Raw genomic sequence first — 57,671 nt, 5'->3', positions numbered from 1 at the left:
GTTCTGCCGTTTGCCTGCAAATTTTCCATTCCTTTTATAAAACTTACTCGGCAATCCTGAATATTGAAATTTTTAATTTTTTGCCAGAGTTTAGAAAAAAATCCTTTAAAATTGATTTTCATAAAATTTTCCTAATTTTTTTTATTTTCCTAGAGATTGATTTTATCATCAAGAACGCAGCCTATAAAGTCCCGCGCTCCGTTCATAAAACTTTTGTAATCCATAGCTTTTTTGCCCTGCCATTGCAGTTCTTTAACAGCAAGCACAGTTCCGCCACCGCAGGCAACTTCGATTCCGGCATTTTTCCGGTAAGGCAGGACAGTTCCCGGAACATTTTGAATTTTTTCGCTATTTTCCAAAGAATTTCCGTCCAATTTTCCAGGTTCCGCCTTCAAAATCGAAAGTTTTATGCCATGGCAGGCAGTAAAACACAACGGCCAGGGAGTAAATGCGCGGATCTGACGGTCAATTTCCACAGCCGTTTTATTCCAGTCAATAAGTCCGTCTTCTTTTTTTATAAACGGAGTATAGTCGCTTTCGCCCTGCTGAACTTTTCCGTCAAACCTTCCGTTTGCGTAATTTTTTAAAACCTGAATAAAAAGCTGAGTTCCGGCTTCTGAAACCGGGCTGTTTTTTCCATCTCCGTCCATCAAGCTCAAAGTTGTTTCTGTTCCGTCCAAATCTACAAAACTTTGAGCAAGAATGTCGCCTTCGTCAGTTTTTAACGCGATTTTCTGCACAGTAACGCCGAGCTGATTTTCTCCGGCAAGAATCGCAGCAGGAACAGGAGTGCAGCCTCTGTGTTTTGGCAGTGCTGACGGATGCAGGTTTATTCCACCAAGAGCAAAAATTTCAAGAAATTTCGGTCCAAAAATCCGGCCATAATCAAAAGTTACCAGAAGTTCAGGTTTTAAAGCGCAAACCGCTTCCCGAGCCTCTGCAAAAAGATGTTCAAATTCCAGAACAGGAATATCGTTTTCTCTTGCGCAAACAGCAACTTCCGTAGGAATCAAATCTTTTTTGCGCCCGCGGGCCGACGGAACATTTGTCAAAACACCGGCAATTTCGACGCCAAGACTTTTGCCTTCGTCAGAACGAGAAAACTCAATTAAATTCCTTAAAACCATGGCCGACGCCAATGGGGAGCCTGCATATAAAATCTTCACTATTTTTTACTTTCCTTTGCAGCCTGTTTAGCGGCAATTTTTGCAGCAATCGAAGCCGCTTTTCTTGCTTTTTCCGCTTCTTTTTTCTGAGCACGTTCAAGCCGCTTTTTCATCTGAGCTGTAACTTTTGCAGCAAACTCAGGATCGCCACGGTCAATATAAACAATTCCGTCCAAATGGTCATTTTCGTGCTGAATACAACGGGCCAAAAGACCGTCCGCCTCAAGAGTAAAAGGCTTGCCAAATTCATTTAAGGCCGAAACCGTAACTTTTGAAGGTCTTCTAATTTTTTCTTCAAAACCCGGAAGCGAAAGACAGCCTTCATCATAATCGCACAACTCGCTGCTAGTATGAACAATCTGCGGATTTACAAAAACCCGGCGCACACCATCGTCAACAGTGATTACAAAAAATCTTTTAGAAACGCCAACCTGCGGACCTGCCAACCCAACGCCCTGAGCCTCGTCCATCGTATCAAACATTTCGTTAAAAAAATTGCGCATTTCGTCGTTAATTTCAGCCGGCTCAACCGGAACACATTTTTGACGGAGAACGTCTTCGCCTAGTTTGTAAATTTTCATAAAAACCTTCAAAAAAAACAGAATTTTCGGATTCAGCCTACCACAAAAACCGTTTTTTTTCTATAAGATAAAAATTTGAAGCGCAAAACACCTGCCGCGACCCGTCTTGCATGGTTTTATCCGGCAAAAGCCGGACGCTGCGCGCCATTCCAGCCGGGGCTAAGATTTTTTGTTAATAAAAGTCGTTTCCCGCGCCCTGCGTATTTTCCCAAAAACTCTTTCTCTAGCAACAAAGCACAAAATTCAATAAACTGTTCTAAAATTGCAAATGTTTCTGGAGCATACAGATGATTAAAATCATAAACTATAAAGATTTAAAAGACGATTTTTTTAACGGACGCGACTTTGGTTCTTCAATCGACATTGTAAAAGACATTCTTCTTAACGTAAAAACAAACGGCGACAAAGCGCTTTTAGAATACGGCACAAAATTTGACGTAAGCTCGCCTTCTTCGCTCGAAATTCCGCAGTCAGAATTAAAAGCCGCCGCACAAAAAATGCAAAAAGAAAATCCAGAACTTTATAAATCGCTCTGCTACAGCCACGACCTTGCGCTTCGCTTTGCAAAAAAACAGCGCGAGTCTTTTGACAATTTTGAAGTTGAACTTGAACCCGGGCTTTTTACCGGCCAGAAAAATATTCCTGTAGAAAAAGCAGGTGTTTACGTTCCGGCAGGACGATTTCCGCTCGTAAGCACAGTTGTAATGACAGTTACTCCGGCAGTTGCAGCAGGCGTTAAAGATATTGTTCTGTGCACACCGCCAAGAGTTCATCCTGAAGACAGAGCAGCCGCACAAAAAGCAGGAACTGGAATTCCAGGTTCTCCTTTTGTCGGCGGAAAACCTTATGCTGACGAAAATATTATGGCGGCGGCATATATTTGCGGAGTTACAAAGGCTTACGCCTGCGGCGGAGCACAGGCAATCGGAGCGCTTGCTTTTGGCACGCAGTCAATTCCACGCACAGACGTAATCGTAGGTCCAGGAAATAAATTTGTTGCAGAAGCAAAAAAACTGGTTTACGGAACAGTCGGAATCGACATGGTTGCAGGTCCGACAGAAGTTTTTATAATTGCAGACAAATCGGCAAATCCAGAATGGGTTGCGGCCGACCTTCTTGCGCAGGCAGAACACGATATTGTTGCACAGCCAATTCTGGCAACAGACTCAAAAGAACTTGCACAGGCAGTTCAAACCGAAATCGAAAAACAGCTTAAAGTCCTCGAAACAAGAGAAACAGCGGAAAAATCAATCGAAAACTGCGGCGCAATCATTCTCTGCGACAATATTGAACAGGCAGCAGAAGCCGCGAACCGCAAAGCCCCGGAACACCTCGAACTTGCAATGGACGAAGGAACAGCACGCGACAAAATCGCAGAACTTTGCCACAACTACGGTTCGCTCTTTTTGGGACACGGAAGCGCAGAAGTTTTTGGCGACTACTCAGCAGGACTAAACCATACTCTTCCTACTTCTGGAAGCGCCCGTTTTACAGGCGGCTTGAGCGTACGCGTTTTCTTAAAAACAGTCACAACCTTACGCACAATTCCAGGCTCAGAAGGCGCAGTTTCCTCTGCAAAAGCCGCAGGACACCTTGGAGATGCCGAAGGACTGGCAGGACACGCACATGCGGCCCGCTTAAGACTTGAATAAAAAAATATCCATAAACCGGAAAACTTAGCCCGGATCGAAATGGCTTTAGTTGTCTGGTCAGGTTTAGAAAAACTAAACCTGACCAGACAATGGAGCGGACAGCGCAACCATGCAGAGCCGGTTTGACCGCAAATTGCGCTCCAGAATAATTTCGAACTTATGCGCCTTGAGATTCGCCAGTTATTGTCAAAACAACATCTGTAAATTCTACACAAGTTCCACGAGTTCCAAACATGCCTGCATAAAAATAATTAGAATCTTTTGCTACAAAATCAAAATCCGTGTAAGTAGTTTCGTAAACATTGCCTTTATAAACAGTCTTAACTTTTACAACCTGACCAACTCTTTCAATTGTAAATTCTGCGGTTTCGTCGTTATTATAAAAAGCCGAAATTTTGTTTTCAGAAACTTTTAAAGAACCAGATTCTCTCTTCCAGTTTGCAATACAAGTACTTACAGAATCTGCATAAAGTCCTGCAGATACATAGTTTGAACTTACCGCAATTTTGTTTGGAGCATAGCAGTCGTCACGAAGCATTAAACCAAAACCTGCCTGATTTTTACCAGCAACCGATACTAAAACTTTTGCTTTTGCAGTAAGCGTAAAGTTTTTGCTTACAGGAATCTGTTGAAAAGCAAAAGCAAAACCGTCTGCCAAAGAAGTTATTTTTCCTTTTGGCGAGGCCGTACCTGTCTGACCAACCTTAAAAATTCCTGCTGAAGTTTCCTGTGCAAAAAATCCATTTGAAGCAGCCGAAGGATCTCCTCCGCAATCGCCAAAAGCAGTTCCATACCAGCCTTCAGACGTACACTTTAAGTTTTCTACAGAATTTAATTTTGATAAATCCGGAGCAGTATAATCAACAAATACATAGTCTGGATTTTTTACAAGATCTTTATCCTTTGAAGGTAGATAAGTTGATTTTACATACGGTTTTAATGCACATGAACTTTGAGAAATTGTCTTGGCAAAAAAATACGAAACCATCTTTGCGCCATAAATATTGATATGTGTTCCATCAACTGATTTTAAGTTTGGCAAATCGGAAGAACTTCCTTGAGCCATTGCATGAAAATAAATCGCTTCATCATAGCCAAGTTCTGTGTATTTTTCTTTTGTCATTGTCGTCAAATCTACAAACTGAACAGATTTTTCGTTTGCAAGTTCTTCCGCGGCTTTCCTGTAATCCCCAGAAGCAGTTATATGGGCATAAGAACCAGAATAATCATTTGAAGAACTCAGACGAACAATTGGAGAACAAATAATCGGTGTTGCGTTTTTTTCCTGTGCAACCTTTACATATTTATTAAAAAGAATATTTTTAAAAGAGCCATCTGTATCTGTCGATTCAGCAGCGCTTGCAAAACGGTCGCTATCGTCAAATTTTTGATCGTTGTGTCCAAAACCAATTACAAGAAAATCGCCTTCCTTAATTTCAGCAATCAAAGTCTGGTAATTTTCTTCCGTAAGAAAACTTTTTGCAGAACGGCCAGAAAGAGCCAGATTTCTTACTGTAATCTTAGAAGACAAGTTGTTTGCCAACTGAGTTCCATAACCATAACGCGGATAAAAATAAGTTGCGTCAGTATGTTTTCCATCTTTTACATAATCACAAACAGTCGAGTCACCAACAACCCATAAAGTCGCCGCAGAAAGTGCCGAATCATCGTACTCAGATGGCGTCGAATCGCCTGGTTTTTCGGGAGTTGCCGGATTCTGGCTTCCGCTGTTGTCAGAAGAAGAATCGTCTCCGTCGGAACAAGAAATAAAACCTGTTCCCAGCAAAGCTAAAGCCGTAAAAACTACCGCTGCTCTTAAAATTTTTTTCATTTGATTTGCCTCCTATATTTTTTCATCTATTGAATTAAACCTTTTACTGCTACATTAGAGATTATAAATGTACGTCCAGCATTTTCCTTTGTATCCTTGTATGCTGGATAAACTCTTATATAAAGCGATTTGCCATTTTCTACAGGAAGTCCAAGCGCGTCTGAACTATTCTTTGAACCGCCGACAGAATTTGAACATAGAACTTCTTTTTGAGCAGTTTTCATTTCGCAAATTGGTTCTGGATTAGAAAAATCTTCATTTGTAGAATAATAAGCGCTCCAAGCCATATATGAACCACCAGAAGAACAGCAGTCAAAACTGATTTCGTTTACTGTAAGGTCAATTCCACTGGCTGGAATTTTATATTCAATATAAACATCGTTCATTTTTGCACCAGTGTCGTTTACAGGCCAGACATTGCCGGGATTGTCGATTGTTACGCGGGCATAAGTTTCTGTGCCGATTGGTTTATTCGAAGATTTTATAAGACCGTTGAGTTTAGTTTCTGCAGGAACAATATCCTCAGAAGTTGAAGTTGCTGCAACCGAAAATTGGTTTCCCGAAATCATAGGCCAATTTACAACAAAATCCGTACCTGACACCGACAACTCTTTTCCTGCACCTGAGAGAGCAATTTTTAAAGTAGAACCGTCAACTGTTCCAGCCGGAGTATTTCCAAAATCAGGAGTTACCGATGAATGAGTAACTGTCATATCGCCATTATACGAAATCACTTCTGTTGGGCTAAATTTTACAAATATTTCAGTTCCTATAAAATTTTCATCTGTTTCAATCGTTAAAACTGAATCAAAAGTTCCGCTGTCAGAAAGACTAAGACCAAAACCTGAAGGAGCAGAAACCGTAATTGTTCCGCTTTTGTTTTGAAAATTAGAAATTCTAAAAGAGGTTGTTTTTGTTGCATTTGCAAGAATACGTTCAAAAGCAAGATTTGACTTATCAACCATAATTCTTGGCGAACAATCTTTTATATAAGAAGTCAAATATCCGTTTTTCTTTAATTCATCTGTAACAATTTTTCCAAGCTCAAGACCGCCCAGTGTTCTTTCGTGAGTGTTATCACTATCTACATAAAAATATTTTTCCTTGCCTGCATTATTGTATTCTGCAACACGGACAGCGCTAAGTTCTGTCATATCAACAAGAATTGCGCCCTGTTTTTTGGCAGCAGCTTTCATTGCGGCAGGATAATTTCCACGAGGAGTAGAATCTCCCGTCATAGTTTTGTTTGACCAGTCGTGTTTTCCATAAGCACTTACTTCTGAACCAGAATAATTGGCACGAACAAACGGCGTTACACAGATTGGAACCGCTCCAAGTTCACGTGTTTCAACAATATATTTTTCCATAAAGTCGTAGTGAGTTCCTGCAACTGTACCATTTGCATTTTCAGAAGCAAAAGTAAACTGTGCTCCATAAGTTTTATCGCAGTCAGTCAATGCTCTTTGGTCATTATGTCCAAAAGAAAGGATTACAACTGATTTTTTTCCAGCCTTATTATTAGCCTCAATACGGCGCTTTACTTCTGGCCAACGAGAATCTTCATTATAAAAAAGTCTTGAAGAACGGCCGCCGTTTGCAATATCAGTTACGACATTAGCCTTTGTTTCATCAAAAAACTCCTTGAGAGCCTGTCCAAGACCATACTGATCAGAATCGCTGGCAGAATAATCTCTCATAATTGAATCACCACAGCAGAAAATATCTATATTTTCAGAAATTGTTCTAAGGTCAAACGGATCTGACGAAACTTCCCTGTTCGGCTCTGCAATTTTTACTTTTAACACTGCTTTTTTCGTTGAATCCGAAGATAAAGTTCCTGTTACAACAGTTTCGCCACCAGAAAGCGGAGTTAATTTTCCAGAAGAACTTATCGAGCATATATACGGATTTTCTACAGTCCAGGTTGCTCCTCCGTCCATTTTTAACGTTTTTGAAGCCGCAAGAGAAATATCTGTAAGAGTTAATTCTTTAGAATCTCCAGCTTTTAACAAATATTCAGTTGCTTCGGCATTTAAAACCTTTCCGTCGTCTGATTCATCTTTTTTCTGCTCACCATTTTGACTGCCAGAGTCAATTTCCGTCTCTCCATTAGATTCATCTGAATCGGAACAGCCGCTTAGACAAAAAATTGCTGCAAAAAAAAGAACTGCAAGCATATTTCTTATAAATTTTTTCATACAAAACCTCCTTAGAAATAAATACAAACTTCCTTAGGCTAAATATACTTTTTATCTTTTGGTCAAAACCTATATTTTTTAGAACCATTCAGTCGTTTATGGACTATTTCGTATAAAAGTATTCATTTTCGTATAAAATAAAAACAACCTGCTTCTTCATAAAAAAAAACATACTCAATTACGCAAAATCAAAGTATAATTATGTATATAAAAAAACGGAAAAACATATGAATTTTAAAATTTCCCAAAGAAAAGCATTTTTAACTGAACAAAAAAACAAAGGCCAAAGAATTACAATAGGATTTACAGGAATTGCCGACCTTCGTTCTTTTATTGCACTAGAATACATCGAAGGCATGATGAAAGCCGCCGCCGACTACGATATAAACTTTATAAACATGGGAGCGGCAATAAAATATTCTCTTTTTGAAGACATAAATTTCGTAAATCACTATATGAAGAATTTCTGGTTTATGAAAAAACCCTTTCTTGACGGACTTATAACCTGGGCATCTTCATTAAGAGAATTTGTTGACAGCGAAAAAATTTTGAAAACTTTTAACAGTTTAAAACCGCTTCCAATGATAGACATAGGACATCTTGATATTCCTGGAGTTACAGCGCTCAGAATAGACAGCGATTCCTCAGTTCAGATGATTATGGAACATCTTGTAAAAGTTCACGGTTATTCAAAATTTGCATTTATAGGAGCAGACGTTTCTGAACCACACAGAAAACGACTTTCAGCTTATAAAAATGAATTAAAAAAATATGGATTAAAAGAAATTGAAAATTCCGTTTATATGGCAAATTCCATGAGCGTGATTTCTCTTTCAAACACTGTCACCCGATTTTTGCAAGACCATGACATTCGAAAAAAAGAAATTGAAGCAATTGTAACGACAACCGACATTATTGCAGCAGAAGTTATAAATCAACTGGAAAAAAACGGTTTTAATGTTCCAAAAGACATTGCTGTTACAGGTTTTAACAATTGGTACGACGGAATAACCGCAAAAACTCCAGTTACGACAGTCAATCTTGAATATTTTAAGCGCGGTTATATGGCGGTTGAACTTTTAATCGACAAGATAATGAATCCAAACTCTCCATGCAAAATTGTAAGAGTAAAAACTTCACTTGTCATAAGACAATCTTGCGGATGTTTTGAAAAAAGCGTACAAAATGCAGGAAAAAAAATTGATTTAACCGAAGATGAAACAGAAATTTCAGAACAACAGTTAAGGCAAAAACTAATTTTTAAACTTTTGGAAATTTTCAAAACCGAAAAGGAAGTTGATGTAGAAAATCTGGTGAATTCTTTTTTTAACGATGTCTATTTAAATCCCGAAAAAAGCTGCATGCTGGAATGGTTTCAAAATCATTTACAAAAATATTCTCATATTGCTTCGTCAAATGCAGCTTACCTTCAAAATCTAGTTACAGGTTTTAGAAATATTTTTATTCCTGTCTTAAAAAATGAAAATCTTGAAACAATTTTAAGAATTGAAGGCATTTTTCATCAAATGAGAACTCTTATTACAATTTTTACAAAATACGAAACTTTGGCGGAAAGAGAAAATCCATACAGATTGAATAATATTTCGAAAAATGCCGTAGATTTAAGCGATGCAATGAATCTCGATGAAATAATTGAACTTCTAAAAATGCAGTTAAACGAAATGAACATATCTAAAGCATTTCTTGCCCTTAACGAGTCAAATTCTTCAAATATCAACGACACAAAAATAAGACTTATCTATCCAGAACCAAAAGAAGAATTAAAACAGAAATTGCAGTTTAAAATTCACGAGCCATATCAATTTCCTAAAAGCCTTTTTATGGATACAAGATATTCATTAATGCTGGAAGTGCTGCATCATTCTGATAAATATTTTGGTTACATTTTTTTGGAAATGAAGTTTTTAAATATTGCTTATTATGATGTTATAAGATTGCTTTTAAGCAACGCTTTGTATTCTGTAAGGATAAAAAAAGCTGATAAAAAAAATGATTTTTTACTGGAAACTTCAGAAATCAACAGACTGTTAAAAAAACAAAATCCAACTGAATCAAAAAGAAACCGAATAACCATAAAAAATTTAACCGACTATTTACAAAAAAATATTTCTGAAAAAACAAATCTCGACAAAATCGCAGAACATTTTATGGTTAGCCGAAGCTACCTTTCCAAAAAAACAAAAGAACTTACAGGCTGCTCTGTTCAGGAATTGCATGAAAAGATGAAAATTGAACAGGCAAAAAAAATGCTTCTTTCTGATAATTTTTCGATTTTTGATGTTACTGTCGCTCTAGGATTTGCAAATCAAAATTACTTTTCAAATGTATTTAAGAAAAATACTGGTTTAAGTCCAGGCAACTGGCTAAAAAGAAAATAATTTTTTGTCAAAAAAATATCCATAAACCGGAAAACTTAGCCCGGATCGGAATGGCTTTAGTTGTCTGGTCAGGTTTAGAAAAACTAAACCTGACCAGACAATGGAGCGGACAGCGCAACCATGCAGAGCCGGTTTGACCGCAAATTGCGCTCCATTTTTTTTATTTTGTTAAATCTGCGCCAAAGTATTTTTGGGAAATTTGGGCAAGTTCGCCACTTTGTTTTAATTCTTCGATTGCTTTATTTACAGCTTCGAGCAATGTTTTTGTTTCTTCGCCTTTGCGCATTGGAATTGCAACGTGGCTTGCGTTTTCTGTCAATGCTGCAAGTTTGAACGGATTTTCTGGCTTTATTTTTTGGTAATAAAAAAATGTTGCGTTGTCGTTTAAGGTCGCGTCGGCCCGTCCGTGTTCAACAAGCTGCAATGTTTCTTCAAACGAGTCAATTGTAACGACTTTTGCGCCAAGACTTTCGGCATATTCTGCATAAGTGCTGCCGAGCGAGTTTGTCGTTGTCCGGCCTTTTAAGTCCTCAAATTTTTTTATTGAATCGTTGTCTTTTTTTACAATTAAAGCAGTATGTGTATATGCGTACGGTTCTGAAAAATCGTATTTAAAGGCGCGTTCCTGTGTTACTTCTACGCCGTTCAAGCTCAAATCGTAGCGTTTTGAATCAATTCCTGCAAAAATTCCGTCCCAGTCAACTTCGACAAATTCTGCCTTTACACCCAATTTTTCGGCAATTTTTTTGCCGACTTCGACATCGTAACCGACAAGTTCATTTTTTTCGTCATGGTAGGTCCATGGCGCCCAGGTTCCTTCCATTGCGATTGTAATCTTGCCTTTTTTTTGAATCTGGCTCAAAAGGTCGGCAGTTTCGCTTTTTTTGCAAGATATAATTCCTGCCGAAAAAACTGCCGCCGCAAAAATAAATAAATTTTTTTTCATAAAATTCTCCCATAAAAAGTCAATTTTCGTTTTGGCTCTCCAACGTATTTGCTTTTTATTCAAACTTTCCAATAAACTCTCTTGTACGCTGATTTTTTGGTGATTCAAAGAATTCTTTTGCTCCTGCTTCTTCAAGAATTTTGCCTTTTTCCATAAAAACAACACGGGTGCTCACGTTTTTTGCAAAATTCATTTCGTGCGTTACAACAATCATCGTCATTCCTTCTTCTGCAAGATTTTTCATTACCTGCAAAACTTCGCCGGTCAATTCCGGGTCAAGGGCGCTCGTTGGCTCATCAAAATAAATAATCTTTGGACTGGTTGCCAAAGCCCTGGCAATTGCTACACGCTGCTGCTGTCCGCCAGAAAGCTGGTGCGGAAAATATTCTGCCCTGTCCTCCATTCCGACTTTTTTGAGCATTTGAACTGCGCTTTTTTCCGCCTGTTCTTTTTTTATTTTTCGGGCAACAATCAGTCCTTCCGTCACATTTTGAAGGACATTTTTATTTCTGAACAAATTGTAATTTTGAAAGACAAATCCTGTTTTTTTGCGGATTTCGTTTATCTGCTTTTTGTGCATTTTTTTTAAGTCGTAAGTCTGGCCGTCAAAAATCAATTCGCCTTCATCGGCTTTTTCGAGAAAATTAAGGCAACGGAGCAAAGTTGTCTTTCCAGAACCAGAAGAGCCGATTATAGAAATTACATCTCCTTTGTTTACGCTCAGGTCAATTCCCTTCAAAACTTCTAAATTTCCGAACGACTTATGAAGATTTTTTAATTCAAGAATTTTTTCCATCATATTTTTACCGCGTTTCTCCGTCAAAAGTTTTTTCTGACAAAAAATTGATTTTTTTCTCAGCCTTCCGCTGAACCCAGGTCAAAACAGTCGAAAAAATCAAGTAGATGAGAGCAACCTCAATGTAAAGGGCAAGCGGCTCGTAAGTTCGGGCAACAATTCTCTGAGTTGCCATAAACATTTCTGTAACCGTAATGTTTGCTGCAAGAGAAGTTTCTTTGACCATTGCAATCAAAGAATTTGAAAGCGGCGGAAAAGCAGTTTTAAAAGCCTGAGGAAGCAAAATCCGCCAGAATGTCTGAAAATAGCTCATTCCAACGCAATAACCGGCTTCAAGTTGTCCAGCCGGCACCGACTCAAAAGCGGAACGCATCGTTTCCGCCGTGTAAGCGCCTTCATTTACCGCAAAAACCGCAACTGCCGCCGGAAAAGGCTCAATCATAATTCCAAGGTTTGGCAATCCGTAAAAAACAACATAAAGCTGAACCAAAATCGGAGTTCCACGAACCACCCAAATATAAAAACGGGCAATATGTTTTAAAACTTTTACATTTGCAAATTGAACTAAGGCCGTAAGAATTCCAATTACAAGCGCCAGAAAAAACGAAATTGCAGTAAGCGGAATTGTCGTAACAAGACCAGGAATTAAAATCTTAAAAAAAGAATCAGTTAAAATGTGCCAGAGATGTTCGCTCACAATCACTCCAACCAATTAAAAAATGGCAATTAAGGCAAAAAATAAAAAATTACAGCCAAAAGGTCATTTCGCAAGTCGAAACGACCTTTTTATGGCTTAATTTTCGCCGGATTTTTATTTTTCCTTATGGCGTCTGTCGAGTTCGTCATAAACATCCTGCCAGGTAACGCCCTCTTTGTACATCAAAACGCTCACAAAATAAATAAGGTCGGCTGCTTCCCAAATAACGTCCTCACGAGATTCCGCTTCGTCAGTCAGCTCTTCGGCTTCTTCCATTACTTTTTCGCGCACACGCTTAGCGTCGAGAGTTGCAGTGTAACTTCCTGGACGAGGATTTGCAAAACGTTCTGCAATTGTCGCATAAAGACGTTCAAGGTTTGACTTTGCGCCAGGTTCGGCGTTAAAGCAAGTGTAAGAACCAGTGTGGCAAACTCCACCGTTTGGAAAAACCGTTGCAAGAACAGTATCACGGTCGCAATCGGCACGCATTTTTATCAAATCAAGGTAATGATGACTTTCTTCGCCTTTAGTCCAAAGCCTGTTTTTTGTACGGCTAAAGAAAGTAAGTCTTCCAGTATCAAAAGATTTTTCAAACGCTTCTTTATTTGCATAACCGAGCATCAAAACTTCGCCAGCAGGACTCTGGGCAATCACCGGAATAAGCCCGTCAGTTTTTTCATAATTCAGACAGTTTACAAAAGCATCTTTTAGATTTACAGCTCCTGTGTACAGAGCCATTCCGAGCTGAACATCGCAACCGATTTTTTCAAGCTCAACAATCTGTTCAAGATTATTAACTCCGCCGGCAACAACAAGACGGCAGTTTACGGCATTTCTCAGGGCACGGCAAGCTTCCATGTCAGTTCCCTGCATGCAGCCTTCTTTTTCAACACAGGTAAATAAAAGCTCAGAGCAAAATTTTTCGGCCTGTTTTGCGCCTTCCACCAGCGGAATATCAACCGTTTCAGTCCAGCCTTTTACGGCAATTTTTCCGTGAATCGCATCAACCGAAATAATCACGCGCTGTTTTCCAATCGCGTCGCAAAGCTCCTGCAAAAATTCTTCATTCAAAAAAGATTCGCCGTCTTTAGCATCAGCATTCCAGGCAGCCGAACCAACAATAACTTTTTCCGCACCAAGGCTAATCAATTCGCGGGCTTTTTTAACAGAACGAATTCCACCGCCAACGCGAACATTTCCCTTTCTTAAAATCTGCTTTAAAAGTTCAGTATTTTTGGTGTTGCCTTTTTCGTCGGTATTACGCAAAGCCTGATCAAGGTCAATTACAGCAACCTCACCATATTTATTGAAATCAGAAATCAAAGCCTCAGCATCATCACGCTGAAGAACCAAATCTTTGCCGTTTTTTAACTGGACAACGTGTCCGTCTTTCATGTCGATAGAAGCAATTACCATAATGCCTTATTCTAGCGAAAATAAAACAGTTTTACAATTGAGAAAGATTTTCAGTATTTTTAACTTCGGAGCACAATTTCCGCACAAACCGGCTTTCCGCCCTTCCGCTAACCGCTCCATTACAGCCCGAAAATTAAAAATTTCCGTGCTGCAACTTCGGGGCTCCAATCCGGGCTATAAGCCCGGTCGTGCGCTTTAGCGCACATGTAAAAAAAACGGGTTTTGCGCAAGCAAAAGCCGCAGCATGCAAGCATCCGGGCTATAAGTCCATTGCAAACTGAGTCAAAAGCTGGTCGATTACAGCAGGATACATTTCAACAAGAGCGTCAGCATCATATTTTCTGCCGGCAACTTTTAAAGTTTCAGCACCCTGAACTGTATAAGTTTTATATTTTATTTCTTTTCCAGTCTGGTCAAAAATCTTAGTCTTCATCTTAACAAAAGGACAAACAGTTCCGTTCACCGTCGTTCCCGAGGCAGTTTTTTTAAAGAATTCAAATTCAATAACGACTCCGCCTTTTGCACCGACAGATTCACATAGTTTTTTTAGGTCATATTTTCCAGGATTGCGCAAATCTTTGTAATCAGTTGCAGTAATTGTCGTATTCATTATGGACAAAAGTCCTTCCGACATTGATTTGTATTTTTTTGAAGAAACAACTTCTTCTTTTCCAACAAAATCAATTTCGCAAATTTCTCCGAAAATTCTGCGCAGAGCATCTTCTGCATAATCAAGGCGGTTAAAACTTGAGGCAACTTCCGGATCATCATCATAAAATTTGGAATTTATCGCATTTTGCAAAAGTCCTTTCGTTGCCTTCGGCTCTTCCCCTTCTTTTACAACATACCACGGCAAAGAACTGTTTCCAGCCACAGTGATTATCGCAAGCGGAGAAATGCTTTGTTTTTCAATTTTAGCAGAAGCACAACCCGAAAATGCAACTGCAAAAACCAAAGTTCCCATCAAAAAAACAAATCTTTTTAAACCTAATTTTCTTTTCATTTTATTCTCTCTTAGTTTTTATTTTTTACAGATATTTTACTATAAATTTATTTATAAGCTGGTCAATTACAGAAGGAAACAGTTCAACCATTTCATCTTTGTCATATTTTGTCATCCGCATTTCAACAGATTCTGGCGAAATTACAGTAAATTCATCTTCAAGCACTTTTTTTCCATGCTCATTGTACATAAGAACATTCATAATTCCCATTGCGCCAAGATTTGCGTTAAGATTATCTCCATCATCTTTTATATATTTTTTAAACGTAAAAGACAGAAAAACAAGGCTTTTTGCGCCAGTTTCCCTCGAAATCAACCGCGCTTTTTTTGAACCAATATCGTCCATAAACTTGTAGCCTTCACCACGAATTTTTACATCGATATACGAAAGCAAGCTGTTTTTTCCAATATTAGCATAAGTCGGAGAATTCATTACAGCTTCTTTTGGAACAACTTCAATACCTGCAACCTCTGGCAAAATCCGTCTGAAAGCATCTTCGGCATAATCAACACGGTCAGCGGCAGTCTGAATTTCAGGATTATTTTTTCCAAAAAAACTATTTATTGCATTCGATAAAAGTCCATCTTCTTCTCCGTATTCGTCATCACGAACTTCAGAAGAATAATAAGGAACGTGAGTATTTCCGCAAACTCCAAGAATCGCAACCGGAGAAGCACTTTCCGTCAAAGAATATTTCGTAGAAGCGCAACCAACTAACAACAACGGCAAAGCCGTAAAAAGAGCCACTTTTTCAGTTATTTTTTTTAAGCAAGACATAATTTTCCTTTTTAGACGCAACTTTTTACAAAAAAACAAATTTTTTAATGCAAAGTTACTTTTTATCTCCAGCAAGTCTACCACAAACACAAAAAAAATGGACTGCCTAAAAAGTGTTTTTTAGACAGTCCGTTCAAAAATCAGAAATAATTTTTTTGACTTTTATTATGCCTGCAAAGCAGTTACTGCAACGGTGTCAACAATTTCGTCAACATTGCAACCACGGCTCAAGTCGTTGAGAGGTTTTGCAAATCCCTGGCATACAGGTCCAATTGCTTTCCAGCCACCCATGCGGGCAGCGATTTTGTAGCCAATGTTTCCTGCGTTGATGTTTGGGAAGATAAATGTGTTTGCGTGTCCTGCAACTGCACTTCCTGGAGCCTTAAGTTCGCCAACTTCCGGAGCAATTGCAGCGTCAAACTGGAATTCACCGTCGAGAGCAAGCTCTGGAGCTTTTGCTTTTGCAAGATTTGTAGCTTCTACAACTTTTCCAACTGTGTTCAAGCCCTTTGCATCGTTTCCTGAACCTTTTGTAGAGAACGAAAGCATTGCAACTTTTGGTTCGATTCCTGCGATTTTTTTAGCAGTTTCTGCTGTTGCAACGGCAATGTCAGCCAATTCTTCAGCAGATGGTTCGATATTGATAGCACAGTCGCCAAATACAGAAATTCCGTTTGGAAGATATTTATTTGAACCTTCTGGAGCAACCATGATAAAGCAAGAAGAAACTGTTTTAATTCCAGGTGCTGTTTTGATAACCTGAAGTCCTGGGCGCAAAGTATTTGCTGTTGAATGGCAAGCACCAGAAACAAAGCCGTCAGCATCGCCTGCTTTTAAAATCAAAGCACCGTACATTGTATAATCTTTAAGAGCAGCAGCTTTTGCAGCAGCAACATCTGCATATTCAGGAAGACCAGTCTTTTTATTGATTTTTCCTTCGCGTGCCTTGTAAAGAACTTCTGCATATTTATCAGCATTTGAATCAGTTTTTGGGTCTACGATTTTTACACCAGACATATCAAAACCAAATTTTGCAATTTCGTCTGCATTTCCGAGAAGAATAATTTTTGCGATTCCTTCTTTTACAATTACTGAAGCAGCTTCAACAACGCGTTTGTCTTCACCTTCGCAAAGAACGATTGTTTTTCCAGCAGCTTTTGCCTTTGCACGTAAATCTTTTACAAAGTCCATGATTTTTCCTCGTATAAAAAATTAATTTCGGTTCAATAAAATGAATCAATTCACTTTATCACTTTGCAAAAAATTACACAAACACATTTGCTGGCAAAACAGGCATTGACAAAACCAGAAAACATTATTTTACAGAAGTTTTACAAATTCCTTTTCCGGCATTGGCGGACTGTAGAAAAATCCCTGAATATTATCGCATTTTAAATCCATAAGAGAATTCTTTTGCGACTCATGTTCAACCCCTTCGGCAGTAATCGTCATTCCCAAATCTTTCGACAGCGCGATTATATGCTTTATCGATTTTAAGCCTTTTTCATCGCCAATTGTGTCAATCAAACTTTTATCAAGTTTAATGTTTGCAAAAGGCAGGGAATTTAAAAGCGAAATTGAAGAATATCCGGTTCCAAAATCATCCATGCACAAAACAAAACCGCGCCGGCAAAATTCATTTGAAATTTCTTTTATGTCCGAATTGCTAACCGCGGCACTTTCCGTAATTTCAATCGGCACATATTTTGGATCTATTCCCGCATCCTGAACAATTTTTTCGTACTGCTCGACAATTCCCTCATAACAAATACTTGCCCGCGAAAGATTTACAGAAATCGGCAAAACAGGCAGTTTTTCATCAGTTCTTGCCCTTATAAAACGGCAAACCTTGTCAAAAATATATTCATCCAGAATACGGATAAGCCCGTCCCTTTCAAAAACAGGAATAAACATTCCCGGCGGAACCAGTATTCCATCTTCTCGTCGCCAACGGACAAGGGCTTCAGCACCAACAATTCGTCCGCAAACTGGACTTACCTTCGGCTGATACCATATTTCAAAACAATTTCCGAGAATCGCGTCAAAAAAATTATCTTCCATCTTTTTCTGTTCAATAACTTTATCGCTCTCTTCAACCGAATAAAACTGAAAATTTAGATTTTTTTCGTCTTTTACGCTGTGCTTTGCAAAAGTCGTGCAACTGTAAACTTCTTCAATATTCTGTCCAGGAACCCACCTTGCAATTCCAAAATACGGATGCAGCCGTGGCCATCGCATTTTTTTTGAAAGTTCAGAAAGATCGTCCGTAAGTTTTCCAATCTTTGCTTCAATTTCCTCCCGAGGCGAAGTCGGAGCAAAAACAATAAAATGGTCGGCATTTACGCGGGCTGCAAAATCCTGCTCTTTTAAATTTTTTTCAACTGTATTCCAAATTTCCTTCAAAACCTGGTCGCCAACTTTTATTCCGCAAATTTGGTTTACAATCTTGAATTGATGAATATCCATCGAAACAAAATATCCGGGTTTGTTAATTTCGCCCAACTGCTTTTTAAAATAATTATAATTATTGCCTTCGGTAATCGGATCAACATACGCAAGACGTTCAACTTCAAAAGTTTTTGCCTTCGTCATGTCAGAAAAAGCAATCATAAAATCCGAAAGTTTTTCCGAATTTCCCAATTTTGCAATTTTTAACCGGCAATAAATCGTCTTTCCATCGCGAACCCCGCGATAATCATGAAGAATTACGTCCTTTTCCTTAAAACACTCTTCAATGAATTTATACGAACAGATTCTCCGCATTTCGTCTTTTTCAACATCAACAACGGTTTTATCGATGTAATAATTTATCAAATGCACATAATCTGAATTTTTGCGGATTGATTCTCCATATTCGCGCTGAATATCATCGCTGATTCTATAAGGAATCAAAGTTCCTTTTTCAACATCAACGTAATAAATGCTGCCGTAATCTTTTGCAAGCGCCCTAAAAAGCCTTTCGGAACGGTTTTGTTTTTCAATATTTTCTGCAAATCCCAGCGCAACAATCGCTTTTCCGTCACTGTTCCATTCGCACGGAACAATCGTAATTCTAAAACAACCGCCGAAAACAGACTCAAAAGTGTCAGAAACTTTTTTCTCGCCATTTTCAAGTTTTTCTATAAGTTTATAAAAATTTTGACGGTCTTCCTCAGCAATAACAGTGTCCGCAAAACTGTACGGCATATTTGAATAAACTTTAGACGCGTGGCAAGTTTCAACAAACCTGTCAGAAACAATCATTATTTTTTCTTCAGGATAATATCTGAACGTCAAAAGTCCGAGCGAAAAAAACGCATCCTGAAAAGTCCGGGAAAGCAGGCTGTAATTTTTCCCGTTAAAAACAAAAGTTTCTAAATCCCTTGTCTTCATAAAACTCCCATAAAAGTTGCAACTCGCCCAAATTTTTATATGGGCGGTCCGGCAACAAGTTGCCGTCGGGTCTTGCGTGGCTACGGCGTCTAACGCGCCTCCGGTACTACGCACACGCTATGCGTCCACTCCAGCCCCTACCGCATTCCACAAATCAATAACCATCGCTCATGCTGCGGTTAATATCCCTCTGGTAAAGTTCCTGATATACAACCGACCGTTTTTTCAGTTCATCTTTTTTCTGCTGGTTAAACGGCACAAAACGCCAGAAAATCGCACGCAGTTCTTTGTCCATTCTCTGCACGCCATTTACTTCTTTTGTAAGCCAAAGCACATAATCCGAAATAAAATATGATTTTAGATCACCTTTTAATTTCTGATTTTCAATATACTGATAATACTGTCCGGTAAGTCCTTCTTCCATCCAGTAATACGATGCCTTTTCCTTTGCAACCTGCCAGCGCAAATCGGCAACTGCCATCAAAACGCTGATTTTTAAATCTCTCGGATACATTGGAATTACAATTCGTCCACGGCTCGTAATTCTGTTGTAACGGTCAAAAGGTTCCCAGCAAAATCCAAAATCACCATAAGTCGGAACAAGCAAAACGTATGGAACAATTCTATGCGCAGTATTTTTATGAATTCGGCAAAATGCGCCCGGATCCATTTCTTCAACCCAGGACATTACGCTTAAAACGTTTTCTCTAAAACCTGTTCCCTGTGGCGTACTGTGATAAAATTCCCTCGTAAAAACCGGAAATTGATTTCCCTGACGGCCAACTGTCATTTTTGCCATCTGACGGACAGTATTAAATTCTGTATCAATATCGCCTTTGTTTACTTCAACACTCACAGGACCGTTCGCAATTTTTGCCTCAAGAGAGCCGCTTACAGCCTTTGCCTCTTCAAGTTCTTTTAAATAACCTGCAAGCTCCTTGTCGTTTTTCTGCAAAGCACGGAGCCTCTCTTGAATTTCTGCAAAAAGTTTTTTTTGCATGTCGGTGTACGGCATACGGTGCGGTTCAAGTCCAATCATAGTAGAATGTTCACAGAGAGCGTGAATACGATTTAAAAGCTCATTTTCCATCATCTGACGTTCGCTTTCTTTTGCATTCACAAAACTTTCAGAACTCTGCAATTTTCCGTCGTTCTTGCTTTTTAACTGCATAAGATGCTGCTGTTCTGCAGAACCGCCATCATTTGCCGATTTTTTTACGCGAACTTCATCGGTTGCAGAAAGCGTAAGCCGGCCGCTTGCAATTTCCTTAAACCATTCATCCATGTAGTAAACAGGTTCGCCAGTCGTATTGTCCAAAATTACTTTAGAAAAGAATTCTTTTTGTTCCGGAGTAAAAAGCGACGGCAAAACAACGCCAAACCGCATCATCATTCTTTTTACTTTTGGCAGGTTTAAATCCGCCATTTTTGGCGCCATATTATGAACAAGTTCCCAATAAGCCATTACCATTTGCTGTCGGTAAACTGTCCTGTCTTTTGGATCTGTACATGTTAAGTATTTTGAAAGCACTTGATGAACTCTCTGAGCCGGCAGACCTTCGCCTGTAAGACAAATCTTATAATATGCCGGATCGTCAAAATACGGCATTGGCTTATCTTCAAAGAATTTTTCAATCGGATTGAATTTTGTAACGCTTAAATCAACTTTACTAGCTTGTTTTTGCTTTTCGGCGGATTCTTCCCTATTTGCATTAAAACTTGCCGCACTAAAAGGCCCTGTTTCTGTCAGTTTGTTCGAAACATTGCTCAAAGTCGGGCCGGAGGATTCCTGGGTTTCTGCAAGGAAAGCTGCAAGCGTCGGGTCAAGTTCTTGGTCACTCATTCTAAAATACTCCAAATATCTTTTAATTATATCATAACTTATTTAAAAAGCATTATAAAAATATCAGGAAACTATTAAAATAAATTCTCAGTTTTGATTAGCAAAATTTGAACTTTTTAGGCTCACTTCTCCAGAAAACAATTTTTTTTGAATTCCATCTTCCGTCAAAACCAAAAGTTCCGCTTCGTCCGTCACATCAAGAACCTTAGCCTTGTAGATTTTTCCTTCAAGACCAGCAATTGGATTAACACAAACTTCAAGCCCGGTCAAAAGAGAACGTTTTCTGTATTCGTCCATAGTTCTTTTGATTTCCTGCTTATCGTCTGCAAAATAAAAATCGTAAATTTTTAAAAGATTAGAAATCACTTCCGAAACAATCTGATTCCGGCTTACTTTTGGAACAGTTTTGCCTTCTCCGGCGATAATTTCTTCAACGCTGCCAGCAACTTTTGAAAGCTCCTCATCAAAACCGCTGTTCCGCACATTTATTCCGATTCCGACAATGGCAACATCGATTGTGCCGGTTTCAAAATTCGTAACACCTTCAGTTAAAATTCCGCAGATTTTTTTGCCATTCAAGAAAACGTCATTCACCCACTTTATTTTGCAATCCTCTCCATAAAGAGATTTTATTGCTCTGCTTACAGCAACTGCCGCGGCCGCTGTCAAAAAAGCAGGATTTTTTATGCCTGCAACAGGTTTATAAACAAGCGAAAAATAAACTCCAGAATTCGCAGGCGAAACAAAAGTCCGCCCCATTCTTCCGCGTCCTGCCGTCTGTCTTCCGGCAACAAAAAGCACGCGGTTAAGTTCTTTGTCGGCTGTTTGTCTTTTTGCCTCCAAATTTGTCGAATCAATTTCGTCAAAAGCAAGAACTTCGCATTTTTCGCCACATTTTAAAATTTCTTTTTCGATAAAATCTGAATCAATTCTGTCAGGAACACTTTCAAGTTTGTAACCTTTATTTGTAACGGCCTCGATTAAAAATCCCTGTTCACGCAGAGCAGAAATTGCCTTGTGAACAGCCGCACGGCTCACCTGACAGCAGGATGCAAGTTCTTCTCCAGAAATAAAATCGTTTTTTAACGAATCAGAATTTAAAATTGAAAGAATCTTTTCTTTTGTGCTCATTTTCTTACAAGTTTTAGTTATTTTCAAAACAGCAGACTTTGTTTTTTCCAGAATTTTTGGCTTCGTACAAGGCGGCGTCCGCATTTTTAAAGAGCGTATCAAAATCCGTATCTTCAAAAACCGCAAAACCTATGCTCGACTGTATAAATCCAGATTTTTCGGGATCGTCCGTCAAAACCGGAGTTTTATTCAGCAATTCCAAAAGTTGTTCGCAACGCATTCTTGCAATATTCTTTTGATTTGCGCCAACCATAAAAATTAAGAATTCATCGCCTCCAAAACGCCCCAGCACATCGGAAGAACGGAATACTTCCTGAATGCAGACCGCAACTTTTTTTAGAACTTTATCGCCAACAAAATGTCCGTAAGTGTCGTTTATCTGCTTAAAATAATCCAAATCAAGCATTATCAAAATTCCGGTATTTGTTGAATTAATATTTTTTTTTGCCAAACGGATGAATGCCGCCTTGTTTGAAAGTCCGGTCAATTCATCAGTATCGCGTTGATTTTCAATAATCTGCCTTAAAAAAAATTCACGGACACGGATTTTTGTCAGATAAAAACACGGAATAAAACTTAATCCGTAAAAAAGCCACATGTAAAAGATGTCAACTCGGGCAATTTTTACGTCTTTAAAAAGAATTGTACAAATCATGTTCAAAAATAAAAGAAGACCTGTATTTCTAAACATTCTCAAAACTCTATCAATAAAAATAACAGGAATCGCAAATTCCAAAACGACAAACATGACCGAATAATTACCAGTGTTTCCGTAAATTCCCCGAAAAGCGGTAAAAACACTTAAAGTCCATATAAAAACGTAAAGAAGCGGTACCGCAAGCTTTAATTTTTCCTGCGAAATCTTTATTGATAAAATAAAAATAAACAGCATTACGGCAAAAACCGCAAAATAGCTAATTGTTCTTGCATTTGGAAACGAATTAAAAAAAATTCCGACAATTCCTAAAACAAAAAAAAGAACGCAACCAACAAGGGAACAGACTTCGAGCATCAAAAGGTTTGTCTGATAAATTTCAGTTTTAACACAATCGTACTCAAAGTCAGAAACCTTGTTTCTTAATATGAGCGTCTTTACCTGTTTATAAAGATTTTTCATCAATGCTAATTTTACTTTGCTTTTCCTAAAAATGCAAAATCTTCAACTTTTCCGGAATATGCGATTCCCATTCCCGGATCTTTCAAACATTTTAGCTCACGGATTGCAGAAATTACCGCCTGTTTTTTGTCGCTCGGAACAACCATTACAAGCATTTCCTTTTCAGAAACAATATGCATTCCAAAAAAACGTTCATCTGTTTCTTTTGCAGTTCCACGCGCATTTATTACTGTTCCACCGCCTGCACCTGCCTGTCTGGCGGCAGCCATTACATCGTCGGCATAACCTTTATTTACAATTACTGTAATCATTTCATTTTGTGTGCTCATAATGTCTTCCTCCATATTTTCATCAGCGGCATTTAAATTTTCAATGATATTTCCGCCTTTTAAAAGCGAATCAACTCCAACGCTAAAAAGTTCGCCAAAATGTCTTTTTTCTTTTGAAGTCGCTGTTTGAATCGCGTTTTTTACAGACTCGCAGGCCGATTTTTCAACAACCATCATTATCACGTCTTTTGAATTTTCGCCAAGACCGAGAATTGCCGCAAGATTTGTTTTTGCAAGTCCACGTCCCATTAAAACGGTTCCACCACGGCAACCGCTTTCCATTGCAGCGCGAGTAAGTTTTTCTCCTTTTCCGTGAGGAACTACGCTGAAAAATAATTTAAATGAATTCATGCCTTTTCCTCCAGAAGTTCAGTTTGTTCCATTTTTTTATGAGAATTTGTTTTTACCTTAAATACAATTCCAAGAATTTGAATCGCAATAAGCGGAGTCATTGCAACAAGAGCAATTACACCAAATGCTTCGCTCGCAGAACCTGCATTTACCGCATGACCTACGCCAATCGTAAGAGAAAGAATAAATGTGCTTGTCATAGGTCCGCTTGCAACTCCACCAGAGTCAAAAGCAATTCCTGTAAAAAGTTTTGGACACCAGAAAGAAAGCGCAAGCGCAATCACATATCCAGGAATAAGAATAAACCAAAGGCTAAAGCCATATAAAACTCTCGCCATTGAAATTCCGATTGAAATTGCAACTCCGGCGCTCAACGCAACGAGAATTACTTTTCTTCTAATCATTCCGCCAGAAATTTCTTCAACCTGATCCGTCAAAACCCAAACCGCAGGCTCGGCGCAAACAACAACTGCTCCAAAAATACAGCCGATTAAAATAAGGACAATCGGACCGACAATTTTAGGAATTACAAAGAGAGTTTTGGTTATTCCGTTGCTTGTGCTCGAAATCAAAACGTCGCCCGAATTTGCAGCAAGTTTTCCAAGCAAAACTCCAAGTTCCTGACCGACAGGCATAAAACCGCCCTGAGCACCGCCCAAAAAAATAACCAGACCAATAAAACTCAGAACAAAACCGCGAATCATGCGGACAACCTGCATTGGCGGCATTTTTATAAGCGTAATCTGGAAAAATACTGCCATTGCAGCCAAAGGAGCCAGCGCAGAAACAACTTCTTTTGCAATTGCCGGGAGATGTGCAAAAACAACAGAAAGTCCGACAGCAATCTCTTCTTCAGAACCAGAATCAACGCTTTCAGCAGCTCCGATTCCTCCATTTATTTTTGAAATTACAATCGCAAAAATAATAACCGCCAAAACTGGACCGACAGATGCGATTCCAGTAAGACCAAAACTTCCGTCATTGTCCATGGAATTTTTTTCAGAATTCTGAAGAGTTTTTCTACGGACAGCCGCAACTCCGACACCAAGCGCCAAAATAAACGGAACTGTCATTGGACCGGTTGTTGCACCGCCGGAGTCAAAAGCAACTCCCTGCAAAGCCTGAGGCGCAAAACCTGCAAGACCAAAAACTGCTATATAAGAAATTATTAAAATCAATCTGAGAGGAATTGAAAGAATTACGCGCATAATTCCAAATGCAACAAAAAGACCAACGCCTGCTGCGATCGCAATAATCAATCCCCATTTTGAAACAGAAGATTCGATTTTACGAACTTGATCTGCCAAAACCTGAATGTCGGGTTCTGCAATTGTTACGATAAAACCGATAAAAAATGCGGCAATCAAAAGAAGCGGTAAATTCCGCTTTGAAGTAAGGGCTGCTCCACTACGCTCGCCGACGGGAATAATCCCAATATCAACGCCCAAAAGAAAAATGGCGAGTCCAATAATGACCATAACTCCGCCCAGCATAAACTGAAGCAAAAGCTGACCACCCAAAGGTGCAATCGTTACACCCAATAAAAGCACCAAAAGCATAATTGGCGCTACAGAAAAAATAGTCTCTTTAAGTTTTAGATAAAAGTTCACTTAAGTAGACCCCCAGCGGAAAAAATTTTACAGCCAGTCAGGAAAAGCACTCCAACCTTTTTTGCTGATTCCCTCAATCCATTTTTTTGCAAATTTTTTTGCACCTTCCAAATCCATGTCTCGGTAGTTTCCGCACTGAATTTCGTTGGCAGCAGGAATTTCGCCAGTCCAGTCAATAACTTTTTTAAAAACAGGGATTAAATGACTTGCAATGTATTCTTCATCAACGTCTCCCCAGACAGTAAGATAAAAACCTGTGCGGCAGCCCATCGGTGAAAAATCAATTACACCAGGAATTTCATCCCGCAAATATTCAGCAATGATATGTTCCATTGTATGCAAGGCGCCTGTATTCATAAATTCTTTGTTTGGCTGACAAACACGCACATCAAATTTTGTTACGACGTCGCCTTTTTCACCCTGTTTTTTTGCAGCGACGCGAACATAAGGGGCAACCACTTTTCTGTGGTCCAAATTAAAACTGTCTACCTTGTATTTTTTTAATTCCATTTAGAAATGCCCCTTAATAAAGAAAAAAAACTTTAATAGCGCGATTTTATATTGCTTCAATAAGTTTTTCAACTACCTGGGCACTCAATTGAGCGGCAATCCCCTCATTAAATTCATAGCCATTTGAACTTAAATCGTCCGCCATATCGCTCATACAACGGATAATTACAAAAGGCGTTTTATTGAGCCAGCAAGCTTGGGCAATTGCACATCCTTCCATCTCAACGCACGCAGGAGAAACATTTTCCGCTATTTTTGCCTTGAGAGTTTTTTCAGAAATAAACTGATCGCCTGTGGCAATTCTTCCTTCAATCATTTTGTGGCCTTTTGATTCTTCGCAATTTTCAAATGCTTTTTTTACAGCAAGAACCATTTTTTTGTCTGCCTCGAACGAATAAACCGGCATCTGCGGAATTTGACCGATTTTGTAACCAAATCCAGTTGCGTCCATATCGTGATAAACCGCATCGCTCGAAACTACAAAATCCAAAACACCGAGACCTTCAGCCATAGCTCCGGCAATTCCCGTATTGATTATATTTGTACAGTTGAACTGAAGAATAAGCCTCTGAGCGCACAATGCGGCGTTTACTTTTCCAACTCCGGAACGAACGACAACAACTTCTTTTCCGTGAATTTTTCCAGTTTCAAAATCAAGACCGCCGGCACAAACAGTTTTTGCCGAACCTTCTTTTGCCATTAAATTTTTTAACCAGTCGATTTCAATTTGCATTGCACCAATAATTCCAATTTTTTCCATTTTTAACCTCCAATGAATTTCAAATTACCGTAAAAACCGCAAAATCTTCAGGTATTTTTCAACAAAACCGCAAAGTTTTCAAGCTTTTTCATAAAAAATGCGTTATTCCAGCGATTTTTCAGTAAATTTTCTTAAAATTCAATTGCATAAAATCCTGCAAAGTTATATTTTATTATCAGCAGCAAGAAATATAACAAAAACGATTCACAAAGGGCTACTTTTTTTCCTCCTTCAGTAGCCCTTTTTTCTTTTTAAACCGCTTTTTATAATATTATTATGAATCACGAAAAAATTGAATTATGTCCGCCTTCAAAGGCCAGTATTGCTCCTTATATTTTAGAAAATCAGAAAAAAAATCCTTTTATTCTGGTTGTTCCAGGCGGCGGCTACAACCATTTTGGAAAAAAAGAACAGGAAACCATTGCTCTTTTCTGGAATTCCCTGGGATTTTCGTCGGCAGTGCTTTATTACACACTTGCACCGTTCAAATTTCCTGAGGCGCTTTTTGACCTGGCAAGAGCGGTTGCTTTTATTAAGAAAAATTCCGATGAATGGAATATCGATTCTCAAAAAATTTATCTCTGCGGATTCAGTGCGGGCGGACACCTTTGCGCAAGCCTTGGCTGTTTCTGGAACACTCCTCTTTTGCAAAATCTTACCCTCGACGGTAAAATTTTACTGCCAGAGCAAATCCGCCCAGACGCGCTATGCCTTTGCTATCCGGTAATTTCTGCCGACAAAAAAATTTGCCACGAAGGCTCAATCCAGCGTCTAACCGAAAATTTAACGGAAGACGAACGGATTGAACTTTGCAAGAAGACATTCACTCAAAATCCAGAAAATAAAAATTCTGAAGAACTGATCCGCGATGCTGTTTCTCTCGAAAAACACATTTCCAAAGATTTTCCTAAAACTTTTGTCTGGCACACGCGCACAGACAAGGCAGTTCCGGCAGAAAATACATTGGTTTTTGCAAAAAGCCTCAAAGATGCCGGAATTGAATTTGAATATCATCTTTTTAAGGAAGGCGAACACGGACTTGCGCTTGCAGAAAACACTCCGGCACAACTTTGGCCACAAATGTTTGTCAATTTTATAACATCTGCGGCAGGGATAGTAGCCACGCCGAAGGCGTTCTAAAAAAACCGGGGAATTTACCCGGCTTTTTTAGAATGATAATGGCGAATAGCCCGGTTTTTACGCAGCAAAGCGAAGTAAAAAGCCGCCCGAAATAAAATAAAAATTAAATTTGCCTAAACAAAACACTTATTTTTTTATAGAATAAAAAATAAAAATGCCTCTGAAATTTTTGCTTTTAGAGTTGCCCAAAACAAAAAATATGGAGATCTAAAAATGTCAGTTTTACAGTCGATTTTGCTTGGAATTTTACAGGGAATTGCTGAATTTTTGCCTATTTCGTCGAGCGGACACCTTGCCGTAGCTCAATTTCTTTTTAAGCTGGACGATGTGCCTCTTTTGTACGATGTAATTCTTCACCTTGCGACCTTGCTTGCCGTTGTTATTTTTTTCCGTGCAAAAATCTGGAAACTTTTATGCTGCTTTGGACGCTGGATTGCGCGCCGGCCGCTAAATTCTGACAACGATCCGGAAGATTTGCTTTCTGGAAACGACATTCTCGGCCGAAAAACAATTGTTGCGATTATTTGCGCAACTTTTGTGACAGGAATTTTGGGAATTTTAAGTTCAAAACTGATTCCAGAAATGCCAATAAAATTTACCTGCGCAGGTTTTCTTGTTACGGCCGCACTTTTGATTTTTAGCAGTTTCTGGCAGAAAAAAAACCGCGGCGCTGAGGTTTTGAGCAGCGAAAAAAAGGGAATCGGCGTTTTTCAGTCGCTTTTTATCGGTTTGATGCAGGGAATTGGGACTTTGCCGGGAATCAGCCGCTCAGGTTCAACAATTGCCGGAGCACAGCTTGCAGGAATTGACCGCCAAAGCGCTGGAGAATTTTCTTTTATCGTAAGTATTCCTGCAATTTTGGGAGCATTTGTGCTCGAAGCAAAGGATTTGGGCGAACTTGGTTCTTCTGTAGGACTTTTGCCTGTTATTTTTGGATTTATTTCGGCTTTTGCGGCAGGTTACGTTTCTCTCGCTTTTTTAATGAAATTGATAAAAAAAGGCAAGCTTGAATGGTTTGCAGCTTATTTGATTCCTCTTGGAATTGCAGGCTTGATTTTCTTTTAAATCTTTTAAAATAGAATGAATTTGTGTTAAACTCATTCTATGAATAAATTAAACGCGCCTAGATGGAATTTAGATTCAATTTTTTCTTCTATCGAAAGTCCCGAATATAAATCGGCTCTTGATAATTACAAAACCGGCATGGAAAAACTCGAAAACCTTATAAAAACTTCCAGCCGGTTTAATTTTTGCTTTTGGCTAAAGGGCTTTCTTGACGCAAAAAAAGGAGTTCTCGAACTTTCACAAAGCCTTGGAGCCTACGCTTACATAATTTATTCAGTTGATACAACAAACACCGCTTTTTTAAACAATATTTCTTTAATTGATGAACTCGCTCTCCGCCTAAAAAAAATCGATATTGATTTTAAGACAATTCTCGTAAAAAATTCTAAAAAACTCGATGAATTTTTTGAACGTTTTCCAGAATATCGCGGGCACCGTTTTTTAATCGAAGAAGAAATTGCAGAATCAAAGCATAAAATGTCCGCAAAAGAAGAAAATCTGGCTGGTTCTTTACAACGCACCGGAGGAGACGCGTGGGACAGACTGCACGAACAAATAATTTCAAACCTAAAAGACGCGGACGGAAAAACTTTTAACGAACTTAGAAACGACGCTTATTCGGCGGACTCAAAATTAAGAAAATCTTCCTACGAAAAAGAACTTTTGCTCTTAAAACAAAACGAAATCGCTTTTGCCGCCTGCCTGAACAATTTAAAAGGCGAAACTTTAACCCTCAACAAGCAGCGAAAATGGAAAAAACCAGTTGACCGAACTCTTTTTTCGAGCCGAATGGACAAAAAAACGCTAAACGCCTTGATCAAGGCGATTGAAAAAAGTCTTCCGGAATGGCGAAAATATTTTAACGCAAAGGCAGATTTTTTACGAAAAAACAATCTTACGGCAAGCACGCCAAAATACATAAACGGCAAAGCAGAAAAAGGACTGGCTTTTTACGATCTTTTTGCGCCAATGGAAGTTTTGGAACAAGACAAAACAAAAAACGAAAATTCCCTGCTCTCAAAAAAGTGGACATTTGAAGAAGCCGAAAATTACGTTATCGAACGCTACAGCAGTTTTTCGGAAAATATGGGAAATTTTGCAAAAAAAGTTTTCCAAAATAACTGGATTGATGCAGAAGTCCGCCCCGGAAAAGTCGGCGGAGCATACGATGAGGATTTTGCACTTGGCCACCAAAGCAGAATCATGACAAATTTTACAGGCAGTTTTAGCGACATTGTAACTCTTGCCCACGAAATCGGCCACGCATACCATTTTTCCTGCTTAAAAGGAAAATCCGTTGATTTTTTCAGTTATCCAATGACGCTTGCAGAAACTGCTTCAACCTTTGCAGAAACAATCGTAAAACAAGACATGCTCAAAAAATGCGGCGAAAAAGACCGGCTGCAACTTTTAGACCTCGATTTACAGGACGTAAGCCAGGTTCTTGTCGATATTTTATGCCGCTTTTATTTTGAAAAAAAAGTTTTTGAAGAACGCGCAAAAGGCGAATTAAACGCTCAGGATTTTTGCAGAATTATGCGCGAAGCTCAGGAAAAATCTTACGGAAAAGGCTTAAATTCCGAACGCCACGAATATATGTGGGCGGTAAAAAGCCATTATTATTCGACAGGCCTTGATTTTTACAACTTTCCGTACGCGTTTGGACAACTTTTTGCAGTTGCGCTTTATCAAAGATATTTAAAAGAAGGAAAAAGCTTTGCAGAAACTTACAAGCAAATTTTAAGTTTGACCGGAAGCATGAACTGCGAGGAATTGTGCAAAAAAGCAGGATTTGACATTACAAGCATAGATTTCTGGAAGTCCGGAATTGAATTCTATTCTTCAAGAATCAGCGAATTTATTGAACTTTGCAAAGGAAAATCAACTGCCGTAACCGTAAAAGCAGGAAGTTCTCCAAAAACCGTTTACGAATCTACTCCGGCAGAAAAAACTGAAACTCCGGCAAAAACCGAAAAACCTGCAAAAAAAATGGGACTTTTGCAGCGTGCCGAAATTCTGAATAAAAAAAATTAACGCAGAACTTCCAAAGCAAAAATTGCTTATAAAAGTCTGGAAGTCCTGCGTTTTTAACCGGCACTTATTTTTTTATTTCGTTGTGCTGTTTTTCAAGATATTCCATAACGTGGTCGATCATCGCCTGTTTTGGATCCGGGCAGTCTTCCGGCAAAGAAGCAAGATACTCTTTACGGAAAGGCTTGCATTCGATTACAGGACTTGCCTTGTAAATGCAAACCGCTGGAGCACACTCTTCGGCGAGCATATCGTTCATGTTGTCTGGATTGAATTTTAAAATCATTCCGTCGATAGAAACCAAAAGCATAACGTCGAACATTCTCAGATAACTGTCGATTTCTTTTAAGCCGCGTTTCGTTTCTGGTTTTCCAGGACGATAGCGTGTTCCTGAAGGAAAAACAAGAATCGCTTCTCCGTTGCGCTTGCATTTGTCCATTGCGTGCATTGCGGCAAGGTTGATTGCACGGGCCTTTTTTGTTTCTGCCTCGATTTCTTCCTGAGAAGCGGCAGTTTTTGTAGCAGAATCAAGTGAGCGTGTCGGATAAATTACAACGCGGGTAAAACTTTCTGCAAAAGCACGAACCATTGGATCTGCTTCGTTGAGTTTCATTCCTGCAATGGCAACTACTTTACCGCCAAGCTCGCGGCAGTCAGGATCGTCAGAATTTTCAAGCAGCCAGATAAGACCAGGCAAGTCGGTATTTGCATAATGTTCCATCAAGATAAGTCCGCTTTTTCCAGACTTAATCGCAGCCAAAAAAGCCTTGAAGTTTTCTACACCCTCAAGACGGCTTCCTTCTGCCATATTGTCCGAAATCAACTTATCCATCAGTTTTTTTGTGTTAGGATTTGCCTTTTGATAAACATTTGTAGTATCAATTTTTGCAGCAGCATGCGAAAAATTTGCAAGTTCTTTAAACTTATCACCATAGCGTTCACGAATCGAAGCCATTTTTTCCTCTCAATAAAGTATAGGCTCGCCAAAGCCGGTATCTTTGCCTTTTTTAAAGTATTTTTGACATTTCCGAACAATTGAAAATTCAGAAATGTCATTTTTTAATTCTAGTTTCAAAGTACAGTTTTTGCAAGGACAGTCAGTATTCTAAGAATCCGTGCCAAAACTAAAGCGCACAACCTCTAAAATCACCAAGCGTTTTATAACCTTTTTTTGCCATAAAATCCCTGAGTCCTTTTACGATTTCTGTCATTGCAAGCGGATTTCCGAAAGTTGCAGTTCCAACTTCTACGGCACTTGCTCCTGCCATTATAAATTCAACAGCATCTTGCCAGCAAGAAATTCCACCGAGTCCAACTACAGGAATTCTTTCGTTTTCCGGAAGTTTATTCATTGCAAGACACAAATCATAAACCATGCGAAGGGCAATTGGTTTTATGGCAGGTCCCGAAAAACCAGCACGGATATTTTCAAAACAAGGACGGCCAGTTTCAATATTTATTGCAGTTGCCTGAAAAGTGTTTACAAGACTGATTGCGTCAGCGCCTGCATTTTTTACGGCCATTGCAACTCCAATCAAATCAGGCGCATTCGGACTGAGCTTTACCATAAGCGGTTTTTTTGTTGCTTTGCGAACAGCTTCCACAACAGATGCCGCGGCTTTTGGTTCCATTCCAAACGCCATACCGCCGGCTTTTACGTTCGGACAACTGATATTCAATTCAATCATCGGAGCGTCTGTTTTATCCAGCAATTTTGCCCCTTCAACATAGGTTTCAAGACTTTTTCCGCTCAAATTGACAATTGTCTTTGCCTTGAATTTCTGCATTAACGGCAATTCGTTTTCGATAAAATGTTTTATTCCAGGATTTTCAAGTCCGATAGAATTTATAAGTCCCATTGGAGTTTCAATCAGGCGAACTCCAAAATTTCCCGGCTGACCGTCCAAAGTAAGACCTTTTGAACAAATTCCGCCAAGCGAATCAACATCGAGAACGGTCGAATATTCTCTTCCGTAGCCAAAAGTTCCGCTCGCGGCAAAAACAGGATTTGCAAATTCAACTCCAGCAATTTTTACGCTCAAATCCGGTTCTTCGTTTTTAGCAAGCGGTTCGCGGCGGGCCATTCTCTGAGAAGTTACAGGCGAATCAATTTTCGCAAAATCCAAAATTTCCGCATCAAAAACCGGACCGTCTTTACAACAGCGCTTATTTCCTTCTTTTGTGTGAATTGTACAGCCAAGACACGCGCCAACACCGCATGCCATTCTGTTTTCCATACTGAGCCAGCATTTTACACCAGCATCGGCACAAATTTTTTGAACCGCCGCAAGCATAGGCGTAGGACCGCAGGCATAAACCGCATCGTATTTTTTTACGCTTTCGCTGTCGATTGCGGCAGTTACCATGCCTTTGATTCCGACCGAACCGTCATCTGTCGTAATCGTAAGTTTTTCCGGAAAAATATAATCAAGTCCGTAAGAACCGCTTTTAAAAGCGGCAACAAAATCATAAGACTTTTTAGGAAGAGTTATTGCAAAACCTGCAACAGGCGCAACTCCAACTCCGCCGCCAACACACAAGACTTTTGAGTTTTCGGCAGGAACCGGCCAATTGTTTCCAAGCGGTCCTAGAAGTTCAATCCCATCTCCGCTTTCAAGACTAATAAGCTCTTTAGTTCCAGTTCCTTTTAAGAGAATTAAAAATTCAATGCTAACATTGCTGTCAGAAATTCTGCGCGAATTATAAACGCTGATTGGACGGCCGAGCAAAAGTCCCGAACGAACAGAGCGCAACATATAAAACTGACCGGGAACCGGCGCAATAGCATTTCCGCCGTTTATTCCCGACACATTCACTTTCAAATACCAGACGCTTCCGTATGGAACTGCAGACTGAACGATTGAACAGCCGTTTACCTTACCTGTAGCAAAAACAGGATACGTTTCTCCAGCACAATTTTTTATTTCCGACATAAATTTTAACCTCGCTTATAAAATCTTAAAGATTGTTTTTTGCATTGAGCAGGTCAAGTTTTGCAGCAACGCAGGCATTTCCTGCAGCATCAGCAATTTCCTTTAAGCAGAGATTTCCGCTTTCAACTTTATCAGCAAGTTCAGGAGCTTTTTTCCAGGCACACAAAATACCGCGGCTTGAATTTACAGTACCGCCGGCCTTATCGAGCAAAGTAGCCGCAATTCTTGCAGCCCCGCCCTGAGCGCCATATCCAGGAATCAAAAAGAAAATTTCAGGATAAGCGTTGCGAAGCGCACGGGCATCGCTTTCTTCTGTACAGCCAACAACCGCGCCAACCGGCGAACAAGTCTGTCCAGGATATTTTTTTTCAAATTCAGCGGCAATTCTCTTTAACTCGCTTCCAGTACGGTCAAGAACACGGCCGCCATTTTTTAATTCCTGCTGCTCAATATCAACCATTCCTGGATTTGAAGTTCTCAAAAGAACAAAAATTCCTTTTGAACCAGTTGCAACTTTTGATTCGGCAGTGTGTGGCGCACAATATTCGGTAAAAGGCTTTAAAGTATCAAAACCCATATATGGATTTACAGTAATTATATCGCTTTCAAATTCGCCGGAAAAATGGGCCCGCGCGTATGCTTTTGCAGTATCGGCAATATCGCCCCTCTTAATGTCGCTGATTGCAATAAAACCAGCTTCGTGCACAGCCTTGATTGTCTCTGCGTAAACTTTTAAGCCTTCAAGTCCCATCGCCTCATAATAAGCAATCTGAATTTTAAAACAGCAGGCAGATTTTTCAGCGGCAACTCTTTTAATGATTTCTTTATTGTAAGCAAGAACCGCATCAGTCTTAGAACCAAAAACATTTAAAAGCGGAGCCGGAATATAAGAAGGATCAGTGTCCAGACCAACGCAAAGAGGTCCGTATTTTGCCGCAGCTTCCTGTAAAATCTGCATATTGTGATTCATAAAAAAATACCTCGTTTAAAAAAATAAAACATAAACAGTTTAGCAAATTTTCGATATGATTTAAAGAATGGGCGTTCCGGAACCCTGTAACCAGGATTCCGGTCAGGCTGTCGCGTTATAAAATTGCCTTGCAATTTTTCCGTTCAGCCACGCAAGCGTGTCCGAACCGCTATGCGGCTTCCATCCTTAACGCGGTTTATTCTCCAGGCCATTCAAAATGCTGATAGTCTTTTACGCCCTGCCAGTCTCCGCCCCATTCAAAACCGTTTTTTGTAAAAATTTTATAGGCAAGGTCGCTGTGGTCAATTTTATAAGAAAAATTCCCGGTTCTGTCCACAAAATCAGCAGCATTCGCCGGCTCAACGCTAATCTTTCCTTTTACGGTTTTTACGCACGGATTGTAGAGCGGATTTATGTCAACCGCAAGTCCGGAACCGTGTTTTGACACTTTTTTTGTAAAATTTATAAACCTAAAATTAAAACAAGACGAGTTATTGTCCGCCATGCTTTTTTCGTCGTCGGCATCGTATTCATCTATCAAGCGGATTTTTTCAATCGGATAATCAGAAACATAAAGTTCCTTAAAAATTTTCAAAAGAATTTCTGCAATTTTTTCGTTGCAAATCAATTCGCCTTCGAGAGTTTGTCCAGACAAATTCTTGTGCAAAATATGAAGAATCCGCAAATTTTCGCGCGGAAATGTGCAGTTCTTCTTAAAACTTTTTCCATTTATTTTTTCAAAAACAGAATCACTGATTTTAGAAACGTAAAATTCCCTTTCCAAAACAAAATCCTCGTTCAATTCAATTTTTTCCGTTTTATTCAAAGAAAATTCAGATTCAATTGGATTAAAATTCTGCGCCATACAAAAACTAAAAATAAAAGCAAAGTTCAGCAATATTAAATTTTTTTTCATTTTGTTATAATTTTTCCATGCAAGAAACAGTTTTTAGAAAAAACATCGAAGTCAAAAAAGAAATGGAACTTCTCTACCGCGGAAACCGCTACAAACTCGACTACGGAATCGACAATGCCGGAAAATCCTACATTTCTTTTGGCGAAGAATTTCTTCCAGCAAAACATTTTTACAGTTACGGCCAACTCGTAAACGAAGCCATGCTCGGAATTTCGCCGCTCCGCGACTCAATCGAAGTTCTTCAACTTTTAAATCCGTAAAAAAACATTCCGACATTCTATTGCAAAAAAAATCAAAAATGAAGTGCGCTTCAAAATAAATCCAGCATGCTGTCCAAATAAATATTTTCCCGAACCTGCAGCTGCGCTTCCGGTTTTGTCATGTAATAAAGCAAAAATTCAAGAATCATTGCGCTTCCAAGCCCGCGCCCTTCGATTTTAAAATTAGAAAAACCCATCGGAACATATTTATTTTTTATATCTTCAATTCCAATAAAGGAAGGATTTTCTTTTGCCTTAGAAAAAACATAGCCTTTGTTTCCGCCGGGAGATTTACAGACAAAATCTGGACAATTTTCGCCCAAATTTTTGCGGCTTACGTTTTCGTAGCAGATTTTTCGTTCTTTGCAGCCAGTCCAGCAACATTCATTGCACAAAAATTCAACCTTGCGCTTTTGTCCGGCAGTTAATTTTTCAAGCTGTGCAAAATTTTTATTCAACCGAAAGTCCGGAACGACAAAATCAAAATCTTTTCGGTTTAATTCAGCCAAAAATTTGTCAAAATCGGTTATTACTTTTGTAGTTGAAGAAACAAAATAGAAATTAGGGTAATTTTTTTTAAGATAATCAAGCAAAATTTCAGAATGAACAATGATTCCGTTTTGAACATTCCTGCTTTTTTCAAAAAGCACACAAAGCTGATTGCATTTTTTGTCCAGGAGATGTTCGTTTTTTAAAAGCGAGTTGCTAAAAGTGAGCCGGCCAGAAATTCCGTATTTATGCAATAATTCTAAAATTTGACCGGAATTATTTTCGCCAAAACCAGCCCTTCCGCCGCCCCAAATGCAATCGGCAGGAGCACCGTAAATTGAACCGATTTTACACCAGTCATAAAAATATTCACGATGTTCAAAAAAAAGCGGCAGAAAGGCCTTGTACAATTCGTAAAATTCAAAAAGCCCCGGCAAATGATAACAAACGCTGGGGTTATTCATAAGCCAAAAATTCAACAAAACCGTAATTTACTAAAGTTTTTACGTACACAGAAATCCGAGGATAAAGCGGTTCCGCCTTTTCGCCAAAATTTTCGTGCAGTAAATCGGCAATTTCTTTGACAGTTCTTTTTCCATCAATTTTTTGCCAGATAAAACTTCCAAACTCTTCAAGGTGAATTTGAGTAAATCTCGGTTTTTTAAACAGTTTTTGTGCAACAAGATTAAAAAATCCTTTGTTTTCCACAAAAACTGTAACTTTGCCTTCCCCGTCAACTTCAAATCTGTATTTTTTCGACTGACGAGGAACTAAATCTAAAAGATTCTGGCTTTGTTTTTTATTCTGCTTTTTCATTTTTTGCCGAACAGTTATGACAAACAATCAAAGTAACGAGCACAACGAGCAAAATAACAGAACCGGCAAGCCTTACGCCAGCAGGAATATTTGCGCCAAGACCGATTTTGTCTGCAACGCCTGCAACTGTCAAAATTGCAAGAAGAACACCCATCAAACCTTCGCCGGCAATCAAACCAGAACAGAACAATACGCCTTTTGAGCTTTCGCTTGACTGAGTCTTGTTCTTTTTATCCATAAGTCTGCGCAAAACGCCGCCGAGCATAATTGGAGCAGTAAGTTCAATTGGAAGATAAATACCGATTGCAACGGCAAGAGAAGGCAATCCTAAAAGTTCAAACAATACTGTACAAGCAGCGCCGATAAATACATAGCTCCAAGGAAGGTTTCCGTTCATAACGCCTTCTGTTACGAGCTTCATCAAAGTTGCCTGAGGAGCAGCAAGTTCTTTTGAACCAAAGCCCCATGCCGAATCCAGCAAAATTAAAACTCCGCCAATCGTCAATGCAGAGATAATCGCACCAACTAATTCGCCAATCTGCTGCTTTTTAGGAGTTGCGCCAAGAATGTAACCAGTTTTCAAGTCCTGAGAAGTGTCGCCGGCAATAGCAGCAATTACACAGATAATAGAACCAATCGTAATTGCACTAACCATTCCGTGAGCACCAGTGTCGCCAGAAACTTTAAGAAGGATTGTCGAAATCAACAAAGTTGCAATTGCCATACCAGAAAAAACAGCCTTAGCATCGGAACCTTTCTTTTCTCCAGCCAAAAGAACCTCAGCACAAGCCTGAGCTTCCGGATAAGGCAAAATTCCGTGTTCCTGAACGATAATTGAATTTCTGAGCGGAATCATGAACAAAACGCCCAAAATAGCGCCACAGAGAGTAATGAGAGAAATTGAAAGAAGGCTGGGCTGGTTGATTAAACCTTCTTTAGCCCAAAGAAAAAGAGCCGGCATTGTAAAAATTGCGCCTGCAGCAACCGACTCACCTGCAGAACCGATAGTTTGAACCATATTGCTTTCAAGAATAGAATTTTTCTTAAAAATGATTCGTGTAATACCCATTGCAATAACAGCCGCCGGAATAGAAGCGGAAATTGTCATTCCAACGCGCAAACCTAAATACGCATTTGGCGGCACCAAAAACAATCGCAAGGATAATACCAGTTAAAATTGATGTGATTGTGAATTCCGGAGTAATTTTGTCAGCCAGAATATAGGGTTTGAATTCTGAGGAATTTTCAGCCATCGGAATCTCCTTAAAAAAATTGAAAAATGCGGTTTGTAAAACGTAATAACAACAAATCTCGCATCCTGAAAAAACACAAAATGAATTTTAACAGAACCTAAACATTATATCACAATTTGGCATTAAATAATTTAAAAAAGTCGTTTTTCGTCAGTTGTTTTCGTCAGTTTGCACAAATTTTTTTTTCCTGTACAATTCAACTATGAAGATTTTTCCAGCTAAAAGTTTTGATATTCCTGACATTTTAAAAATTGAACATGCGGCGTTTATCCCGGCAATTCAAGAAAAACAAGCAACATTTGAAGAGCGACTCCGTGTTTTTCCTGAAGGTTTTCTGCTTCTTTCTGACAATTCTCCAAAAACAGTTCTCGAAAACGGCAAACCTCTTACCGCAGGTTATTTTACGAGCGAAATTTGGCCTTGCGTTCCTAAAACAGACAATATTTTTATGCTCGGACATTCCGCCGAAAAAACACACGATCCAAACGGCTCAGTTTTATATTTTTCGTCATTTGCACTTTTACCGGCTTTTCAGGGCAAAAAACTCGCCGAACCATTTTTAACCGGCTGTCTGGATTCAATTTGCGGAGCATTTCCTCAAATTAAACAAATTATTCTTCTTGTAAACGAAGAATGGCACGGTGCAAAACACCTTTACGAAAAATTGGGATTTAAGGAACTACGCACAATCAAAGATTTTTTTCCGTCATTAAAGAAAAGCGCTTCTGACGGAATTGTCATGCTAAAATCCGTCGGGTAATAGTTTTTTTGATTTTTTCAAGGACTTTCTAGCGAATCTGCCCGTCGCCGTCAATCAGATATTTTGTCGTCGTAAGAGCTTTGATTCCCATAGGTCCGCGGGCGTGCAATTTTTGAGTACTTATTCCCAGTTCCGCACCAAAACCAAATTCGCCGCCGTCGGTAAAGCGAGTGCTTGCATTTACGTAAACACAGGCAGCATCGATTTTTGACTGAAAAATGCGCGAATTCTGGCGGTTGTTAGTAACAATACATTCTGAATGTTTCGTGTTGTGGGAATTTATAAAATCAATCGCTTCGTCCAAAGTGGAAACGGTTTTTACAGAACAAATAAAGTCTAAAAACTCAAAGCCAAAGTCTTCGTCTGCGGCTTTTTTAATTTTTGCAGGATTTTGTACATTTTGGACAAATTTATACGATTTTTCGTCCAGTCTCAATTCAACTTTACCGGCAAATTTTTCGACAAGTCTTGGAATAAACTGATTTAAGATTTTTTCGTTTACGACAATTGTTTCTATTGCATTGCAGGCCCCCGGACGCTGAGTTTTTGCGTTCCAGGCAAGATTTAAGGCCATTTCGAGGTCTGCGCTTTCGTCAACATAAAGATGGCAAATTCCCGCTCCAGTTTGAATTACAGGAACTTTCGCCGTCTGAACAACCATATTTATGAGTTTTGCGCCACCACGCGGAAGAGCAACATCAACCTTTCCAACCGCTGTCAAAATCTGTTCAACTTCTTCATGGCTCTTGCACGGAGCGAGCGAAATTGCTTCTTCTACTCCATTTTCCGCATTTTTTAAGCCTTGTTTTATCGCTTTTTCAAGGGCAAGATTTGAATTTATCGCGGAAGAAGAGCCTCTTAAAAGAATTGCATTGCCGCTTTTGTACGCAAGAGCAAAGGCGTCAGCAGTCACATTCGGGCGGCTTTCGTAAATAATTGCAACAACTCCAAGCGGAACACGAACCTGCCGAATCGTCATGCCGGCAGGAGTTTTCCAGCCGGCAACTTCTTCTCCAACAGGATCGGTCTGACTTATTATCAATTTAAACGAATCAATTATTGAATCAATTTTTTTGTCATCAAGCGAAAGTCTTTCCACAAGACTCTCGCTCATTCCGCGTTCGCGTGCATTTTTTACATCGAGAGCATTTGCTTCAAGAATGATTTTTCGATTTTTTTCTATTGAATCAGAAACACTCAGCAAAGCCTCATTTTTTTGACTCGCAGTTTGCAAGGCAAGTTCAGATGAAGCGTTTTTTAAGCTGGCAGTTATTTTTTCAATATCCATAAATCAATCATCCGATAGAATTTTAGTAATTTGCAAGAAAATACATTCCAAGCAAAAGAAGGGCACGGCTTTTCTGTTCAGAAAAATTTGCTTTTTCCGGAAGATTTTGAATATACCACCAAAAAACTCCAAATTCTGGATCAATACGCAAAGAATATTCTTCAAATATTGGTTCCTTAGAAGTTGGTCCAAACATCAAGTAAACAACGTCAGACAAAATATGACCAAAACGGCTGTATTCATCTGCATATTTTCCAGCTTCGATATAAGCGCAGAACTGCTCCAGATTGTACAAAACTTGCTCTTTTACGGTTTCATCGTCTTTTTCAACCCAAGTTTTTTGAATCAAAAGCGTAAGATTTTTTTTAAATGAAGAAATTAGCTTCGAGTCATCACTACCAGCAAGAATTTCTGCAAAAATTTTTTCCGCATTAAACAGTCTGGAAATCGTTACTGCAAGCGAATTCACTTCCTGAACGTCTGCAACATCTTTAATTTTTTCAACTGCACTGATAATTTCTGGCTCTACAAATTCGCCAATCAAATTAGATTTTGTCATATAACAATTTTATAATTTTTCGGCTTATCTATTCAAGTGCAAGAAAAATGAAAATTTGACAGTTTGCAAATTCAGTCTCAAAATATATCAATAAAGTTAAATTAACTTTTGTCATTCTGACAGTGCACTTACGTGTAAGGTTTGCGTTGCAAACTTCATCATCAAAAAAAATCAAATCGAAAATCAGCTTTTTCGCGTTGAATTTTTAACGGAGGTTCTCAAATGAAAAAATCTTTATTTATTCTTTCGGCAGCTGCTATCACGCTGTTCGGTTTTGCTTCGTGCAATAAATCTCAGGCAAAAAAATCTGCCGTTCAGGAAATTATTTCTCAGGCAGAAAATATGACTTTTGATGAACTTTGCCAGAAGGCAATCGAAGAATCAAAAAATGCTACTTTAAAAGGAATTGGAAACTCAAGCCGCGGAAAAACTGCCGGAGCCTCATTCATCAAATATCTCAAGTCGCTTGATTCAAGTTACGCAGGAAAGATTGAATGGTCACAGCCAAAAAACAATTCAATCTTTACAACCCTCAATGTTGACTATAAAAGTGCAAATCCTGAATATTTTATGACACTTATTCAGGACGGAAACCAGATTCAGAGCAAGATGATGGACACTGGAGTTCTCCGCACATTTATTCCAAAAGAATGGGCAGAAGCAAACAAACTTGCAAAAAAAGATTATCCAGATCTTCTTCCTTTGCAGACTTTGAATAAAATTTTTATGTACAACCATTTGAACGGCGTAAAATTTACAAACTGCTGGGATTTTGTTGCTCCAGGAACACATGGCCTTTTCATGGGCGTAAATTCCGAACTTGTCGGCAAAAACTTCCTTTATATGCTCACTGCTGACAAATACGCAACCTGGCTCAAAAACGCATTTGACAAACTGCCAGCCGAAAAACAGGCTCAGTTTACTCCTGTACTCAATGAATGTGCAAAACTTGCAGAAAACTTTGGTCTTGAATCAAAGAACGCAAAATACGGTCTTGCTTACATTAAACTCTGGGTACAAAACTACAACGAAGAAACAGACGACGGTCCAATCTGCAACAGCATTGTAAAAACTTCTGCTGCCGGCGAATTTGCGCTCATCGTTTATTCAAAACTTCGTTCAGTTGCCGAAACAGCTGGCGTTTCTGTAAAAAATATTTCTGTTGCAGCTTACGAAGAAGGCTACAGCGGAATCGGTGGTTACGGATACAGCCACTATCTCGAAGTTATGGATTCTTCTCCATATCCATGGACTGCCTGCGCATTTATTTCTTACATGGTTACAAAACTTGACGGTTTTACAGCCTGGGGAAAAGACATGGGCGGTTACTCAGCAAACCCAGTTCTTGCAGCGGAAAACGAAGCAAAATTCCATCACAGCACAGCCGGTGGAAACGACTTCCCTGCTAAAAACGACAGAGGCTTTGAATGGTGGGCTGCAGAAAACGGTGGCGAACTCGTAATCGAAGATCCAAAATATTGTGCCGAAGTTTCAGTTGACCTCGGCGACTGGATTGACATTACACGTGCAAACCGCAAATAAGTTTTAACCCATTTTTGCCACAAAGCGAAAGTTGAGCCTGTCAAAATACATTATCCGTTTTGACAGGCTCTCTAACCTTTATGGAGTCAACTTTTTAAGCTGGAGGTGCTTTCTATGGCAAACAGCAATCTTCAGACCCAGCTGAAGCTCAACAAAATAAAAACATTTTTTTACAAACCACAAAATGTAATTCTTCTCTTATGCGGAATTGTCCTTTCTGTAACGACAATTGCTCCAATCCTGTATTTGATTCAAGATACGGTGGCAGTTCATGCAGGAACAGTCGATTCCTTAAAAACCGGTTTAAAAGAAGGTCAAATGACTTTCTACAACTGGATTGATCTTTTTACTGGCCGACTTGCAAAAGCAAATTTATGGACACCACTTCTAAACACTGTCCTTCTTTCTGTTTTTGCCTGCATTATTGCAATTTTTTACGGCGGTCTTTTTGCATATTTAATCACCCGAACAAATTTAAAATTCAAAAAATATCTTAGCGCAATCTTTATTTTCCCTTACATTATGCCACAGTGGACGCTTGCCATGGTCTGGCGAAACGCTTTTAACAGCAATGCCGTAACTGGCGGTTCAGACGGACTTTTGGCCTCGCTTTTTGAAATAAAAATGCCTTTATGGTGGTGCCAGGGAATTTTTCCTTCAAGCATAGTTCTCGGTCTGCACTACGCGGCCTTTGCATATATTTTAATCGGTGGAATTTTCCGCAACATGGACGCAAACCTCGAAGAAGCGGCAACAATTCTGGATACTCCAAAATGGAAAATCTTCCTTCACGTGACAATCCCTCTCGTAAAACCTGCAATTCTTTCGACAATTTTGCTCGTTTTTGGAAGTTCGATGGGAAGTTATCCTGTTCCGCATTATTTAAGCCTCGAAACGCTTTCTACAAAATATGTCGGTTTGAGTTCTGGACGTGCCGGAGAAGCCAGCGTTATTGCAGTAATAATGATGGTTTTTGGAATTGCAATCCTTCTTTTAAACCAAAGAAGCACTTCAAGCCGTCAGAATTTTACAACCGTAACTGGAAAATCCGGCCAAATTTCAAAAGCAAATCTCGGAAAAGTCGGAAAATATTTAATTGCGTTTATTTTTATCGTAGTTACGCTTTTTACAAGCATTTATCCGATTATTTCGTTCGCCATTGAAACATTCCTGCCAAATCCAGGCGACTACAGTTTCTTAAAAACAGGCGATTTTGAAATGCTTACGACAAAATGGTGGACAACTTCAGACACCTTGGGCGAATACGGACTTTTTGGACAGCTCGGAATTCTGCACAACGTTCAAATCTGGAAATCTTTCTGTGGACAATTGTTTGTTGCAGTCTGCTGCGCACTTTGCGCCGGAACAATCGGAACCCTGGTCGGCTATGCAGTAAGCAAAAACCGCAGAAGCAAGAGCGCCGCCTATGTAAATTCGGTGGCATTTTTGCCTTATCTTATGCCTTCTCTTTCTGTCGGTGTAGCCTACTTAATTTTTGGAAAAGCACTTTCGATTGGCGGAACCTTCCTTATATTGATTCTTGTTGGAACGGTAAAATACATTCCTTTTGCAAGCAGAAGTTCGCTCAATTCAATGCTGCAACTTTCCGGAGAAATCGAGGAAGCCGCAATAATTCAGAATATTCCTTGGGTAAAGCGAATGTTTGGAATCATAATTCCAATTCAAAAAAGCTCGATTCTTTCGGGATTTTTGCTTCCGTTTATGACCTGTCTGCGAGAACTGACGCTCTTTATGCTTTTGTGCGACCAGTTCAAGATTATGACAACGGCAATGGACTATTTTGACGAAATGGGACTTTACGCCTTCTCAAGCGGAATGAACCTTATTCTTATCATTACGATTTTAATTTTTAACGCTTTAGTAAACAAACTTACAGGCGCAAGCATTGACAAAGGTGTAGGAGGTAACTGATATGCCACAGATAAAACTTACAAATGTTACAAAACGCTGGGGAAAATTCTTTGGTGTTGATAAATTGAATCTTGTCATTGACGACAATTCATTCGTTACTCTCCTCGGACCTTCCGGCTGCGGAAAAACAACAACCTTAAGAATGATTGCCGGTCTCGAAACTCCAACCAGCGGAAAAATCGAAATCGGCGACACTGTTGTTTTTGACAGCGAAAAAGGAATAAATATTCCTGCAAACAAGCGAAAAGTAGGATTTTTGTTCCAAAATTACGCGCTCTGGCCAAATATGACGGTTTATAAAAATATTGCCTTCGGTTTGAGCAATATTTCCGAAGAACTGCCAGTTTATGACTTTGAAGCAAAAACTGCTGACCAGATTACACAAATTTTGCGCGGTTCTGTCGAACTTGTGGAACTGATAAACGGCTGCAAAGGCAAAGACGGAAAAATCGATGAAGAAAAAGTTCTCTTAAAAATCATTGATACTTTTACGGTTTCGATGTTTACTGCAAAAAAAATATTTGCAATGAAACTCCAGAATGAAGAATTCCCGTCAGAAAAAGCAAATTCGCTGTGCAAAGAATACGAAGCAAAAATCAAAACTATTGAAGAAAATTACAAACAAAAAGGAATTTCCTTAAATGACGATTTTGCTCTGGTTCAAAACGGAAAAATGCTCACAAAAACGCGCAAACTCACTTCTGAAGAAATTGACCTTGCCGTGCGCCGTGTAAGCCGCGTCGTAAAAATCGGAATGTTTATGGACCGCTATCCGGCAGAACTTTCGGGCGGACAGCAGCAGCGCGTAGCAATCGCAAGAACACTTGCTCCAGAACCAAGCGTACTTTTTATGGACGAACCGCTTTCAAACCTCGATGCAAAACTCCGGTTAGAAATGCGATACGAACTTCAGCGGCTGCATATCGAAACAGGAAGCACTTTTGTCTATGTAACCCACGACCAGCTCGAAGCTATGACCCTTGCAACAAAAATCTGTCTTATAAACAACGGTGTTTTGCAGCAGTACGACGCTCCGCTAGACGTTTACAATCACCCGAACAACCTTTTTGTCGCCGATTTTGTAGGAAATCCTTCTATTAACTTTATCGACGCAAAAGGAGAACAGACAGCCGACAAGCTTGAACTTACGCTCTTTGGCGACAAAAAATTGATTTTTAAGCCGGAAACAAAAAACGGAGAAGAATTCAATTTGGAAAAATGGTACAAAACCAGAGATGCCGACGAAGTTGAAACAGCAAAAAAACTCGAGGACGAGTCAAAACAAAAAGGTTATGTTGAAAAACAGAACAAGGACGAAGTTTTTAAGTATCACATTGCAAAAGTGAACGAAGAAGAAGGCTTTGCTGCAAAAAAAGATTCACCGGCTCAAAACGGCGACTTTGTTCTTGCAGTCCGTCCAGAATTCATAAAACTGACCGAAAATGGAAAATTTGACGGCGAAATTCGGGGAGCGTTGCCGACAGGAATGGAATCGACAATAAAAATCAGCATTGGCGAGTTTTTGTTGACAAGCGTTGTTTTTGGCGGCGTAACGTTCAAAATTGGAAGCAGTCAAAAATTCGATTTTACCGGCAACGACTTAATGCTTTTTGACAGAAAGAGCGGAAAACTCATTACGCACGGAAAAATTGAATAGTTTGTCCTGATTTTCAAAAAATGGCGGTTTTTCTGTAAAAAGACAAGCCGCTGTTTTTTTGAAAGCAAATCCTAGCCCGTGCCGGAACAGCGCGAAGCGTCCGCCGCGGCGGATGAAGCGAAAGCGGAACTGTGGAGCGGACGGTTAGAGCAAAAAATATGCTCCAGAATTTCATTTTTCTTTTATTAGTTATAAAATATTTTTATGGTAACATCTTCTCTTAAACGTTTTGTGCATCCTGATTTGTTGCATGGAAGCATTTTTAAGGCAATTGTGCTTTTTACGTTGCCACTTTTTGTTTCATATATTTTTCAGCAGCTTTATAATGCGGCAGACACGGTTATTATCGGGCGACTTTTGGACGACAACGCGCTTGTCAGCATTGGAGCATGCACGGCTCTTTACGAACTTTTGGTCGGTTTTGGAATTGGTTTTGGAAACGGTCTGAGCATTGTTGCGGCAAAAGCTTTTGGGGCAGGGGAAGTTGAAAAATTAAAAAAAATTACGGCGGCTTCGATTGTAATTACAATTTTTGTTACCGTTTTTATTATGATTTTGACGGCTTTTGGGCTAAAACCAATTATGGTTCTTTTAAAAACGCCAGCCGACCGTCTGAACGAAGCGTATTCTTATATTTCGGTGATTACGCAGTTTTGCGGAGTTTTATTTGCATATAATCTTTTTGCAGGAATGTTGCGCGCTATCGGAAATTCTTTTGTTCCGCTCTTGTTTTTGATTTTTTCTTCGGTTTTGAATGTAATTCTGGATTTTGCTTTTATAAAGGCGACAGGTTCAATCCGAGGAGCTGCAATTGCGACGGTGATTGCGCAGTTTGTGTCGGGATTGCTCTGTCTTATCTACATTTTCTGCGCAGCAAAAATTCTTGTTCCGTCTTTTAAACATTTTTCGTTCGACAGTTCGCTTTACAAAGACCTGATAGGGCAGGGGCTTTCCATGGCATTTATGGGAGCAATCGTCCATTCGGGAACTGTAATCCTTCAAAGCGCCATTAACTCGCTCGACCAGATGATAATTGCCGGCCACCTTTGCGCCAGAAAAATTTTTACCCTGACAAACATTCCAATTATTACGCTTGGACTTGCCGCTTCGACCTTTGTTTCGCAGAATTACGGAGCCGGACAAATTGAGAGAATCCGAAAAGGTGTAAGAATTTCGATTTTTATAACAATTGTCTGGACATTTTTGCTTTTTTTGCCGGCGTGGTTTTTAACGGAAGATTTAATAAAATTTATTACAAATTCAACAAACCCAATTCTCCTTGATTACGCAAAAAAATACATCCTGTTTACTCTGCCTTTTTACCTTGTTTTGGGCGGACTTATCGTAATCCGGAATGCATTGCAGGGTTTTGGACAAAAAATTCTGCCTTTAATTTCGAGCGTAATTGAACTTGCAGGCAAAATTACATTCACCTGCCTTATAATTCCAAAACTCGGAAAATGGGGAGTTATTCTGTGCGAACCGCTGATTTGGTGCGTAATGCTCGTGCAGCTTTTGACAGTTTATCTGCGGCTTATCAGAGGCAATTCGTGCACACCGTCGCCAGAGCCACAGGCAAAAAATCCTGCCGAATAACCAATTTTTTGAGTATAAGCCTTTTGGACATTTTCAATAAAAGAATCGATTTTTTGTTTTTGAACCAAGGCGATTGCGCAGCCACCAAAACCAGCTCCAGTCATTCTTGCGCCCAAACAGCCGTCCTGTTTCCATGCGCTTTCTGCAAGAGTGTCGAGCTCAATTCCGGTAACTTCGTATTTTGAGCGGAGCGACTCGTGGCTTTCGTTCAAAAGTTTACCGAGAGCCTCTAAATCTCCGTTTTTTAAGGCAACGGCCGCTTTTAAGACGCGTTGATTTTCAAAAACACAATGTTCCGCCCTTTTTTGCAAAATTTCGTCTTTTATGAGCGATTTATTTTTTTCCCAGTCTTCAGCCGAAAGTTCGCAAAGAGCATTGATTTTAATTCCGGCAGATTGCAGAATTTTCAAGCCCTGCTCACATTCTGCACGGCGTTCGTTGTATTTTGAATCCGAAAGTTTCCGCACCTTGTTCGTATTCATTACGATAAAACAGCAGTCGCCGAGTTCAAGCGGAACATATTCGTATTCGAGGGTTGCACAATCCAGAATTTCAGCAAAATTCTTTTTTCCGGTTGCAATAATGAACTGATCCATAATTCCGCACTTTGTATTCATAAAACGGTGCTCGCTCATCTGCCCGATTTTTGCAATTTCTGTCCTGCTCACGTCAAAACCAAAAGTTTCGCAAACTGCAAAGGCAAAACCACATTCCAAAGCCGAAGAAGACGAAATTCCGCCGCCAGCAGGAATATTTGACGCCATTAAAATTTCAAAGCCGCAGTCAAAAACAAGGCCTTTTTCTTTTAACTGAGTCAAAATTCCATTCAAATAATTCGCATAATCGTTCTCTTTTGAATAAGCAAAATTTTCGTTTATATCAAACTCAAAACTGAGCGGAAATTTTACGTCTTTATAAAAAATTTTCGAATCGCGCCGTTTCCTAATCGCCACGTACAAATAACGGTTAATGCATGCCGGAAAAACCTTGCCGCCGTTGTAGTCGATATGTTCGCCAATAATATTTATTCTGGCCGGAGAAGCAAAAATCCGCACGGAGTCCTTCTCGCCGCCGTAAATTTCCAAAAAGTCATTCAAAAGTTCTTCCGGTGAATATTCTTTTTTTGTAAGTGAATTTTCCATTTTGTCCTCCAGAGCAAAAATTCAATATTCGGGTGGCTTTTTGTTCCACAAAAACCGGGCTTTTCGGGGTTCCGGCTTTCGCCTGCATTCCTCCGCAAAGCTCCGGAACAGCTCCGCCGCCCCTACAATCCCTGCCACGCAAGTGGCAGGTCGTGCGATTTAGCGCACAATATAATCAACGAGTTTTGCGTCAGCAAAAGTCGCAGCGTGCTTGCACGCAATATCCCTGCCACAAAACAGCAGGTCGTGCACTTTTAACATTTTTCTGTCAAAAATTCATAAATTGTTTTTTGATAATATTCTTCGCCAGAGCGCAAAATGCAATCTGGAAAATTTTTATGGTTCATGCAGTCCGGAAAACGCTGGGCTTCAAAGCAAAGTCCGTCAAAAGGCTTTTGCAAAACTCCGCTTTTTCCCGTAAAGTTTTCAAGATAATTTCCGGTATAAAACTGAATTCCGCGCTGGTTTGTATAAATGTTCATTTTTATGCCGGATTTTTCAGATTTGCACCAACCGGCTTTTTCCACATTTTTTTCGTCCGCTTTTGTCACAAAACAGTGGTCATAACCGCGCATTCCCGTCATTTTTTGCAATTTTTCTAAATCTTTACCAACGAGTTTTGGCTCCAAAAAGTTAAACACAGAATTTTCATCTTTACAAACATCCAAAAATTCTCCCGTCGGAATCATCTCGTCCACTTTTAAAATCTGCTGACAATCCAGACAGACAGTGTGATTTAAAATATTTTCTCCCTTGCAACCGTTCAAATTAAAATATGCGTGATTTGTTAAATTTATTGGAGTCGGTTTGTCTGTTTTTGCAAAATATTCGAGAACAAGCTGATTCTTGGAATTTAATGAATAAATAACTTTTAATTCGAGATTTCCAGGAAAATTCTGCTCGCCGTCGCGGCTCAATCTTGTAAAAACAATTCCGGCGTTGTCGTCCGTCAAAAAAGGTTCGGCCTGCCAGATTTGCTTTTCGTAACGAAAAAATCCGCCGTGCAAACAGTTTTTGCCGTTATTTACGTCCAAAACATAATTTTTTCCGTCAAGAAAAAATTTTCCGCCGGCAATTCTGTTGGCAAACCGGCCGACAATTGCATTGTGCGCCTGAGTTCCATTTTTCCAGCCAGAAAAAGTATCAAAACCTAAAAGAACATCGGTTTTTTCGCCGTTTTTGTCTGGAACAAAAAGATTTGTAATCGTACAGCCAAAATTCATTGCAGAAAAACTCATCTGTCCGTTAGAAACAGTCCAGCCGTCAACATTTTCTTCTATATTGAAATGCAAAATGTCCATAATCTATATTCAAGCCGAAAACACGATTTGTCAAGAAAGATAAAAAAACCGCCTGCTAAAACTAAAAACTTTTAAGAACCGCCAAACTTAGCCCGGATCGGAACAGCGCAAAGCGTTCAAAAGGCGGAAAAGTTTTCCGCCCTTTGAATGGAGCGTAAGCGGAACTGTGGAGAAGCCGGTTTGTAGTTGTGGTGCGCTCCTAAACAGAAAAATCTGACCAATTCTAATTTTTAAACATAATTCTGCACAAATGACGGTCGAGCGTTTTCCACGAAACTCCGAGTTCCCGGGCAAGAGAAGATTTTGTGCGTCCCTGGAGAATTTCTTTTTTTATGTAATCGCTGTTTTGAGAAAGTTTGTAAATCGTTGATTTTTGGCCTTTTTTGCGTCCAATGTGCTTGCCTTCCCGGCGAACCCGGTTTAGCCCGACTTTTGTGCGCTCAGAAATAAGCTGCCGTTCAATTTCTGCCGAAAGTCCGAACGCAAATGCCAAAACTTTTGACTGAATGTCGTTACCAAGCCTGTAACCGTCTTTAATTGTCCAGACTTTTACGCCGTTTTCCAAAAAATGCTGCAAAACGTTCATAATCATAATGAGCGACCGGCCAAAACGCGAAATTTCCGTGCATATTATAAGGTCGCCTGAATGAGCCGAGTTCATAAGAATTTTACCGAGTTTGCGGTTTTCTGGCCGCTTAGTTCCGCTTATTTTTTCTTCAATCCAAGAATCAATTTTTAGACCATTAAGCTGGCAGAATTTTTCAATTTCCATCTGCTGATTTTCCAAATTCTGGTGGCTGGTCGAAACCCGAATGTAACCGTAAGTCATTTAATATCTCCAAAAAAATAAAATTTAAAGAATATAGTAGCACACTTCACAAACATCCCCACAAAAGAAAAACCAAAAAATATAAAACACATAGCCGAAAAAAATTAAACATCCCGCAAAAAAGTCAAGCCCCCCAAAAAACGCAAAAATACACCAAAACCCTATTAAAAAAAACCGTTGGTTTAAATTCCATAGAAAAATAGGAGGATTTTTTATTATGAAAAAAATCGTAGCCGCAGCAGCAGCTGGGTTGATTCTTGCTGGTACTGCATTTGCTGAAATAAGTTTTTCTTATACTGGCAAAAATTATTTCAAGTCAAGTGCTGGTAATCTTGACTATGACAGCCGGACAGACTGTATGTCGCTTTCTATAAGCAGCAAAAGTGCCGGTGCTGTTGTCGACTTTGATACTGATGCTGGTGAGCTGGTTCAGGATGAATATTATGGCTGGATGACTTTTGGTCTTCCTGCTGGAAATCTTCAGATTACTGCCGGTTCCTGGAATGGTCGGTATGCAGATCGTGTAAAAAGCGATGCCGGGGACTTGGACAGTTCTGATTTTGAACTTTACAAGCCAGGTGTAATTAATGGTCTTGGTGGAAAGGATTCAGATAACCTTACTCAGTGCAAAATGGCAATGACTGCTGCTTATACAAATACTGATTTGCTGCCTGGAACTCTTATGGTAAAACTGGCTCTTGTAAAAGGAACCTGGGATCCTGAGGCCAAGACTGCTACAACCGCAAAGGAAGATGGAGACGTTGATGACAGCGACTTGATTCTTTCTTCTGGTTTTGCTGGTGAAGTTGCTTTCCGTGCAGAAAATCTGATCAACGCAAATATCGCTTTCCGCTGGCTGGAGAAAAAATCTTTCTCTATTGCTGGTTTCGTAAGTCCTCTTATGTTTGAAAAAGTTCGGGCAACTGTGGGATTCACCTTTGCTTCAGTAAACAACTATGCAAAATATAATTCTGCTGACGGAAAAACTTCCGACTGGGCTGACGGTGCAACTGAATTTGCTCTTGACCTGCGTCTGCGCTACCAGATTACAGAAAAACTTGCTGTAACAACAATGCACAATCTTTCCAGCTATGCCGACTTGCCTAGCGGAAGTGTTGTTGAAAAGGCTCGCGAATACGGTGATAACACTCTGGTTCTCTGGGACATGATTAACGTTACATACAAGCCAGAAGACAAGATTACCGTAGGTTACACTCTCAATGCTGTATTCAGCGGACTTGATTCTGATCACACATTTACTGGTGCTGACCTGATTACAACTCCTTACATAAGAATTGATGCGAATTCAAATGTTGCAGTTACTGCCGGTGCAAGAATTGCAGTGAACGGTCTCAATCCTGAAATTGACGGACACGAAACCATGGACGTAACTGTTCCTGTTCTGTTCTCATTCAGCCTTTAATAAAAATTTTTTCTAACGATTATTTGGAGGAAATAAATGAAAAAAATAATAAGCGCGCTTGCAATTGGAGCGATTGTAGCAGGATCGGCTTTTGCTGATATGACAGTCGGTCTTAACTATCGCAATGGCGCAAGCCTTTTTAAGTATACAAACAAAGGTGCCGATGCCCGTACAGCCGACAGTTACGGCAACGTATATGATGGTTCCGGCTACGACAAGAATGGTGCCTCTATGGAAGCACTCAATCTTACAGGCTGGAACTCTGGAAAAGACAGCGTGAGCCTTAAAGTTGCAGGCGATGTATTCTCCCTCGCAGCAAACATCCAGCCTACAGTAACCAGCAATGCTATTATTTTCCATGCACTTACAACCACAATCACACCAGGAAGATTTACTTTTACAGCAGGATGGAACGGTGATGGTCTTATGGACATGCGCGTAAAGACTGACGCCGATGCTGGAAACGAAGAAGGCAAGGTATTTGAACGCTTTAAATTGGGTTCAGCATTTAACGGTTCTGACGGTCTGTGTGCAAACAACCGCGTTTCTTTTAATACAGGTCGCAACTTCTTTGCATTGGCAGGATATGATCTCCGTGTAAAGAAAGGCGTTACAGTAAACATGCAGGGATCCCTCATGTTTGACCGCGAATGGGACACTTCTGCAGAAAAGAACGACGGAAATCTGGGTTGGGGTCTGTTCGTAACTCCAAAAATTGGTGGTGTTCTTGATGCACAGGTTTTTGTAAAGAGTATTCTTAAGGGAGCAGCTGGTGAAGACAAAGTGGCTGAATTCGTAACAGGTGCTTACATAAAGCCTAACTTCCTTTCTGTGCTTACTGATTCTGCCATCGGAGGTTCAGTAGTTATAACAGATGGAAACCTTATGGAATACAACTTTGACTGGCGTGCATACCTGAAGGTTAATAAGGCTCTTTCAGTTACCTACTACGGAAAATTTTCTAAGCTCGTTTCTGACGATGACACAGGATACCTGCCATGTGATGGTGCTGCAGTTTCTGCAATTGGCGATAACACTTCATTCACTTCTTCACAGGTATTGTGGAACATGATTGCAGCCCGCTACAAGTTCAACGGAACTGTAACAGGTGTTCTTGCTGTAAGCGAACTTACAGACTTGGATGACGGTTTTAACAACGGACGGGAATCTGCTGACGGAACACAGCTGGCAATTCATCCACACGTACAGTTGTACGCCGCAAAAAATGCAACAATTTCTGCCGGAATTTCTGCTTCCTTTGGTGGAATTGGTGCTAATAAAGATGCAAACAAAGACGTGGACGTAATCATCAACGTGCCAGTTCTTTTACGTGTAAAGATGTAGGAACTTTTCCTGCAGTTTGAATAAAAAATATTTTGGGAGATTAAAATGCTTAAATCAAAATTTTTTAAGTTTTCCGCGTTTTCAATCGCTGCAATTGCTTTAGCATTCAATTTTGCAGCCTGTGATTCGGGAAATGATGAATTTTTACCTGAAACCCCAACGACATATGAAGACTTGTCAGGTCTTGAATCCACTGGAGACGGAATTTGTACATCAAACTGGACATTTGCTACAGATAAAGCCTCTATAGGTTCTAGTGAAGTATCTTTGGAAGGTAAAGAGATTCCTGCTGATGAAGGTGAGGGGGCAACCCTTGTTGGTGCAAATGGATTAGGAATAAAATTTAACACAGGACTTCAGGCATCACGAAAATCTGTTGATCTTGACGTTAACCCTGGGGATGGTCCAGCACTCAAACTTACAACAAAGGCACGGACAAACTTAACCTTCAAAGTTGCAGGTGCTGGTGCAGCTGATCCTTCAAGAATCTTTTTAGTTACCAATGAAGCAGGAGATCCTATCGTATTTAAGAAAAGTCTTTCATCTGTTTCAGGAATTGAAAGTGCTACAGTTTTCCACATAAAAGGAGCTCCAGCAGGTGTTTATTACATCTATTTTAACGGATCCAAGATTTGGGGAATCAATGCAAAATCCAGTGACAACGATGTTACAAAACCAAACCCATACGTAGAAGAAGATGTAAATAACTGGAGTATAAGTGCTGATAAACCTACTTTTACAGCCATTACTCAGGCAGCACAGATTACATTAAAAGATCAAGATGGTAATGATGTTACAAATTCTGCCGTTTGGAAAGTAATGAGTGGAGCAGACATTGCAGAAGTGGATGCTACCGGCAAGGTTAAAGCCAAAACTGCAGCCAGTGAAGGATCAGTAAGTGTACGTGGTCGCATCGGAAGATTCTATAAAGATATTCCTCTTGAAATCAACAAGAACGAAGACCTTCTCAATGTAGATAGTTTTGTAACGACAGTTGCTTCTGGTAACCTGCCTAAAGTTGACACAAAAATCACAGACTTCAGCGAGAAAGGTGCCGATATTGCTAAGGTGCTTAAAACAAACGTAACAGGTAACTCCGCTCTTGTAACTGCCGAAAGCGCAACCATTGAAATTGGAGACGTTCTTAAAACCCTTTGCTTAAAAGCTGACATTGACGGAACTGAGGGTGCTTGTAAGTACGTTTATAATGAAGAGACCTCAAAGTACGAAAAATCTGATGAAGCTCCAGAAGTAACGGGAGATGAATTTTGGCAGATTAAAAATCCTGCTTCTGCAAACGGTGGATTACATGTAAAAGGCTTCCCTGTAGCTCCAACCGAAACAGGAAGCGTTCTTTATACGCTTAAATTAAAGGTAAAGCCAGCTGCTGGCAAAAATCTGAAAGTAACAGGTGTAATGGCTGCACTTAATGCAGGTAAAGGTGCTGATACTATGAAGTGTGATGTTTATGTAGGTGAAAACTTACAAGGAACATTGTCTTCTACAAAAGGTGGAATAGATCCAGTTCCTGCTATGTTTGAAACTGCCTATAACTTAACCGGTGAAACAGAATTTGTTTTCAAAATTGTATCTAATAGTATCAAAAATGGACAGTCTGTTCAGCTTCATGATTTAAGCTTACTTATTGAAGAATAGGAAAGCAAACTCTGCTTAATGTCTTGGAAAGGGAAGAGTGATTTACCTTTCCGGGACATTTTACCGTACCGTAAAACAAATCCTGCCCGCATAGAGCCGTTAAAAACTCCGAGAAAAACAAACAAACGGCACTGTGCGGGCTTTTTTTTGCCCGTTAAAAACGTATGTACATCTTTGTAAATTATGCGTCTAGTTGATGTTTTTAAGATAGAATAGATTTTTTCCTTCCTATTCATCCTCCCACTACGTAAATACACCTGTCCAGAATCATCATCTAAAAAAATCGTAAAATTCTCAATTTTTCCCCACTAAAAATGTGCAAAATTTGAATTTCGTTGCCAATTAAATAGTAGATACAAAAAAACGCAAAGCAGCGTAAAAACGCAAATCGGAAACTGATGTTTCCTCATTAACATTAGATGAAAATATAAAAAAAGGCGGCTTACTTTCTGAGCAAATCAATAAACTGATTGATAAAAAAAAATCCAGAAAATTTTAGTGCTGAAGAACGTTTCTTAAAAGCAGATGAGATTTTTAGAGAAAAAATGCAAGAAATTGCAAATATTCAAATAATTAACAGAGAAGATTTTCTTTCCTCAGAAGCTTATTCAGAACAGGTTGCAAGTATTTTTACTTATATAGATTCCAGAGCATTTTTAAGCGGATACCAAAAAATTCAAAGCATAGGCCGAAAAAAAGCACGTATTATAATGCAAGAACTTGGCTTAAAAGGAATGTTTCGTTTTGATTTTAATTTTGAAAAAAAACTTGTTCAAGGAAACAAATGGAATGGCGAAGTTTCTGCCTTAGCAGAAATGAAAGTTTTTATAATCGGAGCAAACGGAAAGGAATCAAGACCAATAACTTATACTTCGCTTTCACCAGAAAAAATTGAAATTTCTGGAAAAAATTATGATCAGCAAGCTTTGGTCGATTTATTTCCAGCATTAATAGAAAACTTGATTTCAAAATTTATTATGGACTATTTTTTGGAATAAAAGAGTTTTAAAATTAGCAATTCTGAGTAAAAAAAAACAGGGGATAAGATAAAAACAGCCAAAAATGGCGTCTGTTTTTATCTTTACAAGTTTGCATTGCAAACTTACTAATCAATTGCAATTTCTCACTTTTCTACGAAATTGCAATAAAAAGGCAATTCTAAAACTGAAGTTTTAATCTTGACTTTTTATGGGAGTTAAACATGAAAAAACTAAACATTGGTTTTTTAGCGATATTTACAACTATTTTTCTTTCTAGTTGTATTTCAAATAATTTTGCAATTAAAGCAAATGAACCAGTTGCCATACTTTCTGTTCGTGGAACTTTAAATGTTCCATGGTTGGAAGAACGCGATGATGATTATAAAGATTTGGACGGAATGATTACAAATTCAATAAATAAAATCTTTGGCAAAAATAATCCAGAAATTCAGACTGCCCAAGACCGAATAAATTATGCAGATGAACAATTTGCATATCTTTTAGAAACAAACATGGGAATTACAGTTGTTCCTAAGGATAAAATAATCAATTCAAAACAGTATAAAGCAATTACACCGTCAATTTTTACATTTTCGGATACAAAAATTTATGCTGACAATTACAAAAAAATTGATGAAATCGGTTCTCAAAAAACAAAACTTTTGTTACGAGAACTGAACGCAAAAAGCACAATTTTTGTAACATTTACTTTTAATAAAAAGGTTGTCGAAGGCTCTAAATTAAAAGGTCAAATTACAGCGTCCGTAACAATGGATGTTGATGTTTACGATTGTAGAGGGCATCAAAAAATTATGGATACTTTTACCGCTGATTCTAGCCAACTTGTCGAAATTTTAAAAACAAATTATGACAAAGACGCACTTGTCGAACTTTTTCCAGAAATTATTGATCTTGTAATAAACCAATTTATCGTAAAATATATGTAATTTTTTACAGAGGGCTGTCCAAAAAAGAAAGAACAGCCCCTTTTTTACGGCTTATGAGCTGGTAAAAGAAGAGGCACTTGTAAAAAAATTTGATTTAAGACTGTTTGAGTTTATCGACTTGAGAAATCTCCAGTCCGGTGCACTTAGCTACAATTTCTGCCGGAATATTGTTTTCGAGCATCTTTTTGGCAGTTTCGATAGTCTTTTCGTTTAGTTTTTCATTAAGTTTTTCATTTAGTCTTTCGTTTGTCCGGGCCTCGACCTGCAGCTTAATCTCCTGTTCGATTGTCATATATCTGTGCCTCCACTGGGCATTCATTTTTACACGCTCGACCAACGCGGACAATCTGTCTGTA

49 protein-coding genes and 1 pseudogene (1 of these 50 running past the window's edge) are annotated in these 57,671 nt (G+C 39.3%); 16 read left to right on the top strand and 34 right to left on the bottom strand.

The window, feature by feature from the left end; translation table 11 throughout:
• The 3 genes in view from B5D47_RS06125 to def are tightly spaced (at most 27 nt apart) and all read right to left on the bottom strand, a layout consistent with a single transcriptional unit that may run on beyond the window.
• On the bottom strand, positions 1-122 hold the beginning of the coding sequence (locus B5D47_RS06125; protein ID WP_078930957.1) for a PASTA domain-containing protein. Its footprint begins 943 nt before the window's first position; only the first 122 of its 1,065 coding nucleotides appear in the window; it begins with the start codon at positions 120-122; its stop codon lies off the left edge, out of view.
• 27 nt (positions 123-149) lie between these two features.
• Positions 150-1,166 carry a methionyl-tRNA formyltransferase gene (gene fmt / locus B5D47_RS06120; RefSeq protein WP_078930956.1) on the bottom strand — a complete coding sequence of 339 codons (1,017 nt, stop codon included), beginning with the start codon at positions 1,164-1,166 and terminating at the stop codon, positions 150-152.
• On the bottom strand, positions 1,166-1,747 hold the full coding sequence (gene def / locus B5D47_RS06115; protein ID WP_078930955.1) for a peptide deformylase: 582 nt from the start codon (positions 1,745-1,747) through the stop codon (positions 1,166-1,168). The genes fmt and def overlap by 1 nt, the downstream gene beginning before the upstream one ends.
• A gap of 287 nt (positions 1,748-2,034) precedes the next feature.
• Between def and hisD the strand changes: the two genes are divergently transcribed.
• A complete protein-coding gene (gene hisD / locus B5D47_RS06105) occupies positions 2,035-3,399 on the top strand; it encodes a histidinol dehydrogenase (RefSeq protein WP_078930953.1) in 1,365 nt (454 codons plus the stop codon).
• Positions 3,400-3,556: 157 nt separating this feature from the next.
• On the opposite strand, the gene B5D47_RS06100 is transcribed toward hisD, so the two are convergent.
• Both B5D47_RS06100 and B5D47_RS06095 read right to left on the bottom strand, forming a co-directional pair.
• Complete coding sequence (locus B5D47_RS06100) at positions 3,557-5,230, bottom strand: GDSL-type esterase/lipase family protein (RefSeq protein ID WP_078930952.1); 1,674 nt, start codon at positions 5,228-5,230, stop codon at positions 3,557-3,559.
• A gap of 26 nt (positions 5,231-5,256) precedes the next feature.
• Positions 5,257-7,428 carry an SGNH/GDSL hydrolase family protein gene (locus B5D47_RS06095; RefSeq protein ID WP_078930951.1) on the bottom strand — a complete coding sequence of 724 codons (2,172 nt, stop codon included), beginning with the start codon at positions 7,426-7,428 and terminating at the stop codon, positions 5,257-5,259.
• A gap of 227 nt (positions 7,429-7,655) precedes the next feature.
• On the opposite strand from B5D47_RS06095, the gene B5D47_RS06090 reads away from it, so the two are divergent.
• A complete protein-coding gene (locus B5D47_RS06090; RefSeq protein ID WP_078930950.1) occupies positions 7,656-9,827 on the top strand; it encodes a substrate-binding domain-containing protein in 2,172 nt (723 codons plus the stop codon).
• A gap of 160 nt (positions 9,828-9,987) precedes the next feature.
• Here B5D47_RS06090 and B5D47_RS06085 read toward each other — a convergent pair whose 3' ends face one another.
• The 15 genes from B5D47_RS06085 to B5D47_RS06015 form a co-directional block, all read right to left on the bottom strand.
• Positions 9,988-10,773, bottom strand: a complete 786-nt coding sequence (locus B5D47_RS06085) for a transporter substrate-binding domain-containing protein (protein ID WP_078930949.1) — start codon at positions 10,771-10,773, stop codon at positions 9,988-9,990.
• Between the two features lie 55 nt (positions 10,774-10,828).
• Complete coding sequence (locus tag B5D47_RS06080) at positions 10,829-11,572, bottom strand: amino acid ABC transporter ATP-binding protein (RefSeq protein WP_273443569.1); 744 nt, start codon at positions 11,570-11,572, stop codon at positions 10,829-10,831.
• 4 nt (positions 11,573-11,576) lie between these two features.
• Positions 11,577-12,266 (bottom strand): amino acid ABC transporter permease, encoded by a 690-nt coding sequence (locus tag B5D47_RS06075; RefSeq protein ID WP_078930948.1) that lies wholly within the window; start codon positions 12,264-12,266, stop codon positions 11,577-11,579.
• A 114-nt stretch (positions 12,267-12,380) separates the two neighbouring features.
• Positions 12,381-13,682, bottom strand: coding sequence for a bifunctional phosphoribosyl-AMP cyclohydrolase/phosphoribosyl-ATP diphosphatase HisIE (gene hisIE, locus B5D47_RS06070; protein WP_078930947.1), 1,302 nt, complete (start codon positions 13,680-13,682; stop codon positions 12,381-12,383).
• A gap of 259 nt (positions 13,683-13,941) precedes the next feature.
• Positions 13,942-14,685: a hypothetical protein gene (locus B5D47_RS06065; RefSeq protein ID WP_078930946.1), complete on the bottom strand. Its 744-nt coding sequence runs from the start codon at positions 14,683-14,685 to the stop codon at positions 13,942-13,944.
• Positions 14,686-14,710: 25 nt separating this feature from the next.
• Positions 14,711-15,463 carry a hypothetical protein gene (locus B5D47_RS06060; RefSeq protein WP_078930945.1) on the bottom strand — a complete coding sequence of 251 codons (753 nt, stop codon included), beginning with the start codon at positions 15,461-15,463 and terminating at the stop codon, positions 14,711-14,713.
• 165 nt (positions 15,464-15,628) lie between these two features.
• Entirely contained in the window at positions 15,629-16,654 is a 1,026-nt protein-coding gene (gene pta / locus B5D47_RS06055) for a phosphate acetyltransferase (RefSeq protein ID WP_078930944.1), read from the bottom strand.
• Positions 16,655-16,783: 129 nt separating this feature from the next.
• Positions 16,784-18,835 (bottom strand): GGDEF domain-containing phosphodiesterase, encoded by a 2,052-nt coding sequence (locus B5D47_RS06050; protein WP_078930943.1) that lies wholly within the window; start codon positions 18,833-18,835, stop codon positions 16,784-16,786.
• A 154-nt stretch (positions 18,836-18,989) separates the two neighbouring features.
• Positions 18,990-20,678, bottom strand: a complete 1,689-nt coding sequence (locus tag B5D47_RS06045) for a hypothetical protein (protein WP_078930942.1) — start codon at positions 20,676-20,678, stop codon at positions 18,990-18,992.
• An 87-nt stretch (positions 20,679-20,765) separates the two neighbouring features.
• Positions 20,766-21,809, bottom strand: coding sequence for a biotin--[acetyl-CoA-carboxylase] ligase (locus B5D47_RS06040; RefSeq protein ID WP_159443500.1), 1,044 nt, complete (start codon positions 21,807-21,809; stop codon positions 20,766-20,768).
• 13 nt (positions 21,810-21,822) lie between these two features.
• A complete protein-coding gene (locus tag B5D47_RS06035) occupies positions 21,823-22,926 on the bottom strand; it encodes a GGDEF domain-containing protein (protein WP_078930940.1) in 1,104 nt (367 codons plus the stop codon).
• An 11-nt stretch (positions 22,927-22,937) separates the two neighbouring features.
• Complete coding sequence (locus tag B5D47_RS06030) at positions 22,938-23,606, bottom strand: P-II family nitrogen regulator (protein WP_078930939.1); 669 nt, start codon at positions 23,604-23,606, stop codon at positions 22,938-22,940.
• On the bottom strand, positions 23,603-25,216 hold the full coding sequence (locus B5D47_RS06025; protein WP_078930938.1) for a DUF1538 domain-containing protein: 1,614 nt from the start codon (positions 25,214-25,216) through the stop codon (positions 23,603-23,605). Before B5D47_RS06025 ends, B5D47_RS06030 begins: the two co-directional genes overlap by 4 nt.
• Positions 25,217-25,243: 27 nt before the next feature.
• Entirely contained in the window at positions 25,244-25,726 is a 483-nt protein-coding gene (locus B5D47_RS06020) for an S-ribosylhomocysteine lyase (RefSeq protein ID WP_078930937.1), read from the bottom strand.
• Between the two features lie 46 nt (positions 25,727-25,772).
• Positions 25,773-26,486: a 5'-methylthioadenosine/adenosylhomocysteine nucleosidase gene (locus B5D47_RS06015; RefSeq protein ID WP_078930936.1), complete on the bottom strand. Its 714-nt coding sequence runs from the start codon at positions 26,484-26,486 to the stop codon at positions 25,773-25,775.
• Positions 26,487-26,762: 276 nt separating this feature from the next.
• Here B5D47_RS06015 and B5D47_RS06010 point away from each other — a divergent pair, with 276 nt between their 5' ends.
• From B5D47_RS06010 to B5D47_RS06000, 3 genes are all read left to right on the top strand, one after another.
• Positions 26,763-27,626: an alpha/beta hydrolase gene (locus B5D47_RS06010; protein ID WP_078930935.1), complete on the top strand. Its 864-nt coding sequence runs from the start codon at positions 26,763-26,765 to the stop codon at positions 27,624-27,626.
• Between the two features lie 213 nt (positions 27,627-27,839).
• Positions 27,840-28,691, top strand: coding sequence for an undecaprenyl-diphosphate phosphatase (locus tag B5D47_RS06005; protein ID WP_078930934.1), 852 nt, complete (start codon positions 27,840-27,842; stop codon positions 28,689-28,691).
• A gap of 39 nt (positions 28,692-28,730) precedes the next feature.
• Positions 28,731-30,725, top strand: a complete 1,995-nt coding sequence (locus B5D47_RS06000) for a M3 family oligoendopeptidase (protein WP_078930933.1) — start codon at positions 28,731-28,733, stop codon at positions 30,723-30,725.
• 64 nt (positions 30,726-30,789) lie between these two features.
• On the opposite strand, the gene B5D47_RS05995 is transcribed toward B5D47_RS06000, so the two are convergent.
• The 4 genes from B5D47_RS05995 to B5D47_RS05980 form a co-directional block, all read right to left on the bottom strand.
• On the bottom strand, positions 30,790-31,677 hold the full coding sequence (locus B5D47_RS05995; protein WP_078930932.1) for a 1-acyl-sn-glycerol-3-phosphate acyltransferase: 888 nt from the start codon (positions 31,675-31,677) through the stop codon (positions 30,790-30,792).
• A 169-nt stretch (positions 31,678-31,846) separates the two neighbouring features.
• Positions 31,847-33,655: a dihydroorotate dehydrogenase gene (locus B5D47_RS05990; protein ID WP_078930931.1), complete on the bottom strand. Its 1,809-nt coding sequence runs from the start codon at positions 33,653-33,655 to the stop codon at positions 31,847-31,849.
• A gap of 25 nt (positions 33,656-33,680) precedes the next feature.
• Positions 33,681-34,625: an orotidine-5'-phosphate decarboxylase gene (gene pyrF / locus B5D47_RS05985; protein ID WP_078930930.1), complete on the bottom strand. Its 945-nt coding sequence runs from the start codon at positions 34,623-34,625 to the stop codon at positions 33,681-33,683.
• 196 nt (positions 34,626-34,821) lie between these two features.
• A complete protein-coding gene (locus B5D47_RS05980; protein ID WP_200806555.1) occupies positions 34,822-35,490 on the bottom strand; it encodes a M15 family metallopeptidase in 669 nt (222 codons plus the stop codon).
• A gap of 68 nt (positions 35,491-35,558) precedes the next feature.
• On the opposite strand from B5D47_RS05980, the gene B5D47_RS05975 reads away from it, so the two are divergent.
• The gene (locus B5D47_RS05975; protein ID WP_078930928.1) at positions 35,559-35,801 is read left to right on the top strand and encodes a hypothetical protein; all 243 of its coding nucleotides are present in this window, start codon (positions 35,559-35,561) and stop codon (positions 35,799-35,801) included.
• 50 nt (positions 35,802-35,851) lie between these two features.
• Here B5D47_RS05975 and B5D47_RS05970 read toward each other — a convergent pair whose 3' ends face one another.
• The 4 genes from B5D47_RS05970 to B5D47_RS11665 are packed head-to-tail and all read right to left on the bottom strand — an operon-like array spanning position 35,852 to position 38,359.
• Entirely contained in the window at positions 35,852-36,754 is a 903-nt protein-coding gene (locus B5D47_RS05970; RefSeq protein ID WP_078930927.1) for a hypothetical protein, read from the bottom strand.
• Positions 36,747-37,106: a PqqD family protein gene (locus tag B5D47_RS05965; protein WP_078930926.1), complete on the bottom strand. Its 360-nt coding sequence runs from the start codon at positions 37,104-37,106 to the stop codon at positions 36,747-36,749. Before B5D47_RS05965 ends, B5D47_RS05970 begins: the two co-directional genes overlap by 8 nt.
• Positions 37,090-38,214, bottom strand: coding sequence for an OPT/YSL family transporter (locus B5D47_RS05960; protein WP_234969928.1), 1,125 nt, complete (start codon positions 38,212-38,214; stop codon positions 37,090-37,092). Before B5D47_RS05960 ends, B5D47_RS05965 begins: the two co-directional genes overlap by 17 nt.
• On the bottom strand, positions 38,150-38,359 hold the full coding sequence (locus B5D47_RS11665; protein WP_234969942.1) for a hypothetical protein: 210 nt from the start codon (positions 38,357-38,359) through the stop codon (positions 38,150-38,152). Before B5D47_RS11665 ends, B5D47_RS05960 begins: the two co-directional genes overlap by 65 nt.
• A gap of 202 nt (positions 38,360-38,561) precedes the next feature.
• Between B5D47_RS11665 and B5D47_RS05955 the strand changes: the two genes are divergently transcribed.
• On the top strand, positions 38,562-39,119 hold the full coding sequence (locus B5D47_RS05955) for a GNAT family N-acetyltransferase (RefSeq protein WP_078930925.1): 558 nt from the start codon (positions 38,562-38,564) through the stop codon (positions 39,117-39,119).
• A gap of 28 nt (positions 39,120-39,147) precedes the next feature.
• Here the strand turns inward: B5D47_RS05955 and B5D47_RS05950 are convergent, their stop codons facing one another.
• Entirely contained in the window at positions 39,148-40,407 is a 1,260-nt protein-coding gene (locus tag B5D47_RS05950; protein ID WP_078930924.1) for a glutamate-5-semialdehyde dehydrogenase, read from the bottom strand.
• Between the two features lie 22 nt (positions 40,408-40,429).
• Positions 40,430-40,966, bottom strand: coding sequence for a hypothetical protein (locus tag B5D47_RS05945; protein WP_078930923.1), 537 nt, complete (start codon positions 40,964-40,966; stop codon positions 40,430-40,432).
• A gap of 222 nt (positions 40,967-41,188) precedes the next feature.
• Here B5D47_RS05945 and B5D47_RS05940 point away from each other — a divergent pair, with 222 nt between their 5' ends.
• The 4 genes from B5D47_RS05940 (at position 41,189) to B5D47_RS05925 (ending at position 47,693) form a co-directional block, all read left to right on the top strand.
• Positions 41,189-42,508 (top strand): hypothetical protein, encoded by a 1,320-nt coding sequence (locus B5D47_RS05940; protein ID WP_078930922.1) that lies wholly within the window; start codon positions 41,189-41,191, stop codon positions 42,506-42,508.
• 114 nt (positions 42,509-42,622) lie between these two features.
• Complete coding sequence (locus tag B5D47_RS05935) at positions 42,623-44,440, top strand: ABC transporter permease (protein WP_078930921.1); 1,818 nt, start codon at positions 42,623-42,625, stop codon at positions 44,438-44,440.
• A 1-nt stretch (position 44,441) separates the two neighbouring features.
• Positions 44,442-46,097 (top strand): ABC transporter ATP-binding protein, encoded by a 1,656-nt coding sequence (locus B5D47_RS05930; RefSeq protein WP_078930920.1) that lies wholly within the window; start codon positions 44,442-44,444, stop codon positions 46,095-46,097.
• Between the two features lie 204 nt (positions 46,098-46,301).
• Positions 46,302-47,693: an MATE family efflux transporter gene (locus B5D47_RS05925; protein ID WP_078930919.1), complete on the top strand. Its 1,392-nt coding sequence runs from the start codon at positions 46,302-46,304 to the stop codon at positions 47,691-47,693.
• Here B5D47_RS05925 and B5D47_RS05920 read toward each other — a convergent pair.
• From B5D47_RS05920 to B5D47_RS05910, 3 genes are all read right to left on the bottom strand, one after another.
• Positions 47,621-48,835 (bottom strand): galactokinase, encoded by a 1,215-nt coding sequence (locus tag B5D47_RS05920; RefSeq protein ID WP_078930918.1) that lies wholly within the window; start codon positions 48,833-48,835, stop codon positions 47,621-47,623. The genes B5D47_RS05925 and B5D47_RS05920 overlap by 73 nt on opposite strands.
• Before the next feature lie 254 nt (positions 48,836-49,089).
• The gene (locus B5D47_RS05915) at positions 49,090-50,136 is read right to left on the bottom strand and encodes an aldose epimerase family protein (RefSeq protein ID WP_078930917.1); all 1,047 of its coding nucleotides are present in this window, start codon (positions 50,134-50,136) and stop codon (positions 49,090-49,092) included.
• 223 nt (positions 50,137-50,359) lie between these two features.
• Positions 50,360-50,965 (bottom strand): recombinase family protein, encoded by a 606-nt coding sequence (locus tag B5D47_RS05910; protein WP_078930916.1) that lies wholly within the window; start codon positions 50,963-50,965, stop codon positions 50,360-50,362.
• A 217-nt stretch (positions 50,966-51,182) separates the two neighbouring features.
• Here B5D47_RS05910 and B5D47_RS05905 point away from each other — a divergent pair, with 217 nt between their 5' ends.
• The 5 genes from B5D47_RS05905 to B5D47_RS05885 all read left to right on the top strand — a co-directional run bounded on the left by B5D47_RS05905 (position 51,183) and on the right by B5D47_RS05885 (position 57,315).
• Positions 51,183-52,388, top strand: a complete 1,206-nt coding sequence (locus tag B5D47_RS05905) for a hypothetical protein (RefSeq protein ID WP_078930915.1) — start codon at positions 51,183-51,185, stop codon at positions 52,386-52,388.
• A gap of 36 nt (positions 52,389-52,424) precedes the next feature.
• Positions 52,425-53,732 carry a hypothetical protein gene (locus B5D47_RS05900; RefSeq protein WP_078930914.1) on the top strand — a complete coding sequence of 436 codons (1,308 nt, stop codon included), beginning with the start codon at positions 52,425-52,427 and terminating at the stop codon, positions 53,730-53,732.
• A 45-nt stretch (positions 53,733-53,777) separates the two neighbouring features.
• Positions 53,778-55,388 carry a hypothetical protein gene (locus tag B5D47_RS05895; RefSeq protein ID WP_078930913.1) on the top strand — a complete coding sequence of 537 codons (1,611 nt, stop codon included), beginning with the start codon at positions 53,778-53,780 and terminating at the stop codon, positions 55,386-55,388.
• A 470-nt stretch (positions 55,389-55,858) separates the two neighbouring features.
• The gene (locus B5D47_RS05890) at positions 55,859-56,386 is read left to right on the top strand and encodes a hypothetical protein (RefSeq protein ID WP_078930912.1); all 528 of its coding nucleotides are present in this window, start codon (positions 55,859-55,861) and stop codon (positions 56,384-56,386) included.
• Between the two features lie 203 nt (positions 56,387-56,589).
• Positions 56,590-57,315, top strand: a complete 726-nt coding sequence (locus tag B5D47_RS05885) for a hypothetical protein (RefSeq protein WP_078930911.1) — start codon at positions 56,590-56,592, stop codon at positions 57,313-57,315.
• A 94-nt stretch (positions 57,316-57,409) separates the two neighbouring features.
• Here the strand turns inward: B5D47_RS05885 and B5D47_RS05880 are convergent.
• Positions 57,410-57,671, bottom strand: a pseudogene (locus B5D47_RS05880) (Rpn family recombination-promoting nuclease/putative transposase); the annotation flags it as partial.

This window comes from Treponema berlinense (genome assembly GCF_900167025.1).
GTDB classification, from domain to species: domain Bacteria; phylum Spirochaetota; class Spirochaetia; order Treponematales; family Treponemataceae; genus Treponema_D; species Treponema_D berlinense.
This window is presented reverse-complemented; position numbering and strand designations above follow the sequence as displayed.

What these genes read in the sequence shown, in the direction of transcription:
- B5D47_RS05990 (WP_078930931.1), bottom strand. Translation starts at nt 33,655, where the DNA reads ATGTCGGAAATAAAAAATTGTGCTGGAGAAACGTATCCTGTTTTTGCT.
- pta (WP_078930944.1), bottom strand. Translation starts at nt 16,654, where the DNA reads ATGGACTTTGTAAAAGATTTACGTGCAAAGGCAAAAGCTGCTGGAAAA.
- B5D47_RS06100 (WP_078930952.1), bottom strand. Translation starts at nt 5,230, where the DNA reads ATGAAAAAAATTTTAAGAGCAGCGGTAGTTTTTACGGCTTTAGCTTTG.
- B5D47_RS05915 (WP_078930917.1), bottom strand. Translation starts at nt 50,136, where the DNA reads ATGGACATTTTGCATTTCAATATAGAAGAAAATGTTGACGGCTGGACT.
- B5D47_RS05975 (WP_078930928.1), top strand. Translation starts at nt 35,559, where the DNA reads ATGCAAGAAACAGTTTTTAGAAAAAACATCGAAGTCAAAAAAGAAATG.
- B5D47_RS06035 (WP_078930940.1), bottom strand. Translation starts at nt 22,926, where the DNA reads ATGAAAAATCTTTATAAACAGGTAAAGACGCTCATATTAAGAAACAAG.
- B5D47_RS05895 (WP_078930913.1), top strand. Translation starts at nt 53,778, where the DNA reads ATGCTTAAATCAAAATTTTTTAAGTTTTCCGCGTTTTCAATCGCTGCA.
- B5D47_RS05935 (WP_078930921.1), top strand. Translation starts at nt 42,623, where the DNA reads ATGGCAAACAGCAATCTTCAGACCCAGCTGAAGCTCAACAAAATAAAA.
- B5D47_RS05955 (WP_078930925.1), top strand. Translation starts at nt 38,562, where the DNA reads ATGAAGATTTTTCCAGCTAAAAGTTTTGATATTCCTGACATTTTAAAA.
- B5D47_RS06095 (WP_078930951.1), bottom strand. Translation starts at nt 7,428, where the DNA reads ATGAAAAAATTTATAAGAAATATGCTTGCAGTTCTTTTTTTTGCAGCA.
- B5D47_RS05970 (WP_078930927.1), bottom strand. Translation starts at nt 36,754, where the DNA reads ATGAATAACCCCAGCGTTTGTTATCATTTGCCGGGGCTTTTTGAATTT.
- B5D47_RS05925 (WP_078930919.1), top strand. Translation starts at nt 46,302, where the DNA reads ATGGTAACATCTTCTCTTAAACGTTTTGTGCATCCTGATTTGTTGCAT.
- pyrF (WP_078930930.1), bottom strand. Translation starts at nt 34,625, where the DNA reads ATGAATCACAATATGCAGATTTTACAGGAAGCTGCGGCAAAATACGGA.
- B5D47_RS05885 (WP_078930911.1), top strand. Translation starts at nt 56,590, where the DNA reads ATGAAAAAACTAAACATTGGTTTTTTAGCGATATTTACAACTATTTTT.
- B5D47_RS06050 (WP_078930943.1), bottom strand. Translation starts at nt 18,835, where the DNA reads ATGAAGACAAGGGATTTAGAAACTTTTGTTTTTAACGGGAAAAATTAC.
- B5D47_RS05900 (WP_078930914.1), top strand. Translation starts at nt 52,425, where the DNA reads ATGAAAAAAATAATAAGCGCGCTTGCAATTGGAGCGATTGTAGCAGGA.
- B5D47_RS05905 (WP_078930915.1), top strand. Translation starts at nt 51,183, where the DNA reads ATGAAAAAAATCGTAGCCGCAGCAGCAGCTGGGTTGATTCTTGCTGGT.
- B5D47_RS06090 (WP_078930950.1), top strand. Translation starts at nt 7,656, where the DNA reads ATGAATTTTAAAATTTCCCAAAGAAAAGCATTTTTAACTGAACAAAAA.
- B5D47_RS05995 (WP_078930932.1), bottom strand. Translation starts at nt 31,677, where the DNA reads ATGGCTTCGATTCGTGAACGCTATGGTGATAAGTTTAAAGAACTTGCA.
- B5D47_RS05930 (WP_078930920.1), top strand. Translation starts at nt 44,442, where the DNA reads ATGCCACAGATAAAACTTACAAATGTTACAAAACGCTGGGGAAAATTC.
- B5D47_RS11665 (WP_234969942.1), bottom strand. Translation starts at nt 38,359, where the DNA reads ATGGCTGAAAATTCCTCAGAATTCAAACCCTATATTCTGGCTGACAAA.
- B5D47_RS05950 (WP_078930924.1), bottom strand. Translation starts at nt 40,407, where the DNA reads ATGGATATTGAAAAAATAACTGCCAGCTTAAAAAACGCTTCATCTGAA.
- B5D47_RS06040 (WP_159443500.1), bottom strand. Translation starts at nt 21,809, where the DNA reads ATGAGCACAAAAGAAAAGATTCTTTCAATTTTAAATTCTGATTCGTTA.
- B5D47_RS06080 (WP_273443569.1), bottom strand. Translation starts at nt 11,572, where the DNA reads ATGATGGAAAAAATTCTTGAATTAAAAAATCTTCATAAGTCGTTCGGA.
- B5D47_RS06045 (WP_078930942.1), bottom strand. Translation starts at nt 20,678, where the DNA reads ATGAGTGACCAAGAACTTGACCCGACGCTTGCAGCTTTCCTTGCAGAA.
- def (WP_078930955.1), bottom strand. Translation starts at nt 1,747, where the DNA reads ATGAAAATTTACAAACTAGGCGAAGACGTTCTCCGTCAAAAATGTGTT.
- B5D47_RS05910 (WP_078930916.1), bottom strand. Translation starts at nt 50,965, where the DNA reads ATGACTTACGGTTACATTCGGGTTTCGACCAGCCACCAGAATTTGGAA.
- B5D47_RS06020 (WP_078930937.1), bottom strand. Translation starts at nt 25,726, where the DNA reads ATGGAATTAAAAAAATACAAGGTAGACAGTTTTAATTTGGACCACAGA.
- B5D47_RS06060 (WP_078930945.1), bottom strand. Translation starts at nt 15,463, where the DNA reads ATGTCTTGCTTAAAAAAAATAACTGAAAAAGTGGCTCTTTTTACGGCT.
- B5D47_RS05980 (WP_200806555.1), bottom strand. Translation starts at nt 35,490, where the DNA reads ATGGCGCAGAATTTTAATCCAATTGAATCTGAATTTTCTTTGAATAAA.
- B5D47_RS06005 (WP_078930934.1), top strand. Translation starts at nt 27,840, where the DNA reads ATGTCAGTTTTACAGTCGATTTTGCTTGGAATTTTACAGGGAATTGCT.
- B5D47_RS05960 (WP_234969928.1), bottom strand. Translation starts at nt 38,214, where the DNA reads ATGACAATTTCCGCTTCTATTCCGGCGGCTGTTATTGCAATGGGTATT.
- B5D47_RS06085 (WP_078930949.1), bottom strand. Translation starts at nt 10,773, where the DNA reads ATGAAAAAAAATTTATTTATTTTTGCGGCGGCAGTTTTTTCGGCAGGA.
- B5D47_RS05965 (WP_078930926.1), bottom strand. Translation starts at nt 37,106, where the DNA reads ATGAAAAAGCAGAATAAAAAACAAAGCCAGAATCTTTTAGATTTAGTT.
- hisIE (WP_078930947.1), bottom strand. Translation starts at nt 13,682, where the DNA reads ATGGTAATTGCTTCTATCGACATGAAAGACGGACACGTTGTCCAGTTA.
- hisD (WP_078930953.1), top strand. Translation starts at nt 2,035, where the DNA reads ATGATTAAAATCATAAACTATAAAGATTTAAAAGACGATTTTTTTAAC.
- B5D47_RS06000 (WP_078930933.1), top strand. Translation starts at nt 28,731, where the DNA reads ATGAATAAATTAAACGCGCCTAGATGGAATTTAGATTCAATTTTTTCT.
- B5D47_RS05940 (WP_078930922.1), top strand. Translation starts at nt 41,189, where the DNA reads ATGAAAAAATCTTTATTTATTCTTTCGGCAGCTGCTATCACGCTGTTC.
- B5D47_RS05920 (WP_078930918.1), bottom strand. Translation starts at nt 48,835, where the DNA reads ATGGAAAATTCACTTACAAAAAAAGAATATTCACCGGAAGAACTTTTG.
- B5D47_RS05945 (WP_078930923.1), bottom strand. Translation starts at nt 40,966, where the DNA reads ATGACAAAATCTAATTTGATTGGCGAATTTGTAGAGCCAGAAATTATC.
- B5D47_RS06030 (WP_078930939.1), bottom strand. Translation starts at nt 23,606, where the DNA reads ATGAATTCATTTAAATTATTTTTCAGCGTAGTTCCTCACGGAAAAGGA.
- B5D47_RS06010 (WP_078930935.1), top strand. Translation starts at nt 26,763, where the DNA reads ATGAATCACGAAAAAATTGAATTATGTCCGCCTTCAAAGGCCAGTATT.
- B5D47_RS06065 (WP_078930946.1), bottom strand. Translation starts at nt 14,685, where the DNA reads ATGAAAAGAAAATTAGGTTTAAAAAGATTTGTTTTTTTGATGGGAACT.
- B5D47_RS06015 (WP_078930936.1), bottom strand. Translation starts at nt 26,486, where the DNA reads ATGGAAAAAATTGGAATTATTGGTGCAATGCAAATTGAAATCGACTGG.